This window comes from Sinorhizobium fredii USDA 257 (genome assembly GCF_000265205.3).
Lineage (GTDB): Bacteria > Pseudomonadota > Alphaproteobacteria > Rhizobiales > Rhizobiaceae > Sinorhizobium > Sinorhizobium fredii_B.
Genome location: NC_018000.1, coordinates 5,052,225 through 5,107,484 on the forward strand (window position 1 = coordinate 5,052,225; position 55,260 = coordinate 5,107,484).

Below are 55,260 nucleotides of genomic sequence, written 5' to 3' on the forward strand. Positions count from 1 at the left end.
TCGTCGAGCGCCTTCAGGATGCGGCGTTCGCCGTCACTGATGCCGTGGATCGCCAGCGGCTCCATCAACTGCCGGTCGATGGTCTGGCGCGGATGCAGCGAACCATAGGGATCCTGAAACACCATCTGCACCGCGCGGTAGAACGCCTTGTCGCGACGCGCGCCGCGAAGCTCGCGCCCCTGGACGCGGATCGCACCCTTGCTGACCGGGGCAAGCCCGGCGAGCGCCCGGAGCAGCGTCGATTTGCCCGAGCCGGACTCGCCGACGAGGCCGAAGGATTCGCCGGCGTCGACGTCTATGCTGGCGGCGTCGAGCGCCCTGAAGTCGTCATAGACGACGCTGAGATTTTGAACGGAAATAGTCACCGTCATAGCGCCCACTCCGGCTTGCGGTCGAGAACGGGCAAGGGATGGCGATCGGCACCGATCACCGGCATGCAGTTCAACAGCCCCTGGGTATAAGGATGCCTGGCGTTGGCGAGTTCCGTGGCAGCGATTTCCTCGACGATCCTGCCGGCATACATGACGAGTACACGATCGCAGAAGGACGAGACGAGCCTCAAGTCATGCGAGACGAAGATCAGCCCCATGCCGCGCTCGGCGACCAGCTTGTCGAGAATCGACAGCACCTCGAGTTGCACCGTTACGTCGAGGGCCGAGGTCGGTTCGTCGGCGATCAGGAGCTCCGGCCCGGCGACCAGCATCATGGCGATCATCGCCCGCTGGCCCATGCCGCCCGAGACCTCGTGCGGATAGAGATCGAAGACGCGCGCGGGATCGCGGATCTGCACCGCCGCCAGCATGTCGAGCGCCCGCTTGCGCGCCTGCGCACGGCCGATCTTCTCATGGCGTTGCAGCGTCTCGACGATCTGCCGGCCGATGCTCATCACCGGGTTCAACGAGTATTTCGGATCCTGCAGGATCATGGCGATGCGCTTGCCGCGAAGATCGCGCCGCAGCTTCGGTGGCGCCGAGACGAGGTCGATGCCGTCAAAGGCGAGCCGCTTCGCCGTCACTTCCGCATGTGGCGGCGTCAAGCCCATGATCGCCCTGCCCGTCTGCGACTTGCCGGAGCCGCTCTCGCCGACGATGCCCAGACGCTCGCGTCCGAGCGTGAAGGAAACGCCGCGCACCGCCTCGACGACACCAGTGCGGGTCGGGAAGCGGACGCGCAGATCTTCGACAGTCAATAGCGTGCTCATTGGCCGCTCTCCCGCGGATCGAGCGCGTCGCGCAAGCCGTCGCCGAGCAGGTTGAAGCCGAGGCTGACGATCAGGATGGCAACGCCGGGCATGGTCGCGACCCACCATTGATCGAGGATGAAGCGGCGGCCGGAAGCGATCATCGCACCCCATTCGGGGAGCGGCGGCTGCGCACCGAGGCCGAGAAAGCCAAGGCCTGCCGCCGTCAGGATGATGCCGGCCATGTCGAGGGTGACGCGCACGATCAGCGACGACATGCACATCGGCATCACGTGGCGGAATACGATGCGCGCCGGCGAGGCGCCCATCAGGCGGACGGCGGCGATATAGTCGGAGTTGCGCACCGTCAGCGTCTCGGCGCGGGCGATGCGCGCATAGGGCGGCCATGAGGTGATGGCGATGGCGATAACGGCGTTTTCGATGCCGGGGCCGAGCGCCGCGACGAAGGCGAGCGCCAGCACAAGTTTCGGAAAGGCGAGGAAGATGTCGGTGATGCGCATCAGGATCGCATCGATCCAGCCGCCGGCGTAGCCGGCGACGGCGCCGACGATCAGGCCGACGGGCGCCGCGATGACGGCGACGAGAACGACGACGGCAAGCGTCAGCCGCGAACCGTGGATCAGCCGCGACAGGATGTCCCTGCCCTGGTCGTCGGTCCCGAGCAGGTAGCCCTCGCTGCCGGGCGGCAGCAGCCGCGCGCCGGCGAGATTGCCGATATAGGGCGAATGCGGCGCGAGGAAATCGGCGAATGCGGCGACGAAGCACAGGCCCAAGAGAATTAGAAGCCCAACCACAGCGAGGCGGTTCGCCGAGAAGCGGCGCCAGGTCATGTAGGCGCGGCCGAGGCGCGCCTGCAGCCGCGACTGCGGCCGGTCGGAGAGCAGCCATTCGCGGCGCGTCATGGGGCAGGTTTCCGTGGCAAGGCTCATCGGGCACGCGTCCTCGGGTCAAGCGTCCGGTAAAGCAGGTCGGACAGGAGATTGATGCCGATGAAGACCGAACCGATGATGAGCGTTCCGCCGAGAACGGCGTTCATGTCGGCATTCTGCAGCGAATTGGTAATGTAGAGGCCGAGCCCCGGCCAGGAAAAGACGGTCTCGGTCAGCACCGAGCCTTCAAGCAGCCCTGCATAGGAAAGCGCGATCACCGTGACTAGCGGCACCGCCGCGTTGCGCAGCGCATGGCCCCAGATGATCCGCGCCTCCGATAGCCCCTTGGCGCGAGCCGCGACGATGTATTCCTGCTGCAACTCGTTGAGCATGAAGCTGCGGGTCATCCGGCTGATATAGGCGAGTGAGAAATAGCCGAGCAGCGAGGCCGGCAGGATGATGTGACGGAAGACGTCGCGGAAGACGTCCCACTGCCTCTGCCAGAGCGCGTCGATGAGGTAGAAGCCGGTGGTCGGCGAGAAGGTATATTCGTAGACGATGTCGATGCGGCCGGGATAGGCGACCCATCGCAGCCGCGCATAGAAGACCAGCAGTGCCAGCAGCGCCAGCCAGAAGATCGGCACGGAATAGCCGACGAGGCCGATGACGCGGACGATCTGGTCGGCAATGCTGCCGCGCTTGACCGCCGCGAGGACGCCAAGGGGAACGCCGATCAGGGCGCCGATCAGCGTGCCGAGCGTTGCAAGCTCGATTGTCGCGGGGAAAACGCGGCGGATATCGGTCATCACCGGATTGGTCGTCAGCACGGAGACCCCGAAGTCGCCGGAGAGCGCCTGCCGGCAGTAGATGAAGAATTGCTGGTAAAGGGGCAGGTTGAGCCCCATTGCCTCGCGGGTCCGTTCGACCACATGGGAGGGTGCCCGATCCCCCAGCACAGCGAGCACCGGATCGATCGGTATCACCCGGCCGATGAAGAAGGTGACGGCAAGAAGGCCGAGATAGGTGGTCGCCACGACGACGAGAAACTGCAGCGCCGTGGCAATCGCCCTGCGAGAACGGGCGCGCCGGCGCCCGCTCATTCGCACTATATCGCTCATGCTCAAGGGAATGGTCCTCTCAACTATTCCTTGGCGACGTTCCAAACGTAGTTGGTGTCGAAACTCGGCCCGAGCTTGAAGCCCTTCAAGGTGCCCCGGAGTCCGGCGACCTCCGTCTGCTGGAAGATGATCACGAAGGGACTGTCGTCGAGAACGCTCTTCTGCAGGTCCTTGTAGATCTCCGCACGCTTGGCGCTGTCGCGCTCGAGCAGCGCTTCCTTGGTCTTCTTGCTCAGTTCCGGGACATCCCAGGCGTTGCGCCAGGCAAGGGTCTTGTTCGTACCCGCGTCGGAATTGTCAGGATTGTTGGTGAAGGTATCGGCGTTCGAATGCGGGTCGAAATAATCCATGCCCCACTGGCCGATATACAAATCGTGGTTGCGGGCGCGGTACTTGGTCAGCGTCTGCTTGCCGTCACCGGGAATGATTTCGAGCTTCACGCCCGCCTGCCCCAGCGTCTGCTGGAAGGATTCGGCAATGCCGGTTGACGGCTGGGTGTTGCGTACATCCATGGTGACGGTGAACCCGTCCGGATAACCGGCTTTCGCCAGCAGTTCCTTCGCCTTGGCGACGTCGAATGTATATGGGTTCTCGTTCAGCGCGCCGAGAACGCCCTTCGGCAGGAAACTCTGGTGGATCTCGCCGATCCCCTTGATCAGCGTGGTGCCGATCGCGTCATAGTCGACCAGATATTTGAACGCCTTCTGGACCTCCGGCTTCGCCAGCTTCTCGTTCTTCTCATTGAGGCTGATGTACCAGACCGTGCCCTTCGGCGCGCTCGTCGTCGCCAGATCGCCATTCTTGGAAACAGCCTCGTAGTCGCCCGGCTCGAGATTGCGCGCCACATCGATATCGCCGGCTTCGAGTGCGAGCCGCTGGCCGGAGCTTTCCTTCATGTGCCGGTAGATGACCCGGGCGAGCTTCGCCGGCTCGCCATAGTAGTTATCGTTCCGCTCCAGCGCGACGACTTCGTTCGCCCGCCACTCCCGCAACTTGAACGGCCCCGAGCCGGCATAGCCGGTCTTCAGCCATTCATTGCCGAAATCGTTGTCGTATTTGTAATCCTTCGTCGGTTCTACGGACTTGACATGCTCGAGCACCAGCTTCTTGTCGACCACCGAAGCCACGGTCGCGGTCAGGCAGTTCAAGACGAAGCTCGGCGCATAGGGCTGGTCGACGGTGAAGACGAAGGTTTGCTCGTCCGCAGCCTTGGCCTTTTCGGCGACGTTGTCGCCGGTGAGCCCGAACTGGGTGAGGATGAAGGCCGGGCTCTTGTCGAGCTTGACGGCACGCTCGAAGGAATAGGCGACGTCCTCGGCGGTGATCGGATTGCCGGAGGCGAATTTCATATCCGGCTTCAGCTTGAACGTATAGGTCAGGCCGTCGTCCGATACCGTCCAACTGTCGGCGAGATCGCCGACCACCTTGGACGTGTCGTTGAGGTCGAGACGGACGAGCAGGCTGTAGGTGTTGCTGGTCATCTCCGCGGTCGAAAGCTCGAAGGCTTCACCCGGATCCATGGTGATGATGTCGTCGAACGCGAAGCCCTCGACCAACGTGTCTTTCGGCGTCTCAGCCAGAACCGGCTGAGCGACGCCCATCGCGAGCGCAAGCGCCGCGGAAGCAGTCAGAAGCCGAAAACGTCCATTGAGCTTATGCATCATTTTTGCGCTTCCCTCTTTTTAGCCCTTGGCGGGCTCTTCTTCATGGGGTTCAGGCGGCCTCGTGCCAAGCCTTCCCCAGAACTCTCAGCCAGTTCTCGCGGCATATTTTTCTAAGCTCGCGGTCACCATATCCGGCGCTCCGCAGCGCGGCAACGAGCTTCTGATTGCCTGCAGCATCAGCGATTTCTTCCGGTATCGTCGCGCCGTCGAAGTCCGACCCGAGCGCGACGCAGTCGATGCCGACACGCTCGACCATGTAGTCGACGTGGCGCACCATATCGGAAAGCGGCGTGGCTGCATTTTCCTGCCCGTCGGCGCGCAGCATGGTCGTCGCATAGTTGAGCCCGACCAGGCCGCGGCTCTCGCGGATGGCATTGAGCTGCCTGTCGGTGAGGTTACGGGCGACCGGCGTCAGCGCATGGGCATTGGAATGGCTGGCGACGAGCGGCTGATCGGTGGTCTCCGCCACATCCCAGAATCCTTTCTCGGTGATGTGGGCGAGATCGATCAGGATGCCGAGCCGATTGCACGCCCGCACGAGTTCGAATCCGGCCTCGGTGAGGCCGGGCCCCGTGTCCGGCCACGACGGATAGGCGAAGGGCACGCCATGGCCGAAAACATTGTGGCGGCTCCAGACCGGCCCGAGCGACCGCAACCCGGCCGCATGGAAGGTCTCGAGCCCGGCAAGGTCTGGGCCGATGGCTTCGCAGCCTTCCATATGCAGGACGGCCGCAAAGATGCCGTCTGCCATCGCGTCACGGATTTCGCCGGTCGAGCGGCAGAGCCGCCAGGCCCCGGCCCGGTCAAGCCTCATGGCAATGTCGGCGAGCTCGATCGCCGTCGCGAGCGACGGCAGGCGGTCGAGCGGCTCCGACAGCGGCGTCACGTAGTGGCCGTCCTTGTCCGGCGTTCGCAAAACCAGATCACCCGAGGGAATGTAGATGGCACACAGTCCGCCGGCGAGACCGCCCGCCCTGGCACGCGGCACATCGATATGACCTTTCTCGGTCCCCTCGATGAATTCGGCTATCGGGTCGCTTCCACCGCGCGCATGCTGCCAAAGGCGCAAAAGCACGTCGTTATGGCCGTCGAAAACCGCCTGCATTCCCAATTTCCTTCGCCATTTCAGGGAGATCGGATGGATCATCCGCTATTGCCGCATCCAATCGAGGACGTGGCGATGCTATTGAAAGACATCCGCCATTTCAATGAATATCCGGGGGATTTCCTGGTCAAGCCCTGTAGCGAAATGTTGCATGCACGCCGCAGTCGAACGGGCGCCGCAGTGCAGGGCAATCCGAAAAAGCGTCAGGCAGGCTGTCCCGACAAACAAAAATCTGCCATTGGTTCCGGGGACGAGCGAACACTGTCCGATAGTCGCCGGTCATGACGATCGGTGCGAGTAGTGCTCAAGAGGGGGCTCGGGGTGCCGTCGATCGCTGGTGCAAGCCTGACCGCGCGGATGGTTCGCGCCTTATTTTGCGTGGGACTGTTGCTTTGCCTCTCCAGTTGCGGCGGGCGACCGGTCGGCGTCCTTGTTCCATCCGGCACCGCCGCGGGCGCCTCGGAAGTGGACCTCCTGGTGGCGACCACCCGGGCCCAGGCCGATGAGCCGGGCGTCCTCTTCACCGGCGAACGCGCCCCGGAGCTTTCGCTGACCGAAATCGTCGTCTCGATTCCCCCCGAGAAGAGCCGCAAGGTCGGCCAGGTCCAATGGCCAAAGAAATTGCCGGCCGATCCAAGCCGCGATTTCTCGACCGTCAGCGTCAAACCGCTGGAGGCCGGACCGGAGACGCAGGCCTGGCTCAACGGGCATCTGCCGAAGAGCCGGCGCGTGCTGATTTTCGTCCACGGCTTCAACAACCGCTTCGAGGACGCCGTCTACCGCTACGCCCAGATCGTCCACGATTCCGGCGCCGATGTCGCACCGGTGATCTTCACCTGGCCGTCACGCGCCAGCATCTTCGATTACAATTACGACAAGGAAAGCACCAACTATTCGCGCGACGCCCTCGAAGAGCTGCTGCAGCGGGCCTCGAAAAACCCTTCGGTCGGCGAAATCACGCTGATGGCGCATTCCATGGGATCGTGGGTTACCGTCGAAGCGCTCCGCCAGATGGCGATCCGCGACGGCCGCGTCGCTCCCAAGATCACCGACGTCATTCTCGCCTCGCCCGATCTCGACGTCGATGTCTTCGGCAAGCAAATGGAGGCCATGGGCAAGTCGCGGCCGAAATTCACGCTCTTCGTCTCTCGCGACGACCGGGCGCTGACCGTCTCGCGGCGGATTTCCGGCAACATCGACCGGCTCGGACAGATCGATCCCTCGGTGGAACCCTACCGGAGCCGTCTTGAGGAGGCCGGTATCACCGTGCTCGACCTGACGGCACTCAAGGGTGGCGACAGGCTCAATCATGGCAAGTTCGCCGAAAGCCCGGAAGTGGTGCGACTGCTCGGCAACCGGCTGATTGCCGGACAGACCGTGACGGATTCGGATGTGGGCCTTGGCGAACGCGTGGGAGCCGTTGCGCTTGGCACGGCGCAGACCGTCGGCAGCGCCGCCAGCGTCGCCGTGTCGACGCCGATCATGGTCTTCGATCCACGCACGCGGCGAAATTACGACGCTCAGCTCCGCCGTTTCGGCCAATCGATGCAGAACACCGTCGGTTCGGCCGTCACGCCGTAGGTCCCATGTGCCGCACCAGAGCGGTCGCGATTGCCTAATGAAACGTCGACTTCGAGAAGAGATTGAGAACCAGCACGCCGGCAATAATCAGCGCCAGGCCGAGGATCGCCGCCAGATCGAGTTTCTGGCCGAAAGTGAAGTAGCCGACCACCGAGATCAGCACGATGCCAAGGCCGCTCCACAGCGCATAGGCGATTCCGACGGGAATATAGCGTAGCGTATAGGACAGGAAGAAGAAGGCGACGGCATAGCAGACCACCGTCAGCACTGTCGGCGCGAGCCGCGTGAAGTGCTGCGCCGCCTGCATGGCCGAGGTGCCAAGCACTTCGAAGACGATTGCGATCACCAGGACGGTGTAGAGCATGGCGGGGTTCACGGCACGTCTCCGAAAAGTTCGAGTGAGATGGATGCCGATTGCCGGCGGCTTCACCGCAGTGAAAGGGCTTTGAGCTTCTGAAGCAGCGCCGCCCGCGTGGGCGCATCGATATCATGGCTCTGCATCAGGTCGGCAAGCCAGATGCCGTCAGCGGCAAACCGGGCAAGCAGGCAATTCGGCGAGCCGTCGGTCGCTGCGAACTCGGCCGATCGTCGCTCCACCCATTCCCGCCAGCGCGCCTTGAGATGCGGCTCCGCAAGCAGCGCAATCGTCAGCACCTGCCAGCCCTGCCCTTCCGCTTCCGCGTCCAGTGCAAAGCAGACGGTGAGATAGGCGCGGGTAAACCGCCCCTGCTCCACCCCATCGTCCGCCATCGCCGCCTCGATCGCGCGGTCGAAGCGGCCGATCAATTCGTCGAACAGGCCGTCGAGCAAAGCGAGCTTGTTGGGAAAGTGGTGCAGCAATCCGCCCTTGCTGACGCCGGCCGCCTGCGACACTTTTTCGAGCGTCACTGCGGTGATCCCTTGCTCGAGCGACAGCCGCGCAGCGACATCCAGCAATTGCTGGCGAACCCGCTCCGGCTGCTTCTTTCTTTGATAGGCGCTCGTCATATCGACAAAAGATACCGTCTGGACGGTTTTGTCAAGTTCCGTAACTGAGGCGGCCTGAAACGCGATGAAACGCCGCAAGGCATGGGCGGACATTGTGCCCGGTGCGGAGCCGCTATACGAAGTCGGTCAAAGGACACGGATATGACGGAAACGAATACCACGACGCTCTACGAAGCGATCGGCGGCGATGCCGCGGTCCGCGCACTGACGCGGCGCTTCTATGAACTCATGGGCAGCCTGCCCGAGGCAGCCCGCTGCCGCGCCGTGCATCCGCCGGATCTCTCCGGCAGCGAAGAGAAGTTCTACGAATATCTGACCGGCTGGCTCGGCGGGCCGCCGATCTATGTGGAAAAGCGCGGCCATCCAATGCTGCGCCGGCGGCACTTCGTGGCCGAAATCGGCTCGGCCGAACGCGACGAATGGCTGCTCTGCTTCACCCGCGCTCTCGAGGAGACGGTTTCCCACCCGCAGCTCCGACAAGTCATCCTCGAACCGATCACTCGGCTCGCCCATCACATGCAGAACAAGGAATGATTATCCAATGCCGAACCGCGGAATGCGTGGCAGCGTGCTTTTCATCGCCGGACTGATGGGCGTTTTCGGTGTCGCCGCCGCGGCGGCGGCCTCGCACGGCGCTGACCCGAGGCTGCTAGGCGGAGCGTCCGCCATGTGCCTCGCCCATGCGCCGACACTCGTCGCGCTACATGCCGGATGGAGAGATTTCCGGACGGCGGCCGTCGCCGCACTGCTGCTCGCCGCGGGCACTGCCGTCTTCGCTGCCGACCTCGCCATGCGTCATTTCGCCGGCGACGGTCTCTTTCCGATGTCGGCGCCGCTCGGCGGCCTTATGATGATGGCTGGATGGCTCGCCGTCGCGGTGGGAGCGTTCCTGCCCCGCAAGGCTGGCTAAAGAGGACTCAAGCCCCCTCGACGACGGTATAGCCTTCGAATTTCGGCGGGCCCAGATACATGGCGCGATTGTCGGCGGCGTTACGGTGCGCCGCCCGGAAGTTTTCCGATTTCGTCCAGGCGACGAAGGCGTCCCTGCTTTCCCAATTCGATTTCGAGATGAACGGCGTATATCCCTCTTCCGGCAGGCTCTCGCCGCGCAGCAGATGGAAGTCGATGAAGCCCGGCATTTCCGCAAGGCTCGAATCGCGCCCCTTCCAAACGGCCTCGAACGCCTCTTCCTGACCGACGGCAACGTGGAAACGGTTCATGGCGACAAACATGGGGGCTACCTTTCACGTGCCTTCTTTTCCAGGGTCCCGACTTCACTCCGCGGGAACGGCAGGATAACGGCGCTCGACGACGGTGCAAGCGCGAACGGCTCGCGGACCGGATGGCGGGCCTGCCACTCCGGAAACTCGCTCACATTAGGGTTGTCCTCCAACATGCGTGCGCGGCGCGTCAGCACCTCGTAAAGTTCCGGCACCAGCCCATCGCCGAGTTGCGATGCCAGTTTGTGAAGACCGATCATCATCATCTGATCGGGACGTTCTTCGTTCATCATCGATACTCCGTGCGACGGAGCCCGGGGAGAAGGCTCGTCGTCCCTCGCCAAAAGTTCAGTTCTCACCGCCGCTGGTGGACAGGTCCTGAAGGGCCCGCTCCAAGCTCGACTTCGAGCCATTGCGCAGCGGCACGAAGGCCTTGCCCCACTTCTTGCAGCCCGTCTTCACGCGCAGACATGCATCATGGCTGATACAGTCGATAGGGCAGAAGACGCAGTCGACCGAGGGAAGCACGCGGTCGATGCGCGACACGGCCTCTCGTAAACCGCCGTCATGGTGGATGAGTTCCGCACCATAGGAGCTGGCGATCTCGCGCAAATGGGCAACCTGGCAATCGCGGCCGCCGACATAGAGGAAGCTGCGTCCCTCTAGCGTGATCCTGCCACTATTGGGTTGCATCGCGCTCGTTTCGTCCCTTGCCTTGCCCTTGCCCTTGCCGCCCTTGCCCGCATTCTGGTGCCGCTTGCCGCGCATGCGTGTTCTCTCCGTCTTGCTTCGGCAATGGGCTTTTCGGCCACCAATCGCCATAGAAATTTCCGTGGGCACACACCGAACGGTTGTGCGACGCCGGCAACCTATAAAACTTGATAGTCAGAGTAAAGTATAAACATGAGTGTTAAAGTCATATTTCATGGGATGATCCGGCTGGCATTTTTTGCCCTGGACCTCAGGCCGATTCCGGGAGAAATCCTTTAATGGCGCGGGCGGAGCCGCTGAATTCAGCGACTGAAAGTGAGCGGAATGGTGAACACCCAGCTGTCTCGCCCCGCATCCGCAGGGATCGCCGGGAATGGGGCGGCACGACGCACCGCATCCAGCGCCGCTTCGTCGAGAATGGGCGAACCGGCGCTCTTCGCTAGGCTGACGCTCGCGACACCGCCCCCGGAAGCTACGGTGAAGCGGACATGGGCGACACCGCGCAACCGCTGCCGCTTGGCCTCGGAGGGGTAGCGAAAGGCGCGGTTGAGCTTGCTCCTCACCTTGCCGGGATAGTTCGAAACGGCGGCATTGCCCGCCTGCCGAGCGGTGGCCCCCTTTTCTCCCTTGGCATTGCTCGCCGCCGCATTTTCGGCACCGTCCGCCTGTCCCTTGACCTGCGAGCTCGCCTGTTCGCCCCCTTCTCCGGCTTTCTTCCGCGTTACTTTCTTTTTCTTGACCGGCTCCTTCTTGGGTTCCGGTTTCTCGACCTTGGGTTTCTCTGGTTCCGGCTTCTCTTCCGGAATGACGGTTTCGACCGGTGCCACGCTGGCCGCGACTGGAGCCTCAGCGACCTCCGTCACCGGCATCTCCTCTGCCGGCAGAAGCACGTCCGCTTCGGTCGGCGTCACGTCGGTTGGCTGCTCCGAGGCGACATCGGGCATTGTCGGATCGACCGCTTCGGCGACCTCTTCAGCCGGCTGGATCTCGGTCGGCTTCACTTCTTCTGGGGTCTCTTCCGTCGGCTCGACGAGGTCGGACGGATCGCCCGCCTGCAACGTCTCCTCAAAGGCGTTGCCGAGCAGCGTCACCTCCATTGCGGTGCCGCCAGCGACCTGAACCTCTTCCTCACCCGGTGCGAACAGCATTGCGCCGCTCGCATGCGCCAGCAGAGAGAGGCCGATCGCCCCGGTCCATTTTACGATGTGCTTCATACGCGCCTGCCTTCCATCGGCACTTCAGCGATCGGGCTGTCTCAGCCCTTGAGTTCGACCGCCGATTTGGAGCCGGTCTTGAGCCCCGTCATGCAGGCGCTTTTGTCGATGCCCACGCCGACGCAGGCGGGCGCATCGTTGATCAGCAGGCTTTTCACCGCCTCGCATTTCGTTCCCGACAGATCGAACTGGCGGACCTTCGTCTTGCCGGCCGGCAGATCGCGAAAATCGAGTACCGCCATGCGTTCGACCAGCCCCTTCTGATCGAAGAGGACGAATTCGAACGAAACCTTGGAGAGCGATTGCTGCAGGCCGTTGCCGGCGACGAAAGTGAGCTTGCAGCCCTTCTGCGACGGCGCGATCTCGTTGAGTTCGATCGTCAGCCCGCTTGCAGCGTCCTGCGCCAATGCCGGCGCGGTTACCCACAGAGCCGCGACTGCGGCCGAGAAAGCGAAACGGGAAAGACAGACCATCATAACACCACCCATGCTCCGCATCCGAGCCGCCTGGCAACGGAGGCGATCAATTAACTTGATTGTAATCATCCGGTATTGCGTCCTTAAAGAAATATGAGTAATGCAGTCAAGATACTAATTGGAATGCACGAGAGGAATGAGGCGATATCGCATTGCTTCCGCCCCTCGTGAGCTGGCCGAACCGTGACACCGAAAGACACCGACACCCCCCGATCCTCGCCGGCGCCGAGCGCGACCAACCGCTCGCAGCCGATTGTGGAAAGCCACGAGCTTTTCCGCGGCGCCAGCGAGATCCTGATTTCTCATGACGGCGCGATCTACCGGATGAGGATCACCCGACAGGGCAAGTTGATTCTGAATAAATAGCGAGACCAACGATGATCGACAGCACGCGCCCTACTCCGACCGAGATCCGCGCCTACCGCGCGGCGCACCCGACGCTGCGCGAGCGCGACATAGCCGCCCAGCTCGGCATTTCCGAAGCGGCCCTTGTTGCCGCCGAATGCGGGCTGACGGCAATCCGCGTCGATGCCGACGCCAATCGCTTCCTGGCGCGCGCCGAGGAACTGGGCGAGGTCATGGCGCTCACCCGCAATGAATCTGCCGTCCATGAAAAGATCGGCGTCTACGAGAACGTCAAGACAGCCCCGGCCGCAAGCCTCGTGCTCGGATCCGAAATCGATCTGCGCGTCTTCCCCTCCGCCTGGGTTCACGGCTTTGCCGTGTCGAAGACCGACGCCAATGGCGAGGTCCGCCGCAGCCTGCAATTCTTCGACAAATGGGGGAATGCGGTTCACAAGGTCCATTTGCGTGCGAAGTCGGACCTTGAAGCTTACGACGGGATCGTCGCGGACTTCCGTCTCGAGGACAAATCGCAGGAATTCGTTGCCGAGGTCGGCGCACCGGCGGGCGACGGCGCGCCGGCCATCGCCGTCGATACGGAAGCGCTGCGCGAGCGCTGGACGAAGCTGACCGACACCCATCAGTTCCACGGCATGTTGCGCAACCTGAAGATCGGCCGGCGCCAAGCCTTGCATGCCGTAGGTGACGATCTGGCCTGGCAGCTCGATGCGAGTGGTATCGAGGGCATGATGCGAGCCAGCGCCGCGATCGAGTTGCCCATCATGTGCTTCGTCGGCAGTGCCGGCGTCATTCAGATCCACTCCGGCCCCATCGCGAATATCGCAACCATGGGGCCGTGGCTCAATGTCATGGATCCGACATTCCACCTGCATTTGCGAACGGATCATATCGCCGAACTGTGGGCGGTGCGCAAACCGACGGCAGACGGCCATGTGACCTCGCTGGAAGCTCTCGATGTCAAGGGTGAATTGGTCATTCAGTTCTTCGGCAAGCGGAAGGAAGGTCTTGCCGAAAGACCGGAGTGGCGCAGCCTGGTCGAGGCGCTGCCGCGCCTCCATAGCATCGCCGCAGCTTGAGGAGACGCAGAATGAACGGCTTCGATTTTCGCCGTCTGCGCCGCTGGGAATTGGCGATCGCGGCCTTCGCACTCTCGACTCCCCTGTTGCTGCCAGCGCTCGCGCCTGGCTCCTCGTCCCTTGTCAGTCCGGCAATGGCCGAGACCGTCGAGCAGCCGGACACCTCCCGGGTCGTTTCGATCGGCGGCGCAGTGACCGAGATCATCTATGCGCTCGGCGAGGAAAACCGGCTCGTCGGCCGCGACTCGACGAGCACCTATCCCGAGGCAGCGGCGAAGCTCCCCAATGTCGGCTATATGCGGCAATTGGCACCGGAGGGGATCATCGCCGTCAATCCGGCGGCGATCGTGGCCATCGACGGCAGCGGCCCGCCCGAGGCGCTTGCGGTGCTGAAGCAGGCGAACATTCCCTTCACGACGATTGCCGAGACCTACGACAAGGCGGGCATCGTCGCCAAGATTCGCGCCGTCGGCGCTTTCCTCGGCGTTCCCGACAAGGCCGAAGCCCTGGCCCGGTCAGTCGAGCAGGACCTGGACGCCGCACTCGCCGCCAGCGCTGCGCGCCCCGAGAACGAACGCAAGCACGTCCTATTCATCCTCAGCACCCAGGGCGGCAAGATCATGGCCTCGGGCACCGGTACGGCCGCCAACGGCATTATCGAGCTTGCCGGCGCGATCAACGCCACCGGGAATTTTCCCGGCTATAAGCCTCTGACCGACGAGGCGATCATCGAGGCAAAGGCGGATGTCATCCTCATGATGGATCGGAGCGGAGGCCATGCGACAAGCCCCGACGAACTCTTCGCCGTTCCGGCCTTGAGCCTGGCGCCGGCGGCGAAAAACAAGGCGCTCATCCGGATGGACGGGCTGCACCTGCTCGGTTTCGGCCCGCGCACTGCTAGTGCGATCCGGGAACTGACCACGGCAATCTACGGAAAGCAGACCAATGCCTCGCAATGAGGCGATTGGTAGCGCGCGCGGACCTGCCTTGGCTGCCAGAGTCACCCACGCGCGGCAGAAAGGCGACCGATCCGGTCTGGCGCGGGTGCTTATCGCCGTCCTCGCGGTGCTCGCCGTCGGCACTTTCGCGACCTCGATCATGACGGGCGCCGCCGACGCTTCACTTGGTAATGTCTTGCGCTGGCTTGTCGGCGAAACGGCTGCCGACCAGGCCTTGAGCACGCGCGATCGTATCATCATCCTTGATATCCGCCTGCCGCGCGCCGTGCTCGGCATGCTGGTCGGCGCCGCCCTCGCCGTCTCCGGCGTCGTCATGCAGGGGCTGTTCCGCAACCCGCTGGCCGATCCCGGTCTTGTCGGCGTGTCTTCCGGCGCGAGCCTCGGCGCCGTCCTGCTGATCGTCCTTGGCGGCACCCTGTTTGGACCGTTATTTGCGCTCCTCGGCTTCCTCGCGCTACCGCTTGGCGCCTTCTGCGGCGGCCTCGCCACGACCATGCTCCTCTATCGCATCGCCACACGCGGCAGCCAGACCTCGGTGACGACGATGCTGCTCGCCGGCATCGCGCTTGGCGCTCTCACCGGCGCGGTCACGGGCGTGCTCGTCTTTGTCGCCGACGACAAGCAGCTGCGCGATCTTACCTTCTGGGGACTCGGCTCCCTGGCCGGCGCCAATTGGACGAAGATCTTGGCCGCTGGGCCGATCATCCTCCTGGCGCTTTCCGTCGTACCCTTCCTGGCGCGGGGCCTCAACGCGATCACGCTCGGCGAGGCGGCCGCCTTCCACATGGGCGTGCCGGTGCAGCGCCTCAAGAACATCGCCATTTTCAGCGTCGCCGCTGCAACCGGCGCCTCCGTCGCGGTCAGTGGCGGCATCGGCTTCGTCGGCATCGTCGTGCCGCATCTCCTGCGGCTCGTCATCGGCCCGGATCACCGTTACCTTCTGCCGGCGTCGGCGCTGCTTGGAGGCACGATGCTGATCTTCGCCGACATGCTGGCCCGCACAATCGTTTCTCCCGCCGAGCTGCCCATCGGCATTATCACCGCCTTCGTCGGGGCGCCGTTCTTCCTGTGGGGTCTGCTCCGCGGCCGCTCGAACATGGGACTCTGACGTGATCCGCGCCTCCGACATCTCCGTTAGCCTTGCCGGCCGACCTGTGCTCCAGGGTGTCTCGTTCGATGCCGCGCCCGGAAGGATGACGGCGATCGTCGGCCCGAACGGTTCCGGCAAGACGACGACCTTGAAGGCGATCTCCGGCGAGCTTAGCCCTTCCAAAGGCAAGGTGACCATCAACGGTCATGACATAACCCGGCTGAAGCCCTGGGAACTGGCTTTGAAGAGAGGCGTGCTGCCGCAATCGACGGTCATCTCTTTCCCATTCACGGTCAGGGAGATCGTCGGTCTTGGCCTTTCGACCGCCGGTGCCGATCTGGCCGGCGGTGGCCGTATCATCGACAATGCACTCGAAGCCGTCGACCTCGCCGGCTTTTCCGGCCGCTTTTACCAGGAGCTGTCGGGCGGCGAGCAACAGCGTGTCCAGCTTGCCCGCGTGCTTTGCCAGATCGCCGCACCCGTGGGCGACGGCGAGCCCCGCTACCTCCTGCTTGACGAACCGGTGTCGAGCCTCGACATCCGCCACCAGCTGACCATCATGCAACTGGCGCGGCAGTTCTGCGAACAAGGCGGTGGCGTCATAGCGGTGATGCACGACATCAACCTGACGGCGATGTTTGCCGACCAGATGGTGATGATGAAAGCCGGCCGCATCCGCGCCCTCGGCGCGCCGAAGGACGTCCTCACCGACGAGACCATGGAAGCGGTCTTCGGATGCCGGATGCAGGTCGGCATCGCGCCGGCACGAGATGTTCCCTTCGTGCTGCCGCAAACGGCATCGCTCTGATATCTGGACGTCGTTGTCGCGCGGCAACGTCAAGATTTACCGAAACAAATTTCTCCCTCATGCGTTGATCCGGGGCGTGCCACGTCCGGTGCGGCGCCGAGAATGCGTTCGGCCTTCGGGCCGGCATGACAGCGAAGGGAGCGACAAAATGGCGACGGGTCTGTTTTCAAGTTCGAGCAGCAGGAAGCGCAACGGCGAAGCGGCCGACGCATCGATCGAGGACCAGCTTCACGACATCCGGGAAGACATCGCGCAACTCGTATCATTGATCGCCGATCGGGGCATGGCGGCTTCGCGAGATACCAAGGCCAAGGCCCGCAGCACCCGGGAGCAAGCCGAGTCGGACCTGCAGGACCTGCTGGCGAGCGGTGAGCAGATGATTTCGGATCTGCGCAGCCGCTATGCGGGCACGGAAAGGGAAGTCCGTCGGGCGGTGCGCGAGCATCCGGTCGCCACGCTCGGCGTCGCAGCGGCCATCGGCCTCATCGCGGCAGCGCTTTTGCGGCGATAGCAAGCTCCGCCCATGGGACGAGTTGTCAACAAATGCCGGCGCCGAAGCGAGCGCGACAGATTGCAAGCAGGGGGAATTCACCCGCTCTTCGTCCGGTGTGAAGGGGAGACATTGGCATGCAGTCCCTAGGGGCCGTTCTAACCGCTTTGCTTGCAGTCGATTTCGGCGCCGCAGCCTCGCGCTTCAAGCGCAATGCGCTGTTGTGGGGAATCGTCGCCGTGCTCCTCGTCACCGCCTATATTTTCGCGCTCGTGGCGGTTGCACTTGTCCTCGCCGATTATTATTCGCCCATCGTTGCCTCGGTGGCGATTGCCGTGGCGCTGTTCGCAGCCGCCCTGGTTGTCATTGTCGTTGTGGCAGCACGAAACGCACGCGACCGGCGTCTCGTCGACGAACGGCGCCGCCGCTCATTGCTTCAGACAAACCTGGCAATTGCCGCGGCCACAAGCATCCTGCGGAAGCAACCGCTCATCGGAGTCGGTACGGCGATCGCCGTGGGGCTCCTGCTCGGTCTCGGTAAGGGAAGGCGCCGCAGCCGCCGGGATTGATGAGCCGAGAGGCTCAAAGCGGCAGGCGGATCAGCGCGGTGACGCCGGCCGGCATATATTCGACCTTAACGGAACTGCCGATGATCTTGTCCAGGCTCCGCTCGATCAGCAGCGAGCCGAAGCCGCGCCGGCGCGGTTCGCGAACCGGCGGTCCGCCGACTTCCGTCCAGGTCAGATGCAGCACCGCCCCGCCTTCCTCCACGACGCCGCGCGCCGTCAGGACGATCTTGCCCTTCGGGACCGACAGCGAGCCATACTTAACCGCATTGGTCGCCAACTCGTGCAGCACCAGGCCGAGCCCCACCGCCTGGTCCGGTCCGAGCAGGACCTCGTCCTTGTGGATCTCCACCTGCTCGGCATAGTCGCTGACATAGGGCCTAAGCTGCTTGGAGATCAGTTCCGCGAGGCGGATCGTTCCCCATTCGTAGTCCGAAAGCAGCCCATGCGCCTCGGATATCGCCTGCAGCCTGCCGGCAAAGGCTGTCATGAATTCGGCCGGATCGCTGGTTTGCCGAAGGGTCTGGCGCGCGAGCGATTGCAGCATTGCAAGGGTGTTCTTGACCCGGTGGTTCAATTCTTTCAGCAGCAGCCTGGTCCGCTGCACGGAAGCCTGCTGTTCGGAGACATCGATCGTCATGCCGAGAAAGGTCAGCGCCGCACCCTTGCTGTCGCGATCGTGCACCCGGCCGCGGCCAAGCAGCCAGCGCCCGTTGGCGCGAATCCGGAACATGCCGTCATATTCCTCATTGGCCGCCATCGCCTGTCTGAGCTTCGAAAAGGTCGGGCCGCGATCGTCCGGATGGATCGCCCCAAAGACGGCTTTGGCGGTCAATGTCCGTTCCGCCGGCAGCCCGAACATGCGCGTCATCGCGCCGTTGCCCGCCACGGTCCCGTCGCGAATGTCCCAGAGCCAGCTGCCGACATTGGCGGCGTCGAGCGCCATGGCGAGGCGTTGTTCCTCGCGCGAAAGCGCCGCCTCCTTGAGGGCACGCCGACGCGCCTCGTCCTTCAGCTTGAGCAGCGAGGCAGCGGCGTCGGCGATCCCCTGCAATGCGTCGAGCTGTTTCGCCGCGACCTCGGCGCGCGGTACCCGATCGAGGACACAGACGGTGCCCACCGCCTGCCCTCCCAAAACGATCGGCGCCCCAGCATAAAAACGAAGGAAAGGCGCTTGCGCGACCTTTCGGTTGTGGCGCAGGACCGGGTGTAAGGACGCGTCGAGCACAAGAAACGTGCCGCCATCGCCGATCGCATGGGCGCAGAAGGACTCGTCGGATCGCGTCCGCGTTTCCGTCGTGCCGACAGCCGCTTTGAACCATTCCCATTCGTGATCGACGAGCGTAACGAGAGCGATCGGCGCCTCGAAAAGGCAGGCGGCCAATTTCGCCAGCGGTTCGAAATCGGCATCGGCGACCGCCATGTCCGGTGCGGCCGCATGCAAGACACTGAGTCGCTCTCGCGAACCAAGTGTTTCAGCCACTGCGGGAAGCATCGCTTCTGCCCTCTCGTCCATTCGGCCCGAACTCCAATCCCGCTTCCGCCGGCAAGCCCGATTGGGAATTATGCAGCAATTCAAAACGCTGCCGCAATCCTTGCTTCGAGTAAACGCGCATAGCAAAGTAGAAATATGGAAGGAAGTGTCGTGGCAATGGGGATTTGTCAGGACACGAAAGCACGCGAAGTAATGGGCGCCGAAGTTTCATCCGGCCCATAGTCGTTCTCGCCGTGGATTTGGAGAATCTCCTGGAGGCGCTGGCGTGCACGGTTGACGCGGCTCTTGATCGTACCCAGCGCGCAGCCGCAGATCGTCGCAGCCTCTTCATAGGAGAAGCCCGAAGCGCCGACGAGAATGATCGCCTCGCGTTGATCCGGGGGCAACTGGTCGAGGGCCCGACGGAAATCCTGTAGATCAAGCGAACCGTATTGCTCCGGATGGTGCGCCAGCGTCTCCGTGAAATGACCGTCGCTATCCTGAATTTCGCGGCCGCGTTTGCGCATCTGACTATAGAGTTCATTGCGCAGGATCGTGAAGAGCCAGGCTTTCATGTTGGTGCCCATCTCGAAATGGTCCTGCTTGGCCCATGCTTTCATGATGGTGTCTTGCACGAGATCGTCGGCCCGGTCGTGGCGCCCAATGAGCGACATGGCGAAAGCGCGGAGGCTCGGCAAGGCCGCAAGCATCTCACGCTTGAACTCTTCGTTTTCCGACATCCCGTCGCTCACTCCTTGCCATCCAGCATGGATCGCTTTTCCACGGCCTCTAGCTTTTCCAGAAGATCGAGGAAGCGAGTGGGAATTCCCTCTTCCTGTACCGACAGGTAAAGTGCTTTCAGTTTTGCCGCGATCTGCGTGTTCGGATCGTCAGACTTCGGTCGCATGCTGACCGTCCGCCCTGCCCCTGAAGTATATCTCATCGTATGACTTGCCGCCCTTGAAACTTCGCCTGCACCATAACGCCGCGGAAAAATGAAATGTTCCGCCCCGGAACCTTTTTTTCGCCGGGACGTTTCCGCAGCGGAACAAAGCTAAAAGACACGGATCGAGGGAGTCCTGCATGACACTGTCCACCCGCATCGCTCCATTTCTTCCCTATCTGCGCCGCTACTCGCGCGCCCTGACCGGGTCTCAGACATCGGGGGACGCCTATGTCGCGGCGGTGCTCGAAGCACTGATCGCCGATACCTCCGTCTTCCCAGATGCCAGCAGCGACCGGGTCGCCTTGTTTCGTCTCTTCACCTCGCTGTTCGGTTCTTCGTCGGTCCTCGTCCCCGAACCCGTTTCGCCCTTTGCCTGGGAGCAGCGCGCCTCCGTCAATCTTGCTGCCGTCTCTCCGGTCGCGCGCCAGGCTTTCCTGCTCGTATCCGTCGAAGGCTTCACTCCTCAAGAGGCCGCGGAAGTCCTCGACGTCGATGCGGCCAAGCTGACCTCCCTGCTCGACCGTGCTTCGCAGGAAATATCCCGCCAGGTTGCAACCGACATCATGATCATCGAAGACGAGCCGCTGATCGCCATCGACATCGAACAGATGGTCGAAAGTCTCGGCCATCGGGTGACGGGCATCGCGCGGACCAAGGACGAGGCCATTGCGCTTTTCAAGACGACCGAACCGGGAATGGTGCTCGCCGATATCCAGCTCGCCGACGGCAGTTCCGGTATCGATGCGGTCAACGAAATCCTCAAGACCAGCGCGGTACCGGTGATATTCATCACCGCTTTCCCCGAGCGGCTTCTGACCGGCGAAAGGCCGGAGCCGACATTTTTGGTGACGAAGCCTTTCAATCCCGAAATGGTCAAGGCGCTGATCAGCCAGGCGCTGTTCTTCAACGAATCGACGAAGGCTGCTGCCTAACGGCCCTCACTGTGAAAGAAGGACTCTGCCGAAGCGTGTTTCGGCGGAGTTAAAGGCCATGCCTGCGTCGCATGTCGCCGAGCCGACCGACAATCTATCAAAAAATGCGTTGCAAATGAAAACAGCCAGTGCCGAGGGAAGGGCACTGGCTGAGGTTATGCAACTCACTGAGGGGGATGTGAGTTGGCAACCGGCGGTATGCCTCCGACGTCACATTGGGGGCGATGTGCGTCACCGCTCGGTTATCGCCAATAATGCGCGAGAGAACAAAAGGTTCCGTGAAAAATTCAACTTTCAGCTATTCGATCGACTCCAGCTCGGCCCGGTGGCGATAGAGCGCCAGAAAGCGTCGATAATCGCGGTTATAGAGATCGCGCCGCGCCGGATTCGGAAGCCGCTCCTGCCCGGCCGAGGCCATCGCACCACCCGCATGCGCGAGGTCGGGATAGAGGTTGCCAGCCACCGCGGCGGCCATGGCCGTCCCGAGCAGAACGGCATCCGGCGCCTGGGGCACCACCACCCGGCAGCCGGTGGCGTCGGAGTAAAGTTCCATCAAGAGAGGATTGCGCACGTGGCCGCCGGTCACGTGCAGCGTATCGAGGTCGTAGCCCGCCTCCTTCATCATCTCGAGGATGTGGCGGATGCCGAGCGCGATGGCCACGCACGTGCGCCAATAGAGGCGGCAAAGTGCGTCGAACGACGAATCGAGCGCCAGGCCGCTGATGACGCCCAGCGCATGCGGATCGGCAAGAGGCGAGCGATTGCCGTGAAAATCGGGAAGGACCTGCAAGCGATCGGCGAAGACGTCGCCGTGCTCGTCGCGCAATTCCTGCACGCGCTCAATGATCTTTTTGTGGGTTTCGGCCGTCGGCTGCAACCCGCCCCCGTGCAGCCGCACGACGTGATCGAGCAACGCGCCCGTCGCCGATTGCCCGCCCTCGATCAGCCAGAAGCCGGGCAGCACCGCCTCAAAATACGGCCCCCACATGCCGAAGCCCGGCTTCATGTCCTTCGAGAAGGCGACGATGCAGCTCGACGTGCCGGCGATCAGTGCCAACTGACGTTCGAGCTTCGCCGGATCGCCGGCGAACTCTCCGAGCACTCCAAGCGCGCCCGCATAGGCGTCGATCAATCCCGGCGCGACGCAGCATTCGGTATTGAGGCCGAGTTCTGCGGCTGCGGTCGCCGTGAGATTCCCGACGGCGTGCTCCATCGGCAGCGTCTCCTCAGGCAAACCGCCGCGCTCGAGAAGGTCCTGAAGCCCGATCCGTTCCAGATAGTCCTGCTGCCAGCCGCGCTCCTTGTGGGCGAGATAGTTCCATTTCGCCGTCAGCGTGCAGCGCGACCGCGCCGCGCTCCCCGTCGCCCGCCAGGACATATAGTCCGCAAGATCGAAGAAATAGCCTGCCTTCTCCCATTGACGCGGCAGGTTTCGCTTCAGCCACATCAGCTTCGGCATCTCCATCTCCGGCGACATCACCCGGCCGGAATGATCGAGGACCGGATGCTTGGTAGCCGTACAGAAGTCCGCCTCCGCCAGCGCCCGGTGGTCGAGCCAGACGATCGTATCCCAGCGCGGCTCGCCCCGGCGGTTGATCGAGAGCGGCGCGCCGTTACGGTCGCGCACCACCAGCGAACAGGTGGCATCGAAGCCGATTGCCGCGATGCTCTGAGCGCCTATTTCCGCCTTCTCGCGCGCCGCCCGCACCGCTTCGCAGACGGCCGCCCAGATATCCTCCGAATCGTGCTCGGCGTGGTTCTCCTCGGGGCGGTTCATGGCAATGGACTGGTCCGCCCGAGCCAGAAGCGCACCCTTCCGGTCGAAGATGCCGGCACGGGCGCTGCCGGTTCCGATATCGACCGCGACGACATATTCGCGCATCAGTGGATGACCTTGTCCCGAGATGATAATTGGATTTCAGCGTGCCAGAGCAGCAGCGGCCGGGCCGCTCCACCCTGCTCTCCCTATTGACGGACAAACTGTATCAATTCGTCCATGTCGTCAAACAGCACGTCGGGCCCGAGACTGGCGAGCACCTGCCGGTGCCGCTCGTTCCGGGCATGGCTGGCGCCCGCGAAGGCAAAGACCCGCATGCCCGCCGCCTTGGCCGCCTCGATACCGGCCGGACTGTCCTCGACCACGATGCAGTCGGCCGGGACATAGCCCATTTCAGCACTCGCATGCAGGAAGAGATCGGGCGCCGGCTTGCCGCGCGCCACCATGGTGGCGCTGAAGATATGCGGCTCGAAGAGATCGATGAGACCTGTCACCGTCAGCGACAGACGAATACGCTCCGGCTGGCTTGAAGAAGCGACGCAGCTGGCCCCATCAAGCTGCTCGACCGCCTGGCGTATGCCGGGAACCGCCCTCAGCTCCTGTCGGAACCGCGCATAGAGCCGCATCCTCATCGCTTCGAGAAATGCGTTGTCGGTCGCAAGCCCGTATTCGTCATGCAGGATTGCCGACATGCTCTGGAGGCTGCGGCCGAGGAAGCGCTCGCTCGCCTCCTCCGTCGTCATCGAAACGCCGGCCGCATTCAGAGACTCGACCAGCACGCCGAGCGAGATCGGTTCGCTATCCACAAGCACGCCGTCGCAGTCGAAAATGACCAGTCTGGAGGCGTGCTCCGCCATCGCTCTATTCCTCGAGTTTGCCGTCCAGATAAAGTTGCAGCGTGGCGCGCGTACCCTTTTCCCACAGTGTTTTCAAGGCATGGGCGAAGCGACGGCGGAATAGATCGGACTGCGCAACCTCCCCGAAAATGTCGGAAAGCGCGAGGAAGGCCATCGGATCGTCCTTGGCCGCAAGTGCCGCCGCATGCAGTCGGTCGGCGCTCGCATCGTTGAACACGATATCCTTGCCGCTGTCGGAATTGCCGGCGAAGTAGCGGCACCAGAGCGCCGAGACCAGCGATAGTCCGGTGACGTCCTCGCCGCGACGCAGGCGATCGGCCGCCGACGGCAGGATGAATTTCGGCTGCCGGTTCGAACCGTCCTGCGCCAGCCGCGCGATCGTATCGCCGATCTTCGGATTGGCGAAGCGCGTCTCGATGAGCTTGTAGTAGTCCTTGAGGTCCGTATTCGGCACCGGCGGAATGACCGGGATGATTTCCTCGTGCTCGAGCTTTGCCAGGAAGGCGCGGAGCAGCGGCTCCTCCATCGCCTCGTGCACGACATGGATGTCGAGCAGTGCCGCCGGATAGGCGATCGCCGCATGGCCGCCGTTGAGGATGCGGATCTTCATGTGTTCGTAGGGTGCGACATCGGGTACGAACTGCACGCCGACTTCCTCAAGCGCGGGGCGACCTTGAGGGAAATTGTCCTCCAGCACCCATTGCTTGAACTCCTCGCAAAAGACCGGCCATGCGTCCTCGATGCCGTAGTCCGAAGCGACGATACCGATCTCGCGGGGCCCCGTCGCCGGCGTGATGCGATCGACCATGCCGTTCGGAAAGGCGACATTGGCATCGATCCAGTCGGCGAAAGCCGGGTCCGACAGCCGTGCCAGGCCAGAAACGGCCGCATGGGTCACTTCGCCATTGCCGGGAATATTGTCGCAGGACATGACGGTGAAGGGCGGTATGCCCCGCGCCCTGCGCTCGGCGAGGCCCGCCAGGATGAGACCGAAGACCGTCTTCGGCGATGTGGGGTTCCGGGCATCCTCGACAATCGCCGGGTGGGCCGGATTGAACTCGCCCGAGGCCGGGTCGATGAAATAGCCGCCCTCGGTAATGGTCAGCGAAACGATCCGAATATGCGGGCTCGCCAGTTGCGCCACGATGGTCGGAACATCGCCCGGCTTGAGATAGGCGATCATCGCACCGGTGACATGCGCGCCGGTGCGGTTGTTGTCTTGCTCGACCACGGTGGTCAGGAAGTCCTGCGCCTCGAGCTTGGCGCGCATCGCCTCGTCCGATGGAAGGACGCCTGCGCCGATGATCGCCCAGTCATGATCGCGGCCCAGGGTGAAGAGATCGTCGAGATAGACGGCCTGATGCGCGCGATGAAAGTTGCCGACGCCGAAATGGACGATGCCGGCTCGAAGATCATGCCGATCGTAATTCGGAACGCCGGCCCTGGCCTTGATCGCATCGAGCGTGGCAAGCGAGAGTTTGGTCGTCATCCTATCGTTCCTTTCGAGAACGTCCTTCGACGTATCTCAGCTCATCCATTGGCCGCCGTCGACGTTATAGGTCTGCGCCACGACGTAGTCGCTTTCCGACGAGGCGAGGAAGATCGCCATGCCGGTCAAATCCTCGGCAGTGCCCATACGGCCATAGGGAACGGCCTCGCCGACGAGCCGCTTCTTTTCGCCGAGCGGTCGGTTTTCGTACTTTGCGAAGAGCGCATCTACGCCGTCCCAGTGCTCGCCCTCGACGACGCCGGGAGCGATCGCGTTCACGTTGATGCGGTGCTTGATAAGGTCGAGCCCGGCGGACTGGGTGAGGCTGATGACCGCCGCCTTGGTGGCGCAGTAAACGGCAACCAGGGCCTCACCACGCCGACCCGCCTGGCTTGCCATATTGATGATCTTGCCGCCCCTGCCCTGTGCGATCATCTGCTTGGCTGCCGCCTGCAGCGTGAAGAGCGCGCCGGATACATTGATCGAGAAGAGCCGCTCATAACTCGCACGCGTGATCTCGACGATCGGCGCGAGGTCGAAGAGCGCGGCATTGTTGACGAGGATGTCGAGGCCCCCGGCTTGCTGGACGGCGGCGGCGATCGCCGCATCGATCGACTCCTGCCGGGTGACATCCATCTCGACCGCATAGGCTGCCGACCCGATTTCCGAGGCGGTCTGCCTTGCCCTTTCCATATTGATGTCGGCTATCGCCACGGTGGCGCCTTCGCGCACGTAGGCTTCCGCAAAGGCGCGGCCGATTCCCCGCGCCGACCCGGTGATCAGCGCGCTCTTTCCTTCAAGACGTTTCATCGAATTGCCAGCCCCTTTTCGTCAAACTTGTGCAGCCGCTGCGGGTCCGGCGTCAGGAAGACCCGGTCGCCATGCGTGACGGCGAAGTCGCCGCTGACGCGCGCCGTCAGCGTGCCGATGCCATCGGCGTTCACATGCAGGAAGGTGTCGGAGCCGAGATGCTCTGCCACACCCACGGTGCCCTGCCAGGTGCCGTGGTCCTTCGAAAGCACCAGGTGTTCCGGCCGGATGCCGATCGTGTGGGCCTGATGGCCGGCCGCCTGGCCGCCGGAAATGAAGTTCATCTTCGGCGAGCCTATGAAGCCGGCGACGAAGAGATTGTCCGGCCGGTGATAAAGATCGAGCGGTGATCCCACCTGCTCGATGCGACCGCGGTTCAGGACGACGATCTTGTCAGCCATGGTCATCGCCTCCACCTGGTCGTGGGTGACGTAGACCATCGTCGTCTTTAGTTGCTGGTGAAGCTGGCTGATCTCGAGGCGCATGTTGACGCGCAGCGCCGCGTCAAGGTTCGAAAGCGGCTCGTCGAACAGGAAGGCCTCCGGCTGGCGGACGATCGCCCGGCCGATCGCGACGCGCTGGCGCTGGCCGCCGGAAAGCTGGCGCGGCTTGCGGTCGAGATAGTCGGTGAGGTTCAGCACACGGGCCGCATCCGTCACCTTCTTGTCGATCACCGCCTTGTCCTCGCCCGCCATCTTCAGCGGAAAGGCGATGTTGGCGCGCACGCTCATATGCGGATAGAGCGCGTAGGACTGGAACACCATGGAAAGGCCGCGCTTTGCCGGCGGCAGCTCCGTGGCGTTCTTGCCGTCGATGACGATCGCGCCGTCGCTGACGTCCTCGAGTCCGGCAATCAGTCTCAGCAGCGTTGACTTGCCGCAGCCGGAGGGGCCGACGAAGACGACGAACTCGCCGTCGTTGATATCGAGGTCGATCGATGGGATCACCGCGTGGGCGCCAAAGACCTTCGAGACGTTCTTGAGTGTAATGCTTCCCATGATCTTGCCCTTATTTGACCGCGCCGAAGGTGAGGCCGCGCACGAGCTGCTTCTGCGAGAACCAGCCGAGAATGAGGATGGGGGCGATCGCCATCGTCGAGGCAGCCGACAGCTTCGCGTAGAAGAGGCCTTCCGGGCTCGAATAGGAGGCGATGAAGGCAGTGAGCGGTGCCGCCTTTGCCGCGCTGAGATTCAAGGTCCAGAACGCCTCGTTCCAGGCCAGGATGATGTTGAGGAGCAGCGTCGAGGCGATGCCGGGAATCGCCATCGGCGTCAGCACATAGATGATCTCCTTGGAGAGCGAGGCGCCATCCATGCGCGCCGCTTCGAGGATCTCCCCCGGGATTTCCTTGAAATAGGTGTAGAGCATCCAGATGATGATCGGCAGATTGATGAGCGTCAGCACGATCACCAGTCCGGTGCGCGTGTCGAGGAGCCCAGTATTGCGGAATATCAGATACATCGGCACCAGCACGCCGACCGGCGGCATCATCTTGGTGGAGAGCATCCACATCAGCACGTCCTTGGTGCGTTTTGTCGGCGCAAAAGCCATCGCCCAGGCGGACGGAATGGCGATCAGGAGGCCGAGCAGAGTCGAACCGAAGGAGACGACGACCGAATTCATGAAGTGCTTGAAGTAGTCCGAGCGGCTTTGAACTTCGAAGTAATTCTCCGTGGTCCAATCGAAGAACAGGAAGGCCGGCGGCGATGCGATCGCCTGCGCCTCCGTCTTGAAGCTCGTCAGGAATGTCCAGAGGATCGGAAAGAAGATCAGAATGCCGATCGTCCAGGCCACGACCGTGGTGACCAATTTGCGCTGGGTCGAGACATTGCGTGCCATGATTATCAAGCCTCCAGCGTCTTGCCGATCATGCGCATCAGGAAGAATGCGACGATGTTTGCGAGGATGACCGCGATGATGCCGCCGGCCGAGGCACCGCCCACGTCGAACTGCAGGAGCGCCTGGGCATAGACCAGGAAGGTGAGGTTCGTGCTCTGCGTGCCGGGGCCGCCATTGGTGGTAACGAGGATTTCCGCGAAGACCGAAAGCAGGAAGATCGTCTGGATGAGGATGACGACGGTGATCGCCCGCGAAAGATGCGGCAGGACGAGATAGATGAACCGGCTCATGGCGCCGGCGCCATCCATCTGGGCCGCCTCTTTCTGCTCCTCGTCGAGCGACTGCAGCGCCGTCAGCAGAATGAGCGTTGCAAAGGGCAGCCACTGCCAGGCGACGATGAGGATGATCGAGAAGAGCGGCGCATTGGCGAGGAAGTCGAAGGGCTGCAGGCCGACGAGCTTGGCAAGCCAGGCGAAAAGCCCGTTGACCGGGTTCATGAACATGTTCTTCCAGACGAGCGCCGCGACCGTCGGCATGATCAGGAACGGCGCAATCACCAGAATCCGAACGATCCCCTGCCCGAACATCGGCTGGTCGAGCAGCAACGCAAGCCCGATGCCGCCGACGACCGTGATTAAGAGCACGCCAAGCACGATCGCCAGCGTGTTGAAGACGGCCTGGAAGAAGGCCGGATCGGTCAGAAAATAGGTGTAGTTGGTGAGGCCCGCGAACTCCTCCATTCCCGGCATCAGTAGATTGTAGCGCAGGAGCGAGAAATAGATCGTCAGCGCCAGCGGCACGATCATCCAGGCCAGAAGCAGAAGCACCGACGGTGCGATCATCAGCCGCGCGGCGGAGCGGGTATGCAAGGTCGCCATGGCGTCCCCCATGTGGTGTTGACGCTGTTCCAAGAAGAGGCACGCGCATCGTGCGTGCCGAGCGGGCCCAAGGCTAAAAAGTCAGAGCGGGACGCGGGCTGGGGCGGGGTTCGTCCCTACCCCGTCCCGCTCTGGAGGTGGCCGAGATGCCGGCCGTTTCCGGACGACATCCCGGCCCTTGGGAGCCTCACTTGATATAGCCGGCCTTGGTCATCTCGCGTGTCGCCAGCTGCTGCGCGCTGGCGAGCGCCTGATCGACACTCATCTGACCGGCGAGCGCGGCCGAGAACACCTGGCCGACCGCCGTGCCCAGTCCCTGGAATTCCGGAATAGCCACGAACTGCACGCCGACATAGGGCACCGGCTTGACCGCCGGGTTCTTCGGGTCGGCCGCGTTGATCGAGTCGAGCGTCATCTTCGCAAACGGCGCCGCCTTCTGGTATTCCGGGTTCTCATAGAGCGAGGTGCGGGTGCCGGGAGGCACGTTCGCCCAGCCTTCCTTCTCGGCAACGAGCTTCAGATAGTCCTTGCCGGTCGCCCAGCCGATGAACTTCTGGGCCGCATCCGCCTTCTGCGAGCCGGCCGGGACCGCGAGGTTCCAGGCCCAGAGCCAGTTGCCGCGCTTGCCGAGGCCCGTGTCGGGGGCGAGCGCAAAGCCGACCTTGTCGGCAACCGTCGATTCATGCGGATTGGTGACGAAGGATGCCGCCACCGTCGCGTCGATCCACATGCCGCACTTGCCGGTCTGGAAGAGCGACAGGTTTTCGTTGAAACCGTTCGACGAGGCGCCGGGCGGACCGGCATCGTTCATCAGCTTGACGTAGAAATCGAGCGCATTCTTCCATTCCGGCTGGTCGAACTGCGGCTTCCAGTTCTCATCGAACCAGCGCGCCCCGAAGGCGTTGGCGGTTGCCGTGAGGAAGGCCATGTTCTCGCCCCAGCCGGCCTTACCGCGCAGGCAGATGCCATAGATCTCATTGCTCTTGTCGGTGATCTTGCGGGCCGCATCCGCAATGAAATCCCAGGTCGGGGCGTCGGGCATAGTGAGCCCGGCCTTTTCGAACAGGTCCTTGCGATACATGACCATCGAGCTTTCGCCGTAGAACGGCGCAGCATAGAGCTTATCGTCGATCGTCAGGCCGCTGCGGATCGCCGGCAAGAGGTCGTCGACATCGTAGTCGGGACCGAGCTTGTCGAGCGGCAGCAGCCAGCCCTGCTTGGCCCAGATCGGCACTTCATAGGTGCCGATCGTCATGATGTCGTACTGGCCACCCTTTGTCGCAATGTCGGTCGTGACGCGCTGGCGCAGCACGTTTTCCTCGAGCGTCACCCATTCGAGCTCAATGTCCGGATTCTTGGACGTAAAATCCTCCGCCAGCTTCTGCATCCGGATCATGTCGCCGTTGTTCACGGTCGCAATGGTCAGGGTCTCTGCTTGGGCCAGGCCTGCCAGAGCGACTGCCGAGCATGTGCCCAGCAGGAAAGTTCTCAAATTCATCGACTTCCTCCCAGAAGAAATTGAGCATTTGCCTTGCTCGTGAGCAATTACTCACCGTTCCGCGAAAAATGTCAATGCGCATTCGTCGCTGCGACGCAGCGGATGCGCTAACGCGCGGTTTTCACTTGCAATTTTTTTGCTTAGGAAAAGGTCGCCAAAAGGCGGCGATCATGCGGGACGCGGCGCTCGTCCGGGCCGGCACGCCGCAATTCAGACGCTCAGGAGGTACTCGGCTGTGGTTTCGTCGGTGATGAGACCGTTGATGATCCGGCCCTTCAAGGCGGCGCGCAGGGCCTCGTATTTGCGGCTGCCCTTGGCGATGCCGATCACCGACGCCCGATCGCGAGGCGGCAGCGGTACGGAGGCCACGCGCTCATTGATACTGCCGGAGAGCAGCGCACCGTCATGATCGAACATCCAGCCGCAGATCTCGCCGGCCGCGCCCGCCGCCATCAGACGGGCCATTTCCTCCCGGGCCAGGAAGCCATCCTCGCAGAGGGGCGCGTCCGGCCCGAGCTCGCCCACGCCTACGAAGGCGGCATTGGCCTGCGCACCGAGCTCGAGGGCGATTTTTACCAGACTTTGATTGTGCAGTACTTCCCGCTCCTCGGCCGAGGAGACGAGAACCGGCAGGGGCATCGGAAAATGGCGCGCGTTGATCGTGTCGGCCATGCTGAAGATCACGTTGTAATAAGCAGCCGAACCGTCGAGCCGGATATTGCCGGTGAGCGAGACGATACGATGCTGCGGGCAGTCCATGACCGGTAGCTGATCGATGGTCGCTTTCAGCGTCCGCCCCGTGCCGATCGCCAGCACGACCGGATCGGGCGATTTCAGCCAGCGCTCGATCTCGCCCGCACCGGCCTCGGCGATGCCGACCGTTGCAGAGCTCGCCCCCGGATCGCTCGGCACGACGTCAATGTAGGTCAGCTCGTATTTATCCTTCAGCCGCGCCGCCGTCTCTAGGCATGCGGCGATCGGGTGGTCGAGGCGCACCTTGATCAGCCGCTCGGCCATGGCGAGAGACACGAGGCGCTGCGCCGACTGCCGCGAAATCCCCATGATCGACGCAATCTCGTCCTGCGTCCGGCCGGCAACATAATAGAGCCAGCCCGCGCGGGCTGCATCGTCCAGCCTATTGTTGCTTTCCGCCTTGCGTGCCATCGATCGCCTCCTACGCTTTGATTTGCTGCCACTATTTGCCGTGCGCTGTCAAACGAGAGCGCGATCGAGTCGAGGTGCCTGCGGCAAGGTCCGGTCTTCCGGGCATTTGCGCCGGACGCGAAGGAAATTTTACCGTTTGATAAAAAATAAAGCGTGTTACCGTTTTCTGATCCTGAGAAAACATTGGGAGCCAAAAATGGGAACGACGCAATCTGGGATACTCGGCGGGCGGTTGCCGCTTGCCGAGTATGAAACCAATTTCTCCGACCTTCATCCGCCGCTCGACAAGCACGAGGCGCTCGTCGCCGCGGATCGCTGTTATTTCTGTCACGACGCGCCCTGCATGACGGCCTGTCCCACCTCCATCGACATCCCGTTGTTCATCCGCCAGATTGCCACCGGCAATCCGATCGGCTCGGCGAAGACCATCCTCGACCAGAACATCCTCGGCGGCATGTGCGCCCGCGTCTGTCCCACCGAAACGCTCTGCGAACAGGCCTGCGTGCGCAACACCGCGGAGGAGCGGCCGGTCGAGATCGGCCGGCTGCAGCGTTACGCGACCGACATCGCGATGAGGGAGAACAAGCAGTTCTACGCGCGCTCCGCCCGATCCGGCCAAAAAGTGGCCGTCGTGGGCGCCGGTCCCGCGGGTCTTGCCTGCGCCCATCGCCTCGCCGTCAAAGGCCACGACGTGGTGATCTACGACGCACGCGAAAAATCCGGCGGCCTCAACGAATACGGCATCGCGGCCTATAAGACCGTAGATGATTTCGCGCAGAAGGAAGTCGACTATGTCCTCTCGATTGGCGGTATCGAGGTGCGGCATGGCCAGGTACTCGGCCGCGACTTCTCGCTCGCCGATCTGACCGAGCAATATGATGCCGTCTTCCTCGGCCTCGGCCTCGCCGGCGTCAATGCGCTCAGGATCGAAGGCGAGAATGCCGAAGGGGTCGAGGACGCGGTCGATTTCATCGCGGCCCTTCGCCAGTCGAAAACCAAGGCCGACATTCCGGTCGGCCGCCGCGTGGTGGTGCTCGGCGGCGGAATGACCGCGATCGACGCCGCCGTTCAGGCGAAGCTGCTCGGCGCAGAAGAAGTGACGATCTGCTATCGCCGCGGCAAGGAGCACATGAACGCCTCCGAGTTCGAGCAGGACCTCGCGGCATCGAAGGGCGTCACCATCCGCCACTGGCTGCAGCCGAAGCGCATTGCGGTGAAGGACGGCAAGGTCGCCGGCATCGAGCTCGAATACACCACCCTCGATGACGGCAAGCTGACGACGACCGGGGAAACCGGTATCATTTCCGCCGAGCAGATCTTCAAGGCGATCGGCCAGACTTTCCAGGCGTCCGGCCTCGGTGCCTTGCAGATGGAAAGCGGACGCATCGTCGTCGATCAAGAAGGCCGCACCTCGCTTGCCAATGTTTGGGCCGGCGGCGACTGCGTGCTCGGCGGAGAGGACCTGACGGTTTCCGCTGTCGCGATGGGACGCGATTCCGCCGAATCGATCAACCGGGCCTTCGCCGCGGACGCGCCGCTGGCGAGCGCCGTTGCTTGAAAGCAGATCGAGAGGACGAGAACAATGGCTGATCTTCGCAACAATTTTGTCGGCATCAAATCCCCGAACCCGTTCTGGCTCGCCTCGGCACCGCCGACGGACAAGGCCTACAACGTGGAGCGCGCCTTCAAGGCGGGCTGGGGCGGCGTCGTCTGGAAGACGCTCGGCGAGGAAGGACCGCCGGTCGTCAACGTCAATGGCCCGCGCTATGGCGCGATCTGGGGTGCGGACCGGCGCTTGCTCGGCTTGAACAATATCGAGCTCATCACCGACCGCGATCTCTATGTGAACCTGCGCGAGATGAAGCAGGTGAAGATGAACTGGCCGGACCGGGCACTGATCGCCTCGATCATGGTGCCCTGCGAGGAAAACGCCTGGAAGGCGATCCTGCCGCTCGTAGAGGAAACCGGGGCCGACGGCATCGAGCTCAACTTCGGCTGTCCGCACGGCATGTCCGAGCGCGGCATGGGTTCCGCGGTCGGTCAGGTGCCGGAATATATCGAGATGGTGGTGCGCTGGTGCAAACAGTACACGCGCATGCCGGTGATCACCAAGCTGACGCCGAACATTACCGACATCCGCAAGCCGGCGCGTGCCGCCAAGGCCGGTGGCACCGACGCGGTGTCGCTGATCAACACGATCAACTCGATCACCGCGGTCAATCTCGACACCTTCTCGCCGGAGCCGTCGATCGATGGCCGCGGCAGCCACGGAGGCTATTGCGGACCGGCGGTCAAGCCGATCGCGCTCAACATGGTCGCCGAGATCGCCCGCGATCCGGAAACCTACGGCCTGCCGATCTCCGGTATCGGCGGCATCACCACCTGGCGCGATGCGGCCGAATTCCTGGCGCTCGGCGCCGGCAACGTGCAGGTCTGCACCGCAGCGATGACCTATGGCTTCAAGATCGTTCAGGAAATGATCTCCGGCCTCTCGGACTGGATGGACGCCAAGGGCCACAGGACGCTCGACGACATCTGCGGCCGCGCCGTGCCGAACGTTACCGACTGGCAGTATTTGAACCTCAACTACGTCGCCAAGGCCAAGATCGACCAGGATGCCTGCATCAAATGCGGCCGCTGTCACATCGCCTGCGAGGACACCTCGCACCAGGCGATCACCCAGTTCGTCAACGGCGTGCGCCATTTCGAGGTGATCGAGGAGGAATGCGTCGGCTGCAACCTCTGCGTCAACGTCTGTCCGGTCGAAAACTGCATCACTCTGGAGCCGCTCGCCGCCGGCACGCTCGACAAGCGCACCGGCAAGCCGGTCGATCCGGACTACGCCAACTGGACGACCCATCCCAACAACCCGATGGCGCGCCAAGCCGCCGAGTAAAGCAAGGTCGACAGAACAGGAAGGCCGCCGGAATCCACCGGCGGCCTTCTGCTTCTTTCATGGCATCAGAACTCGATCACCACCTTGCCGAACGGACCGCGATCGAGATGCGCGAGAGCCTCGCGGAACTCGGTGAACGTGTAGCGCTTGTCGATGACCGGCTTCAGGCGCAAGCGATCGACGGCACCGACCAGGTCTTCGAGCGCCCGGCGGTGCCCGACGCTGATGCCCTGCAGCACCGGCGACTTGAGCAGCAACGGAGCAACCGCCCCGGAGACCTCGAAGCCTTCGAGTACGCCGATCACCGAAATTCGTCCGTCCGGGGCCACCGCCTTCAAGGACTGGCCGAGGCCGGCGCCACCGGCGATCTCGAGGATGTGGTCCGCGCCGTGGTCCTCGGTGAGCTCATAGACGCGTTCCACCCAATCTTCGCTCAGCCGGTTGATGCCGTGGTCGGCGCCAAGCGCGCGCGCCTTCTCGAGCTTTTCCGGGCTGCTCGAGGTTACGAGCACCTCGGCACCGACTGCCTTGGCAATCTGCAGGCCGAAGAGTGCGACGCCGCCAGTTCCCTGGACCACGACGCGGTCGCCGGGCTTCAGATGGCCCTTCTCGATCAGCGCGAACCAGGCAGTGAGGCCGGCGCAAGGCAGTGTGCTTGCCTCTGCAGCGTCAAGGCTCTTTGGCGCGACAACGAACCAGTCTTCCGGAAAGGCGACATATTCCGACAGGACACCGGGATGCACGCTGCCGAGCGTGGCATAGGCAGGTGTCCTGCCGCTTCCCGGCCGCAAGCCATCGAGCCAACCGGGCGCGAACGTCGAGATCACCCGGTCGCCGGGCCGAAAACGAGTCACACCCTTGCCAACCGCTTCGACGACGCCGCTCATGTCCGACGTCGGAACGAAGGGGAAAGTGAGTTCCAGACCCATGCCGGATTCAAGCACCAGCTTGTCGCGATAGTTGAGCGACACCGCCATCGTGCGGACGAGTACGTCAAACTCACCGACGTCCGGCACCCTGCGCTCCGCGATCTTCAGATTGTGCGGGCCGATCGCCTCGGTGCTCCATTCCTGCATCCATTTCGACATGCTCGTTCCTTTCGGTTTGTTGAGGTTTGGACAAGCATAGTGTTGAACCAGGATCGCCAGTTGCGATAAGATTTCCCATCATTGGTTCCAGGGCGGATACAATTTGATGGAGCACCTGAATGGCATCTCAGTGTTCGTCGAGGCTGCGGAAGCTGGCGGCTTCTCCACAGCGGCGGAGCGACTGAACCTGTCGCGCTCCGCCGTCGGCAAGGCGATCGCCCGCCTCGAACAGCGGCTCGGCGTCCGTCTCTTCCATCGCACCACACGGGCGCAGAGCCTGACCGAAGAGGGCCAGCTCTTCTATGAGAGCTGCCAGAAGGCGCTCGGCGAGATCCGTACAGCCGAGGCCCTTCTCGAATCCGGCAGACAGGAAATTCGTGGCCGGTTGCGGATCTCGATGCCGGTTCTCTTTGGCCGGCAGTGCGTGGCGCCGCTCTTTCGCGACCTGTTGCGCAGGCATCCGCATCTCGAGCTCGATCTGTCCTTTAACGACCGCGTTATCGAGCTCCTCGACGAAGGCTTCGATCTCGCCATCCGCAACGGCTCATTGGGTAACGATGCCGGGCTGATGACGCGCGCCGTCGCCGAACAGCGCATGACAGTCTGTGCCTCTCCCGCCTACCTCGCGGCACGCGGCGGGCCGCAAACCGTAGCGGAGCTCGCGGCCCACGATGCGGTCGTCTACTGCCGCGGCGGCCAACAGCGATCATGGTCCTTTCCTGTCGAAGGCAGGACCGCCGAGACGATTTTGCCAAAAACCCGGCTACGGCTCGACGATCTTTCGGCGATTGCGGACGCGGCGGCCGAGGGCCTCGGACTTGCCTGGCTGCCATGCTGGCTGGTGCGCGAACGCGTGCAACGCGGCGAACTCATACGGGTGCTGACCGATCGGCCGGGTCTCGTTTTCAAGGTCTATGCCGTATGGCCGCGAACGCGGCTGCCGCTGCCGAAACTGCGCCTGGCGATCGACACGCTCTCCACCGGACTGCCGCGCATCATGGAATAGAGGAAGGTGCCGGCGTAGCGTCTTCTCCGCGTAAGTGCACACTGGTAACAAAAAGCAAAACAGATTGTGTAGAAAACGTAAGTTGTCCGAACTGGCGATCTGATCAATAAGGGACGGAATCAGAAGCGGCCAGCTGGCCGGCAGACCCGGGCAGACTGTTTGACGATCCTTTCCGCCAATACACGCAAGAAGACACACCTGATTTCCGGGGCCGTGCTCGGCACCTTCGTTCTCTTGCATTTCTTCAATCATTCGCTCGGCCTGATCTCCATCGAAGCGATGGAAGCCGGGCGGCGGTCATTCATTCTTGTCTGGCACAGCGTACCCGGCACAATCCTGCTTTATGGCGCCCTGCTGCTGCACTTCCTGATGGCGCTCGACAGTCTCTATCGCCGCCAGACGCTCAGGATGCCGGTCGGTGAAGCGCTGAAGATCCTCTTCGGCCTGAGCCTGCCCTTCCTGCTGATACCCCATGTGGTCGCCACCCGGGTTGAGCCGTTCCTGACCGGGATCGATGCCGACTATCCTAGCATCCTGCGCGCGCTGTGGTCGAGTTCGATCGGCACGACCCGCCAGACCGTCGCTCTGCTCTTTGTATGGAGCCACGCCTGCCTTGGCGCCTGGTTCTGGATGCGCGGCCGAGACTGGTTTCCGCGCTACGAATTCCTGCTCTACACCGTTGCCCTGCTCGTGCCGATCTTCGCGCTGCTTGGCTTCGTCAACGGCGCCCGTTCTCTTGCTCGCGATTATGCGGAACACGGTGCTTACGGCGACAGGGCCTATGTCAGCCAGATGCGGCCGCGGGTCGATCCTGACCTGCCCGAGAACATCCGGCTCGCCTTCTATGCGGGCTTTGCCGGCCTGATCGGCGGAACCTTGGCGCTGCGCGCCGTGCCGGCGCGCGGACGCGTCCGCGTGCGCTATCCGGATGGGCGCGTGGCGGCGGTGAGCCTCGGTTTCAGCGTGCTCGAGGCAAGCCGCGCCGCCGGGATTTCGCATGTGTCGGTCTGTGGCGGCCGCGGCCGGTGCTCGACCTGCCGGGTGCGCGTCATTGAGGGTCTCGACGGCCAGCCGGCGCCGGAGGCCGCGGAACTTGCGACCCTCAGCCGGATCGGCGCCCCAGACAACGTTCGTCTGGCTTGCCAGTTCCGGCCTACCAACAATGTCACCGTCGTACCGATACCGTTGAAAAAGTCCGTTTTCTGGGACCTCTGATTTTTTGGAGGGCCGTAGAGGCCAACAAAGAAAATTGAGGTGGGGGACCTACCAATTCTGCGATCAAGGAGCGTGTGAGCCGCGTAGCGGAATTGAGATGGCATTGAGCAGTAACATTCGCTGAGATCGCTAATTGGCCGACTTTTCGGCGAGCCCCGAGTTTGGACTTTTTCAACACTATCCACCCATTCTCGATACTGACAGCCTCGGGATCAAGACGCAGCTTGCGCGGCAGAACGGCGGCGGCCGCGAGCGGCGGGTGGCCGTGCTCTTCTGCGACCTGCGCGACTTCACCCGCATTGCCGAACACAAGCTGCCCTACGACACGGTGTTCCTGCTCAACCGCTACTTCGAAATGATCGGCGAGGCGGTGGAGGACTCCGGCGGTGTCATCGACAAGTTCATCGGCGACGGGGCGCTGGCGATCTTCGGGCTGAAGACGCCTCTCCCGGAAGCCTGTCGTCAGGCGCTTGCCGCGGCCGCCCGGCTATCGGCCGGCATTCGCGCGCTCAACCAGACATTCGAGGGCGAACTCGAGCAGCCGCTCAGGCTCGCGATCGGCCTGCATGCCGGACCAGCAATCGTCGGCGAGATGGGCTACGGTCAGGCGACCTCGCTGACCGCCGTCGGCGACACGATCAACACCGCCAGCCGGCTGGAGGGCCTTGCCAAGGAGCATGACGCCGAGCTTGCCGTTTCCGTCGATTTCCTCCAACGCGCCGGTTTCAGCATCGAAGGCTACAGGCGATTGGATATAACCCTGCGCGGCCGTCAGGCGACGCTCGAGACCTGGATCGTCGAAGATGCCGCGCGGCTTCCGGAGATCATGCCGGCGCCGGTCTAACTACTCGCGCACCTGCAGGCCATCGACAAACAAGCGCTCGAGAAAGCGCGCCGCATCCTCGAAGCGCCCGTCACCCGCCTGCTCCTGGCCGAGCACGGCGCGCACCTGAACGTCGAAGTCGGCATAGTGCTGCGTCGTCGACCAGATCGCGAAAATCAAATGATAGGGATCGCAATTCGCGATCTTGCCGGCCTTCGCCCAGGCGCGGATGACCTCGGCCTTTTCGTCGACCAGCTGCTTCAGCGGCCCTTTCAGCTCGTCCTCGATATGAGGAGCGCCCTGCAACACCTCATTGGCGAACAATCGGCTTTCGCGCGGGAAATCCCGCGCCATTTCCAACTTGCGCCGGATGTAGCTGCGGATCTCGGCGACGGGATTGCCGTCGGCATTGAATTCGCGCAGCGGATCGAGCCAGGTGTCAAGAACGCGGTCGATCAAGGCGCGATGCATCGCCTCCTTCGTACGGAAGTAATAGAGCAGGTTCGGCTTCGACATGCCCGCCACTTCGGCGATCTGATCGATGGTCGATCCGCGGAAGCCGCTCGCCGAAAAGACCTCGAGCGCGGCTTCGAGGATGCGCTCCTCCTTTTCCTCCTGGATGCGCGTGCGCCTCTGTGTTTTCGCCGCTCTTGGAAGTACCATCCCGCCCCCTGCCGATGCCCACACGCTAGCTGGTGGAGCACGCTTTGCCCAAAAATCGGACGCGCCATTTATTTGGGCAACAAACTGGTTTTTTCGTTTTCCCGCTTGAGTGCCGCTACGGAAGTTGTAATGTTTACCAACCGGTCAAATTATCAGTCAGATTGTCGGCAAACGCAACGGCTGATCGAAGGGCACCAAAGCAAGGCCCCGATCTGGCCGACGGGAACATGAGGCTATCCCCGGGGAGGGTCTAGCCGGAAAAAGAGGAGAGCGCCATGGCTGCACCTGGCGAGAATAGGCGCGTCAATTCCGACCGCCTGTGGGATTCGTTAATGGAAATGGCGAAGATCGGCCCTGGCGTTGCCGGCGGCAACAACCGCCAGACCTTGACGGACGCCGATGGCGAGGGTCGCCGGCTCTTTCAGTCCTGGTGCGAAAAGGCCGGGCTCTCCATGGGTGTCGACAAGATGGGCACCATGTTCATGACCCGCCCCGGCACCGACCCCGATGCGCTCCCCGTCCATATCGGTTCCCATCTCGACACGCAGCCGACCGGCGGCAAGTACGACGGCGTGCTTGGTGTCTTGAGCGGCCTCGAGGTCGTTCGCACGATGAATGACCTCGGCATCAAGACGAAGCATCCGATCGTGGTCACCAACTGGACCAATGAGGAAGGCGCCCGCTTTGCGCCGGCCATGATTGCCTCCGGAGTCTTTGCCGGCGTCCACACGCTCGAATACGCCTATGCCCGCAAGGATCCGGAGGGCAAGAGCTTCGGCGACGAATTGAAGCGCATTGGCTGGGTTGGCGACGAGGAAGTCGGCGCCCGCAAGATGCACGCCTATTTCGAATATCACATCGAGCAGGGACCGATCCTCGAGGCCGAAAACAAGCGGATCGGCGTCGTCACCCACTGTCAGGGCCTATGGTGGCTGGAGTTCACGCTGACCGGCAAGGAAGCGCATACCGGCTCGACACCGATGAACATGCGCGTCAATGCCGGTCTCGCCATGGCCCGCATCCTCGAGATGGTGCAGACCGTTGCGATGGAAAGCCAGCCGGGCGCCGTCGGCGGCGTCGGGCAGATGTTCTTCTCGCCCAATTCACGCAACGTATTGCCGGGCAAGGTCGTCTTCACCGTCGATATCCGCTCGCCGGATCAAGCCAAGCTCGACGGCATGCGCGCCCGGATCGAAGCCGAAGCGCCGAAGATCGCCGAGGCGCTTGGCGTCGGCTGTTCGATTGAGGCGGTCGGCCATTTCGACCCCGTGACCTTCGATCCGAAGCTGGTCGCAACCGTCCGCGGTGCGGCAGAGAAGCTCGGCTACAGCCACATGAGTCTCATCTCCGGCGCCGGGCACGACGCCTGCTGGGCGGCGAAGGTCGCGCCGACGACGATGATCATGTGCCCCTGCGTCGATGGGCTCAGCCATAACGAGGCGGAGGACATTTCCAAGGAATGGGCCGCCGCAGGTGCCGACGTCCTCTTCCACGCTGTTCTCGAAACGGCCGAGGTCGTCGAATGAGATTTCACGGGCGGAACGAAAGTTCCGCCTTTTTCGTGGGCGGCCGCGTCCGTCGAAGGCACCATTGCGAGGGAACGAAACCATGAGCACTGTCATCAAGGGTGGAACCGTCGTTACCGCCGACCTGACCTACAAGGCCGATGTGAAAGCCGAAGGTGGCAAGATCGTCGAAATCGGCCCCAATCTTTCCGGCACCGAGACGCTCGACGCGACCGGCTGCTACATCATGCCGGGCGGCATCGATCCCCACACCCATCTCGAAATGCCCTTCATGGGCACCTATTCCTCCGACGATTTCGAGAGCGGCACGCGCGCAGCACTTGCCGGCGGAACGACCATGGTCGTGGATTTCGCGCTCCCCTCGCCCGGCCAGTCGCTGCTCGAGGCGCTGACCATGTGGGACAACAAGTCGACCCGCGCCAATTGCGACTATTCCTTCCACATGGCGATCACCTGGTGGAGCGAGCAGGTCTTCAACGAGATGGAGACCATCGTCAAGGACAAGGGCATCAACACCTTCAAGCACTTCATGGCCTACAAGGGCGCGCTGATGGTGGACGACGATGAGATGTTCTCCTCGTTCCAGCGCTGCGCCGCGCTCGGCGCCCTGCCGCTTGTCCACGCCGAGAACGGCGACGTGGTGGCGCAACTGCAGGCGAAGCTGCTCGCCGAAGGCAACAATGGTCCCGAGGCGCATGCCTTTTCGCGCCCGGCCGAGGTCGAGGGTGAAGCCACCAACCGGGCGATCATGATCGCCGACATGGCCGGCTGTCCCGTCTACATCGTCCACACCTCCTGTGAGCAGGCCCACGAGGCGATCCGGCGCGCCCGCGCCAAGGGCATGCGCGTCTTCGGCGAGCCGCTGATCCAGCATCTGACGCTGGATGAGAGCGAGTATTTCAACAAGGATTGGGACCACGCCGCCCGGCGGGTGATGTCGCCGCCCTTCCGCAACAAGCTGCACCAGGACAGCCTCTGGGCGGGGCTCGCCTCCGGCTCGCTGCAGGTGGTCGCGACCGACCATTGCGCCTTCACGACGGCGCAGAAGCGTTTCGGCGTCGGCGATTTCACCAAGATCCCGAACGGTACCGGCGGGCTTGAAGACCGCATGCCTATGCTCTGGACCTACGGCGTCGCCACCGGCCGCATCACCATGAACGAATTCGTGGCGGTGACGTCCACCAACATCGCCAAGATCCTAAACATCTACCCGAAAAAGGGCGCGATCCTCGTGGGTAGTGATGCCGACCTCGTCGTCTGGGATCCGAAACGCTCGAAGACGATCTCGGCGAATACCCAGCAATCGGCGATCGACTACAACGTCTTCGAGGGCAAGACCGTCACCGGCCTGCCGCGCTTCACGCTGACGCGCGGCGTCGTTGCGATCGAGGAAGCGACGGTCAAGACACAGGAGGGCCATGGCGAATTCGTCCGGCGCGACCCGTTCCCGGCGGTCAGCACCGCACTTACGACCTGGAAGGAAGTGACGGCGCCGCGGGCGGTGCAACGTACCGGCATCCCGGCGACCGGGGTGTGATCTGGGTGACCGGGATAGGCTGCTAGCGATGTATGCTCATGAGCGGGAGAACTGGTTTCCACGGCTACACGCGGCGGCCGTCCTCGGGGGCACCTACACGGCCTTCGCGATGTTAATATTCGCCGAGCCTCAGTCGATTTCCGGTGTCTCTTTCCTGGTTCTCATTCCGGCCGGCATTCTGTTGCCGTTCTTCGCATCTCTGGTCGCATTCGCTGTCTTCGCTCCGGTAAGTTTCGGACTTTACCGGCTTATGGAGCGGTTTGGCCGACGAAATCTGAGCGACCATTGCCTTGCTGGTGTCGTGTGCGTCACGCTGACATTCGCGTTCATTTGTCTGGCGGCATATGTGGCCTCTCTTGTCGAAAATGCCCCTGAGCCACCGGAGGATATCGGCCTCTATGGCCAGCCATTCGGATGGCAGGATCAATTATTTTTCGCGGCCTGCGCGGTCAGTGGCGCGGCAGATGGAGCCGCCTTTTATCTCGCACGGAAGACTGGAAGCTCAGGAGACCCGGCGAAGGCAAACGGAGAGCGTTCATAGATGGTTCAAGTGCTGCCAACTCAGTCATTGCCGCCCGCCTCTGCCAACTCGATTGATTTTACCTCCGCAAAAGCGGAGATGGAGGACTTGCGGCAAATAGCGGCAATCTCCGCCTCAGGGCACCAGCCCATCCAGTTCGGGAAGCAGCACGACGCTCTCCTGCTCGTTCGGATCTGTCCGGGCGATGACCGCCGTGCACGGGGTGTCCGAAAGATTCGCGGGGAGATGCGGCACGCCGGCCGGGATGTAGAACATCTCGCCGGTCTTGACGATGACATGCTCTTCGAGCCGCTCGCCGAACCAGGTGTGCGCCTCGCCGGAAAGAACGTAAATGGCCGTTTCGTGGCTCTCGTGGAGGTGCGCCTTGGCGCGCGCGCCAGGCGGCATGGTCAACAGATGCATGCAGATGCCGGTGGAGCCGACCGTCTCCGCGGCAATGCCTTCGAAATAGCTGAGCCCCTGCTTGCCGGCATAGGCGTCGCCGGGGCGAACCACGCGACAGCCAGGATTGGGTGATCGAGCCATGAGTGTTCTCCAGAATTCGCTGAAAAACCCGCAACAGAAGTCGTCAGCGGCGAATCCCCGATTGCATGTTGCAGGTGCGGATAGCAGTCTGACACAGACGAGCCATGATGAGAATCTACTGATGACATCCAATCCCGCCTCCGTGGTCACGGCCCGGAATCTCGGCCTGACGTTTGAGACCAGCGACGGGCCGGTCAATGCACTTACCGGCGTGAACCTCGATGTGGCGAAGGGCGATTTCGTCTCCTTTATCGGCCCGTCCGGCTGCGGCAAGACCACGTTCCTTCGCGTCATCGCCGATCTTGAAAAACCCACCGCCGGCACGATCGCCGTCAACGGCATGACCCCGGAGGAAGCCCGCCGGCGGCGCGCCTATGGCTATGTCTTCCAGGCGCCCGCCCTTTATCCTTGGCGCACGATCGAGAAGAACATCGCGCTGCCGCTCGAAATCATGGGCCATTCCAGGCAAGAGCAGAAAGCGCGCATCGAGCGCACGCTGGAGCTCGTCAACCTCTCGGGCTTCGGCAAGAAATATCCGTGGCAGCTCTCCGGCGGCATGCAGCAGCGCGCATCGATCGCCCGCGCTCTCGCTTTCGATGCCGATCTTCTTCTGATGGACGAGCCCTTCGGTGCTCTCGACGAGATCGTCCGCGACCACTTGAACGAGCAGCTCCTGAAGCTCTGGGCCCGCACCGACAAGACGATCTGCTTCGTCACCCACTCCATCCCGGAGGCGGTCTATCTCTCTACAAAGATCGTCGTCATGAGCCCGCGCCCCGGACGCGTGACGGATATCATCGAATCGACTCTGCCGAAGGAACGGCCGCTCGGCATCCGCGAGACGCCGGAGTTTCTGGAGATCGCCCACCGCGTGCGCGAGGGTTTGAGGGCGGGACATAGTTATGATGAGTAGCTGTCGAGTGGGACTGACACCTCCTCCGCGACCCCTCTCCACAAGGCGGCCATGCGCCCCGAACAACGCACCGCTTGCGACCGGAGGAGGCGGCCATGATGCATAAGCCGAGTTTCATCCGAGACAAACTCCTCCCCATCTCCACCGTCGTCCTTCTGATGATCGCCATCTGGTACATCGCCGCCGTCTTCCTGAACGCTCCTTTCGAGCGCGATACGGCAGCGCGTGCCGGAACCGAGATCGCGTTCTCCGATCTTGTCCGCAACACGATGGCGCAGGAAAGGCCCGTGCTGCCCGCCCCTCATCAGGTGGTTGCCGAGATCTGGGACACCACCTTCAACAAGGCGATCACCTCGAAGCGCAGCCTCGTCTACCACGCCTGGATCACGCTCTCCGCCACGCTGCTCGGCTTCGGCATAGGCGCCGCACTTGGCGTGCTTCTCGCCGTCGGCATTGTCCATAACCGCGCCATGGACCGCTCGCTAATGCCATGGGTGATCGCCAGCCAAACGATACCGATCCTGGCAATCGCGCCGATGATCATCGTCGTCTTGAACGCCATCGGCGTTGCCGGCCTGCTGCCGAAGGCGCTGATCTCCACCTATTTATCGTTCTTCCCGGTGGTGGTCGGCATGGTCAAGGGATTGCGGAGCCCCGAAACGATCCAACTCGACCTGATGCACACCTATAACGCCTCGTCGGCGCAGACCTTCTGGAAACTGCGCTGGCCCTCCTCCATGCCGTATCTGTTCACCTCGCTGAAGGTCGCCGTCGCCATCTCGCTCGTCGGCGCCATTGTCGGCGAACTGCCGACCGGTGCGGTGGCCGGGCTCGGCGCGCGGCTCCTCGCCGGCTCGTATTACGGCCAGACGGTACAGATCTGGGCCGCCCTGTTCATGGCCGCGGCGCTCGCCGCCGTGCTGGTCATGATCGTCGGCGTCGCGCACTCCGCGGTCCTGAAGCGCATGGGAGCCAAGCCATGAACCTTCCTGCTCTCGCCGGCGCCATCCTTTTCTGGCTGATCGCCTGGGCCTTCAACGAATGGCTGGTCCGTCAGCATTTTTCGAACCGCACGATGAGCAACGCCGCACGCTTCGCCGTGCCGCTCATCTTCGGCATCACGATCCTGGTTCTGTGGGAGGGCATCGTCCGCGGTTTCGCCGTTCCTTCCGTGCTCTTGCCGGCACCGTCGATGATTTGGGGGCGGCTCGTCAATTCGCTGCCGACGCTTGGCGCCGACTTCCGCCAGACCTTCCTGAAATCCGTGCTGACCGGCTATGCGCTCGGCTGCGGCCTCGGTTTCCTGATGGCGATCCTCATCGACCGCTCTCCCTTTCTCCAGAAGGGACTGCTGCCGCTCGGCAACTTCGTCTCCGCCCTCCCCGTCATCGGCGTCGCTCCGATCATGGTCATGTGGTTCGGCTTCGACTGGCAATCGAAGGTTGCCGTCGTCGTCATCATGACCTTCTTCCCGATGCTGGTGAACACGGTGTCGGGCCTTGCAGCCGCGAGCCACATGGAGCGCGACCTGATGCGCACCTATGCCGCCACCTGGTGGCAGACGCTCGTCAAGCTGCGGCTGCCCGCGGCTTGGCCTTTCATTTTCAACGCTCTCAAGATTAACTCGACGCTGGCGCTGATCGGCGCGATCGTGGCCGAGTTTTTCGGAACGCCCATTGTCGGCATGGGTTTTCGGATCTCCACGGAAGTGGGGCGCATGAACGTCGACATGGTCTGGGCCGAAATCGCCGTTGCGGCGGTGGCTGGCTCCGCCTTTTACGGGGTGGTCGCGCTCGTCGAGCGAGCCGTCACGTTCTGGCATCCGTCCATCCGCAGTGGCCGGGGCTGATAATGGAACAATGATAAGAGGGAACTGACATGAACAAGAAACTTGCATCTCTGCTGGCAGCTGGCGTCTTTTCGCTTGCCGCCTTTCATGCCAATGCCGCCGACAAGGTCACGCTGCAGCTGAAATGGGTCACGCAAGCCCAGTTCGCCGGCTATTTTGTCGCCAAGGACAAGGGCTTCTACGAGGAAGAGGGCCTCGACGTCGATATCAAGCCGGGCGGGCCGGATATCGCTCCGCCGCAGGTCATCGCCGGCGGTGGCGCCGACGTCATCGTCGACTGGATGCCGTCCGCCCTCGCCACGCGCGAAAAGGGCGTGCCGCTCGTCAACATCGCCCAGCCCTTCAAGAAGTCCGGCATGATGCTCACCTGTCTCAAGGAGTCTGGGGTCAAGACTCCCGAGGACTTCAAGGGCAAGACGCTTGGCGTTTGGTTCTTCGGCAACGAGTACCCGTTCCTCTCCTGGATGTCGCAGTTGAAAATTCCGACGGATGGCGGAACGAACGGCGTGACCGTCCTGAAGCAGGGCTTCAACGTCGACCCGCTGATCCAGAAGCAGGCCGCCTGCATCTCGACGATGACCTACAACGAGTATTGGCAGGTCATCGACGCCGGCATCAAGCCCGAGGATCTCGTCACCTTCAAATATGAAGACCAGGGCGTTGCGACGCTCGAGGACGGCCTCTACGTACTCGAGGACAAGCTCAAGGACGCGGCCTTCAAGGAAAAGATGGTGAAGTTCGTTCGCGCCTCGATGAAGGGCTGGAAATATGCCGAGGAGAACCCCGACGAGGCGGCTGATATCGTACTCGAAAACGACTCGACCGGCGCGCAGACGGAAAAGCACCAGAAGCGCATGATGGGCGAGATCGCCAAACTGACGGCGGGTTCGAACGGCGCGCTCGACGAGGCCGACTACAAGCGTACGGTCCAGTCGCTGCTCTCCGGCGGCTCGGATCCGGTCATCTCCAAGGAGCCGGAAGGCGCCTGGACCCACGAAATCACGGACGAAGCGCTGAAATAAGTCGCGGCATCACGACCGATTGCGGAGCGCGCGGCAGTATGCCGCGCGCTTTTTGCCGCGCGCTCCGGTTGTTAAGCTTGCATTTAGGTTGCGCCAATATAGCCTCGATGAAGCGACAGAAAGAAACAATGAGGCACCATCGCTTCTACGCTCTTGTAAGCATTTGCTACCACGCTTACATAGGCCGGAACATTTGACTGGGGAGCAGACGCAGGGAGGAACTGGTTTCTCTTGAACTCGGCCTCGCGAGCAAAATTCTCCTACAGCGCCACGTGTCTTATCAGACGCGCAAAAGGTTCGCTGTAGCACTTTGAATCTCTGCATGTGCTTATCCGTAAATCGACTAGGATTTAAGCAAACATGCAGCAGGCCGGCACCTTGGTTTGAGACCGTGGGCCGGACAATTCGAATGCGTGGACTGCGAGCGGGGCATAACCGAGCGGAATGCGCGGGAACAGCATGATTGCAGCCGGATATCCGCCCTTGAAGAATGGCGATGCGGCATGATTTATTTGTGTCAGGACCTTAGGCCGATGGCTCAGAAACTTCTCCTTCTTCTCGGCGCATGCGCAGCGATGACGCTCGGCGCAATTTCCGGCGTTTCGGCCGAGGAAGCCGCAAAGCCGCAACCCTCGCAGGCATTGCCCTCGATCGTCGTGACCGAAGCGACACAACGCAAGATCAGCGACCGCATTCTTGCCACCGGTTCGATCGAGGCCGTCGAGGAGATCTATGTCGCACCACTCGTCGACGGGCTTTCCATACGCTCGTTGAATGTCGATGTCGGTGACCGGGTCGAACAAGGCAGCACGCTCGCTGTTCTCAACGACGACGCGCTGCTCCTGCAGAAAAGCCAGCTCGAGGCCAACCTCGCCAAGGCGGAGGCGTCGCTCGCGCAACTGAACGCCCAACTCGCAGAGTCCACCGCAAACTCCGAAGAGGCGACGCGCGTCGCCGATCGCGCCGTGCGGCTTTCGGAAAACGGCACAATCTCGACGGCCGAGGCGGACCGCCTTAAGGCGCTCGCCGCCGCCACCCGCGCCCGCCGCCGTTCGGCCGAGCAATCGGTCGGTGTTGCCAGAGCGGACATCAAGGTTGTCCAGGCGCAGATCGACGATATCGACCTCAGGCTTGCCCGTACCGCGGTCAAGGCGCCGGTCAGCGGCGTGATCTCCGCCAAGAACGCCAAGATCGGCGCGATCGCCAGCGGCACGGGCGAGCCGCTCTTTGCGATGATCCGCGACGGCGCGATCGAAATGACGGCCGATGTCGCCGAGGCGGACATCATCAAGCTTGCCATCGGGCAACCCGCCACGGTCAAGCTCGCTGGCAGCAACGCGACGGTCGAGGGCAAGATCCGCCTGATCGCACCGACGGTCGATGTCCAGACGCGTCTCGGCAAGGTTCACATCAGCCTTACCGACACGACCGAGGCACGCGCCGGCATGTATGCGAGCGCAATCGTCACGGTCGAAGAAAAGCAGACAGTCGTTCTGCCGCAAACCGCTGTTACATCGGAAGACGGGAAAACCATCGTCCGTAAAGTCGAAGGCGGCGTCGTGCGCCTGGTACCGGTCGAGACAGGCATCCAGGACGGGCAATTCGTTGAGATCCTTTCCGGCCTCAAGGCAGGCGAACAGGCGGTGGCAAAGGCTGGCGCCTATGTGCGCGACGGAGACCGGATCAATCCGGTCAAATCCGACCAGCCGATAACCAATTGACGGGAACAGAGACCATGAACTTCTCCGCCTGGTCCATCCGCAATCCGGTCGCGCCGATCCTGGCGTTTTTCGTGCTGCTCGTGCTCGGCTGGCAGTCCTTCAATTCGCTGCCGATCACCCGCTTCCCGAACATCGACGTGCCGATCGTCTCGATCAACGTAACGCAGAGCGGAGCCGCTCCTGCCGAGCTGGAAACCCAGGTCACCAAGGAAATCGAGGACGCGGTCGCCGGCATCTCCGGGGTCGACCACATCGAGTCGACGATCACCGACGGCACATCCACGACGGCCGTCATCTTCCGCATGGAAGTGCCGACCACACAGGCCGTGCAGGACGTGAAGGATGCGATCGACCGCATCCGCGGCGACCTGCCGACTTCGATCGACGAGCCAATCGTTTCGAAGGTCGATGTCGAGGGCCAGGCGATCCAGACCTTCTCCGTCTCCTCGCCCGGCATGACGCTCGAAGAACTCTCCTGGTTCGTCGACGACACGATCAAGCGGGCTATCCAGGGCCAGAGCGGCATCGGCCGCGTCGACCGCTATGGCGGGTCCGATCGCGAGGTCCGTATCGAGCTTGATGAAGATCGCCTGAATTCCTTCGGAATCACCGCTGCCGACGTCAACGGCCAGCTCCGCCGCATGAACATGGATCTGGGTTCCGGTCGCGGACAGGTCGGCGGCAGCGAACAGGCGATCCGCACGCTCGGTGATGCCCGCGATGTTTCCCAGCTCGCGAACACGATGATCTCGCTGCCGAACGGACGCTTCCTTCGTCTGTCGGAGCTCGGCAAGGTGACAGATACCTACGAGGAGCCGAAGTCGTTCTCGCGCTTCAACGGCCATCCGGGCGTCACCTTTGCAGTATTCCGCGCCAAGGGCGCCAGCGAAGTCAGTGTCGCCGAAACGGTTGCCAAGACGCTCGACGAAATCCGCGCCAAGCATCCGGAAGTCACCATCGAGATGGTCGACGATTCGGTTTACTTCACCTATGGCAACTACGAGGCGGCAATTCACACGCTGATCGAGGGCGCGCTTCTCGCCGTCGTCGTCGTGCTGCTGTTCCTGCGCAACTGGCGCGCCACGCTGATCTCGGCCGTCGCCCTGCCGCTCTCGGCCATTCCGACCTTCTGGGTGATGGAACTCCTCGGTTTCTCGCTGAACCTCGTCAGCTTCCTGGCGATGACGCTTGCGACCGGCATCCTCGTCGACGACGCAATCGTCGAGATCGAGAATATCGAGCGGCATATCCGCATGGGCAAGTCGCCCTACCGGGCCGCGATCGAAGCCGCGGACGAGATCGGCCTCGCGGTGATCGCCACCACCTTCACCATCATCGCCGTCTTCGTGCCCGTCTCCTTCATGCCGGGCATCCCTGGCCAATACTTCATCCAGTTCGGCCTGACGGTCGCCGTGTCGGTGTTCTTTTCGCTTCTGGTCGCCCGCCTGATCACGCCCGTGATGGCGGCCTATCTGATGCAGCCGACGGATGTCGGCGGTGGCCACCATGGTGACGACGACAGCGGCATCATGAAGCTCTATACGGGTATCATCCGCGTGACGACCCGTTGGCGCTATACGACGCTGCTCGCCGCCATCGGTTGCCTCGCCATTTCCGTCTATTTCCTGTTGCAGGTGCCCGGCAGCTTCCTGCCGCCGGAAGACAATTCGCGCGTCAGCCTGTCGATCGAATTGCCGCCGGACGCGATGCTCGAGGATACGGACCGGACGACGACTGAGATCTACAACCGCATCAAGGATATCGAGGGCGTCGAGAACGTCTTCGTGCTCGGCGGCGCCTCGCCGAAGGGCGATCTCGAGCTGCGTCGCGCCGCCGTCACCGTGCTGCTCCAGAAGCTCGATCACTCTCTCGTCAACAAGGTCGTCAACGACGTGATCGGCCGCACACCGCTGATCGGTGAGTATCTGCCGAAGCTGCCGCCGGCCGGCCGTATTAAGCCGCAGTCGCAGATCGAAAAGGAGATCCTCGCAAAGCTTCGGTCGATCCCGGATGTTCGCGTCACCAAACTCAACGACCGCGGCGAGCGCGACCTGTCCTTCAACCTGCTTTCCAACAACGAGGCGGATCTGGACCAGGCCGTGGCCACTCTCGAAGCAAAGCTGCGCAAGGACCCGCTGCTTGCCAATGTCAGTCCCGATGGGGCGCTGCCGCGGCCGGAACTGCAGATCCGCCCGCGTGACGAGCAGATGTCGCGTCTCGGCATCACGACGGCGCAGATTTCCGAGGTGATCCGCGTCGCCACCATCGGCGATATCGATGCGCTGCTCACCAAGATTGCCCTTGACGGGCGGCTGATCCCGATCCGTGTCCAGCTCAATCGCGATTTCCGCACCGATTTGGCGGCCATCCGCAACCTCAAGGTCCAGACCGCATCCGGCGCCACCGTTCCGCTCTCAAGTGTCGCGGACATCAACTATGCGGAGGGGCCGAGCTCCATCAAGCGCTACGACCGCTATCGCGTCGTCAAGCTCGGCGCCGACCTCCCCGTGGGCGTAGCACTCGACACGGCCTCCGCCCGCTTCAAGCAGATCGCCGGCGAGGCGAAGCTACCGGGAACCGTCGAGTTTCTCGAGAGCGGCGATGCCGAAGTGCAGGCCGAAATGCAGCAGAGCTTCGGCAACGCGATGCTGCTCGGCCTGATGATGGTGCTGGTCGTGCTCATCCTTCTCTTCAAGGACGTGATCCAGCCTTTCACCATCCTGTTCTCGCTGCCGCTTGCGATCGGCGGCGTGGCGGCAGCGCTGATCCTGACGCAGAACGCACTCTCCATGCCCGTTCTTATCGGCATCCTGATGCTGATGGGCATCGTCACCAAGAACGCCATCCTGCTCGTCGACTTCGGCATCGAAATGATGCACCACGGCATGGATCGTACGCTGGCGATGGTCGAAGCGGGCCGCAAACGTGCCCGCCCGATCGTCATGACGTCGATCGCCATGTCGGCTGGCATGCTGCCTTCAGCCCTCGGCGTCGGCGAAGGCGGCTCGTTCCGCGCTCCGATGGCGATCGCCGTCATCGGCGGCATCATCGTCTCGACGGTTCTGAGCCTCGTCGTCGTTCCCTCGTTCTTCCTCATCATGGATGATCTGTCGCGTCTTCTCGCCTGGATCTTCAGCCGTTTCATCGGCAAGAAGGAAGAGGAAGATCTGCCGCTCGACCGCGAGGAACTGAGCAAACTCGCCGCCGAACAGGGCAGCACGATCGAAAGCCTGGAAGACCGCGTCAAGGCACTCGAGGCGGAGCGGCGCGGCAAGTCCGACCGCAAGGTCATCAGCCATCCGGCGCTCGCCGCCGAATAGGCGTTTTCCACGAAACAGCGCTGCTGCACCGTTCCAAATCACGGACAGGCAGCAGCGTCTCCTTTCGCGAAGTTATTTGATACGGGTCAAATCATGAGCGGCGAGGAAGCGCTAGGTTCGTCACGATCTATTCGGGACGAGCGGTATGAAGACTTTGCGATTGAATTCGAGCGGCCGGGCCATCCTCCTCAATTCGCGCTTCTTTTCGCGGCTACCACGCCTCGCCCCCGAGGCGCTGTCGCGGGCCTTTTCCACGCTCCGTCAGTCAGGCGTTGTTGTGAAGGGCGGATGATCGAAATTCGCGATCGTCAGGCGCTGGAACAGTTTCGAATGGCTCTAGAGACCGCCCTGCACGGTGAGAAACTCGACGATCCGGTCGACGCCCTCGCCGCGCTTCATGTCGGAAAACACGAAGGGCTTTTCGGCGCGCATTCGCGTCGCGTCGTGCTCCATCACCTCAAGATCGGCGCCCACATAGGGGGCCAGATCCTTCTTGTTGATCACCAGCAGATCGGACTTGGTGATCCCGGGGCCGCCCTTGCGCGGGATTTCCTCGCCCTGGCAGACGGAAATCACATAGATGGTCAGGTCCGCCAGATCGGGCGAAAAGGTTGCCGCGAGATTGTCTCCGCCCGATTCGATGAAGACCACGTCGAGATCGGGAATACGGCGGTTGAGCTCGGCGATCGCCTGGAGATTGATCGAAGCGTCCTCACGGATCGCCGTATGCGGGCAGCCGCCGGTCTCGACGCCGACGATCCGCTCCGACGGCAGCGCCTGCATGCGCACCAGCGCCTCGGCATCCTCCTTGGTGTAGATATCGTTGGTGACGACGGCGACCGAATAGTTCTCGCGCATCGCCTTGCACAGCTTGTCGGTCAGCGCCGTCTTGCCTGACCCGACCGGGCCACCGATGCCGACGCGAAGGGGACCGTTTTTCGATGGCATTTCCAATGTCCTTTCTATTGCATGAGGCGCGCGGCGTTCGCGGTTCCTCCCGCTAGGAGCGGAACAGGCGCGAATGCAGGGTCTCATGTCTCAGAGATGCAATGTCGGCGATGATGGTCGCCGAGCCAAGATCGTCCAGCGAGCCGCGCGCGGCACGGCAGGCAACCGCCGCAATCTCGGCCTCCAGGCCGGCAAGCAAGCCGACCCCGTCGCGCTGGCCGGTGACGCCGCAACGGATGGCAACCGATACGGCACTCGATGTCGTTGCGTTGAGATAGGCGGCAAGTGTCGGCTCGAGCCCGGTCCGATGTGCACCGGCGACGGCGCCGACCGCCACCGGATAGGCGGCCCTTGATCCGAGCATCTCCAACACCGGATGCGGCCAGTGGCTGGCGGCGGCAAGAAACGCCTCGCCAAGAAGCATGGTCTCCATGTGCCGTTCACGCGAACCGGCGAGCGCCTCGGCCAGTTCGCCGACCGCCTGCAGCCGTGCCGGATCTGCGTGGCTGCAGTAGCTTTCGGCCAGTAACAGCGCGTCGTTCCAGACCGTGCCGTGATTCAACAGCGTTTCAAGCCACAGCCGCAGATCGCCTGCATTCGCCACGAGGCCGTCGTGAACCGCCTGTTCCAAGCCGCCGGAATAGGAAAAGGCGCCGACGGGAAAGGCGGGCGAAAGCCAGGTGACGAGACGCAGCTGAGCCTGCATGGCCGCCTCTTCAGCCATGGTGGTGGTCGCGATCATGCCCATGGTGATGGCCGCCGGTGCCGTGATAGGCGCCGCGGAGGGGGTGGAATGGTTCGACAACTTCGCTCACCGTTGCTCCGAGGCCTTCGAGCATGGCGCGGATGACGGGATCGCGGGCAATCAATATCCGCCCCTCCTCGATCGCCGCCGGCAAGTGTCGGTTGCCGAGATGCCAGGCGAGTTCGATCAGGTGCAGCCTATCGCGCGGACGGATGTCGTAGAGCACCTCCTCAGCCGCCTTCACTTCGATGTAGCCGCCGCCCTCCAGCACCAAAAGGTCGCCGTCGGCGAGCATCACCGGCTCCTTGAGGTCGAGCATCACGACGTCGTCGTTTTCGAGATGCAAGAGCTTGCGGCGCAGATGCCGCTGGTCATGGGTGAGCGTCACGCGGTGAAGCGGCGTCTTGTCGGCAGAACCGGGGGAAAGAATTTCGGTCGAACGGTAGGGCACGTCAGAGGACCTCGATCTTTTCGGGATATACGACCTCGACGCGAACCTCCGCAAGATGGTCGGCCATTGCCGCCTGGAATGCCTTCAGATGCGGTTCGGCGAAATGGGCATCGAGGGCCGCGCGGCTCTTCCAGGTCTCGACGAAGACCACCGTGTCCGGCCCGGCGACCTTGCGATAGAGATCATCGCTGACGCAGCCCTCCTCCTTGCGGGTGGCATCGATCAGCGGCGCCGCAAGTGCTGCGACCTCGTCGCCCTTGTCCGCATGCGCCTTAAGATATGCGATGACGTAAACCATTGAATTCCCAGTCTCCAACGGGCTCCACTTTAACAAGAAAAAGCCCCGGCGCCAGCAAGAAGGCGAAAATCCGAACGACTTTCAAACCTGCTTGCGGCGGCCGGGGCCTTCATGAACACGATGGCGGATCAGGCAGCGATCTTCTGCGACTTCAGCGCGTCGAGAATGTTCTGCGGCGAGGAAACGCCGTACGGATCACTGTCGCAATTGTCCGAATAGCCTTCCTCCTCGAACCACTGCTCGACCGTGCCGTCGCTGACGACGGCGGCGTAGCGCCAGGAACGCATGCCGAAGCCGAGATTGTCCTTGGCGACCAGCATGCCCATCTTGCGGGTGAACTCGCCCGAACCGTCCGGAATGAGCTTGACGTTTTCGAGCCCCTGTGACTTGCCCCAGGCGTTCATGACGAAGGCGTCGTTGACCGAGATGCAATAGATTTCATCGATCCCGAGCGCGCGGAACTCGGGCGTCAGCTTCTCGAAATCCGGCAGCTGATACGTCGAGCAGGTCGGGGTGAAGGCGCCCGGCAGCGAGAACAGAACGACGCGTTTGCCGGCGAAATAGTCGTTCGACGAAACATCGTGCCAGCGGAACGGATTGGAACCGCCGACCGATTCGTCGCGGACGCGGGTACGGAAGGTTACAACGGGAACTTTTCTGCCGAGCATCATCATCTCCTTCGACTGGGCATCCGGCCGCGAAGTCTTGGGAGGAAACCACAGCCGGCGAAAAGGGAGGCCTCTTCTACCGAAGATTCCGCTGCAGCGCAGCATCAAAGCACCGATTCAGTCGGCACCGCATGGCAGCCATGCGATCGCTGCATGGCTGCCGCTTACGTCGTTTGGAGCGGAACCGTCTAGAACAGGAAATACCGCTGCGCCATCGGCAGCACGGTCGCAGGCTCACAGGTCAGCAGTACGCCATCGGCGCGGACTTCATAGGTTTCCGGATCGACCTCGATCACCGGCGTCAGGCTGTTGTGGATCATCGACGCCTTGCCGATGCCGCCGC

At 62.7% G+C, this 55,260-nt stretch carries 58 protein-coding genes and 3 pseudogenes (2 of these 61 running past the window's edge); 27 read left to right on the top strand and 34 right to left on the bottom strand.

Annotated features, from left to right (window positions below):
• The 6 genes in view from USDA257_RS23675 to USDA257_RS23700 are tightly spaced (at most 49 nt apart) and all read right to left on the bottom strand, a layout consistent with a single transcriptional unit that may run on beyond the window.
• Positions 1-371, bottom strand: the 5' end (the start) of a protein-coding gene (locus USDA257_RS23675) for an ABC transporter ATP-binding protein (protein WP_014765525.1). 385 nt of this gene lie to the left of the window's left edge; 371 of the gene's 756 nt are visible here — the first part of the coding sequence; it begins with the start codon at positions 369-371; its stop codon lies off the left edge, out of view.
• Positions 368-1,201 carry an ABC transporter ATP-binding protein gene (locus tag USDA257_RS23680; protein ID WP_014765526.1) on the bottom strand — a complete coding sequence of 278 codons (834 nt, stop codon included), beginning with the start codon at positions 1,199-1,201 and terminating at the stop codon, positions 368-370. The genes USDA257_RS23675 and USDA257_RS23680 overlap by 4 nt, the downstream gene beginning before the upstream one ends.
• Positions 1,198-2,130, bottom strand: coding sequence for a nickel transporter permease (gene nikC / locus USDA257_RS23685; protein ID WP_014765527.1), 933 nt, complete (start codon positions 2,128-2,130; stop codon positions 1,198-1,200). Before nikC ends, USDA257_RS23680 begins: the two co-directional genes overlap by 4 nt.
• Positions 2,127-3,170 carry an ABC transporter permease gene (locus tag USDA257_RS23690; RefSeq protein WP_041414587.1) on the bottom strand — a complete coding sequence of 348 codons (1,044 nt, stop codon included), beginning with the start codon at positions 3,168-3,170 and terminating at the stop codon, positions 2,127-2,129. The genes nikC and USDA257_RS23690 overlap by 4 nt, the downstream gene beginning before the upstream one ends.
• 41 nt (positions 3,171-3,211) lie before the next feature.
• Positions 3,212-4,852, bottom strand: a complete 1,641-nt coding sequence (locus USDA257_RS23695) for an ABC transporter substrate-binding protein (protein ID WP_014765529.1) — start codon at positions 4,850-4,852, stop codon at positions 3,212-3,214.
• Between the two features lie 49 nt (positions 4,853-4,901).
• Positions 4,902-5,957, bottom strand: coding sequence for a dipeptidase (locus USDA257_RS23700; RefSeq protein WP_014765530.1), 1,056 nt, complete (start codon positions 5,955-5,957; stop codon positions 4,902-4,904).
• Between the two features lie 33 nt (positions 5,958-5,990).
• On the opposite strand from USDA257_RS23700, the gene USDA257_RS36270 reads away from it, so the two are divergent.
• Positions 5,991-6,242 carry a hypothetical protein gene (locus USDA257_RS36270; protein ID WP_097520003.1) on the top strand — a complete coding sequence of 84 codons (252 nt, stop codon included), beginning with the start codon at positions 5,991-5,993 and terminating at the stop codon, positions 6,240-6,242.
• Between the two features lie 72 nt (positions 6,243-6,314).
• Positions 6,315-7,538, top strand: coding sequence for an alpha/beta hydrolase (locus USDA257_RS23705; protein WP_041414589.1), 1,224 nt, complete (start codon positions 6,315-6,317; stop codon positions 7,536-7,538).
• A gap of 34 nt (positions 7,539-7,572) precedes the next feature.
• On the opposite strand, the gene USDA257_RS23710 is transcribed toward USDA257_RS23705, so the two are convergent.
• Both USDA257_RS23710 and USDA257_RS23715 read right to left on the bottom strand, forming a co-directional pair.
• Entirely contained in the window at positions 7,573-7,902 is a 330-nt protein-coding gene (locus USDA257_RS23710) for an SMR family transporter (RefSeq protein WP_080605679.1), read from the bottom strand.
• Positions 7,903-7,964: 62 nt separating this feature from the next.
• Complete coding sequence (locus USDA257_RS23715; RefSeq protein ID WP_041415574.1) at positions 7,965-8,525, bottom strand: TetR/AcrR family transcriptional regulator; 561 nt, start codon at positions 8,523-8,525, stop codon at positions 7,965-7,967.
• Between the two features lie 141 nt (positions 8,526-8,666).
• On the opposite strand from USDA257_RS23715, the gene USDA257_RS23720 reads away from it, so the two are divergent.
• Both USDA257_RS23720 and USDA257_RS23725 read left to right on the top strand, forming a co-directional pair.
• Entirely contained in the window at positions 8,667-9,059 is a 393-nt protein-coding gene (locus USDA257_RS23720; RefSeq protein ID WP_041414591.1) for a globin domain-containing protein, read from the top strand.
• A 7-nt stretch (positions 9,060-9,066) separates the two neighbouring features.
• Complete coding sequence (locus USDA257_RS23725) at positions 9,067-9,435, top strand: DUF423 domain-containing protein (protein ID WP_014765536.1); 369 nt, start codon at positions 9,067-9,069, stop codon at positions 9,433-9,435.
• Positions 9,436-9,442: 7 nt separating this feature from the next.
• Here USDA257_RS23725 and USDA257_RS23730 read toward each other — a convergent pair whose 3' ends face one another.
• The 5 genes from USDA257_RS23730 to USDA257_RS23750 all read right to left on the bottom strand — a co-directional run bounded on the left by USDA257_RS23730 (position 9,443) and on the right by USDA257_RS23750 (position 12,143).
• A complete protein-coding gene (locus tag USDA257_RS23730) occupies positions 9,443-9,757 on the bottom strand; it encodes an antibiotic biosynthesis monooxygenase family protein (protein ID WP_014765537.1) in 315 nt (104 codons plus the stop codon).
• A 5-nt stretch (positions 9,758-9,762) separates the two neighbouring features.
• Positions 9,763-10,035 carry a hypothetical protein gene (locus USDA257_RS23735; protein ID WP_041415575.1) on the bottom strand — a complete coding sequence of 91 codons (273 nt, stop codon included), beginning with the start codon at positions 10,033-10,035 and terminating at the stop codon, positions 9,763-9,765.
• 58 nt (positions 10,036-10,093) lie between these two features.
• Positions 10,094-10,513 (bottom strand): DUF2325 domain-containing protein, encoded by a 420-nt coding sequence (locus tag USDA257_RS23740; RefSeq protein ID WP_014765539.1) that lies wholly within the window; start codon positions 10,511-10,513, stop codon positions 10,094-10,096.
• 245 nt (positions 10,514-10,758) lie between these two features.
• Complete coding sequence (locus tag USDA257_RS23745; protein WP_014765540.1) at positions 10,759-11,670, bottom strand: energy transducer TonB family protein; 912 nt, start codon at positions 11,668-11,670, stop codon at positions 10,759-10,761.
• A gap of 41 nt (positions 11,671-11,711) precedes the next feature.
• Positions 11,712-12,143, bottom strand: a complete 432-nt coding sequence (locus USDA257_RS23750; RefSeq protein WP_041415577.1) for a hypothetical protein — start codon at positions 12,141-12,143, stop codon at positions 11,712-11,714.
• Between the two features lie 255 nt (positions 12,144-12,398).
• Between USDA257_RS23750 and hemP the strand changes: the two genes are divergently transcribed.
• From hemP to USDA257_RS23785, 7 genes are all read left to right on the top strand, one after another.
• Positions 12,399-12,512 carry a hemin uptake protein HemP gene (hemP, locus tag USDA257_RS38600; RefSeq protein WP_026186841.1) on the top strand — a complete coding sequence of 38 codons (114 nt, stop codon included), beginning with the start codon at positions 12,399-12,401 and terminating at the stop codon, positions 12,510-12,512.
• 11 nt (positions 12,513-12,523) lie between these two features.
• Positions 12,524-13,585: a hemin-degrading factor gene (locus USDA257_RS23760; protein ID WP_014765543.1), complete on the top strand. Its 1,062-nt coding sequence runs from the start codon at positions 12,524-12,526 to the stop codon at positions 13,583-13,585.
• A gap of 11 nt (positions 13,586-13,596) precedes the next feature.
• On the top strand, positions 13,597-14,544 hold the full coding sequence (locus tag USDA257_RS23765; protein WP_014765544.1) for a heme/hemin ABC transporter substrate-binding protein: 948 nt from the start codon (positions 13,597-13,599) through the stop codon (positions 14,542-14,544).
• Complete coding sequence (locus USDA257_RS23770; protein WP_014765545.1) at positions 14,531-15,652, top strand: FecCD family ABC transporter permease; 1,122 nt, start codon at positions 14,531-14,533, stop codon at positions 15,650-15,652. Before USDA257_RS23765 ends, USDA257_RS23770 begins: the two co-directional genes overlap by 14 nt.
• A gap of 1 nt (position 15,653) precedes the next feature.
• Positions 15,654-16,442, top strand: coding sequence for a heme ABC transporter ATP-binding protein (locus USDA257_RS23775; protein ID WP_014765546.1), 789 nt, complete (start codon positions 15,654-15,656; stop codon positions 16,440-16,442).
• A 148-nt stretch (positions 16,443-16,590) separates the two neighbouring features.
• On the top strand, positions 16,591-16,953 hold the full coding sequence (locus USDA257_RS23780; RefSeq protein ID WP_014765547.1) for a glycine zipper domain-containing protein: 363 nt from the start codon (positions 16,591-16,593) through the stop codon (positions 16,951-16,953).
• Positions 16,954-17,069: 116 nt separating this feature from the next.
• On the top strand, positions 17,070-17,501 hold the full coding sequence (locus tag USDA257_RS23785) for a hypothetical protein (protein WP_014765548.1): 432 nt from the start codon (positions 17,070-17,072) through the stop codon (positions 17,499-17,501).
• Positions 17,502-17,514: 13 nt separating this feature from the next.
• On the opposite strand, the gene USDA257_RS23790 is transcribed toward USDA257_RS23785, so the two are convergent.
• The 3 genes from USDA257_RS23790 to USDA257_RS23800 all read right to left on the bottom strand — a co-directional run bounded on the left by USDA257_RS23790 (position 17,515) and on the right by USDA257_RS23800 (position 19,879).
• A complete protein-coding gene (locus USDA257_RS23790) occupies positions 17,515-19,014 on the bottom strand; it encodes a sensor histidine kinase (RefSeq protein WP_014765549.1) in 1,500 nt (499 codons plus the stop codon).
• A 146-nt stretch (positions 19,015-19,160) separates the two neighbouring features.
• Positions 19,161-19,712 carry an RNA polymerase sigma factor gene (locus USDA257_RS23795; RefSeq protein WP_014765550.1) on the bottom strand — a complete coding sequence of 184 codons (552 nt, stop codon included), beginning with the start codon at positions 19,710-19,712 and terminating at the stop codon, positions 19,161-19,163.
• 8 nt (positions 19,713-19,720) lie between these two features.
• Entirely contained in the window at positions 19,721-19,879 is a 159-nt protein-coding gene (locus USDA257_RS23800) for a NepR family anti-sigma factor (RefSeq protein WP_014765551.1), read from the bottom strand.
• A 176-nt stretch (positions 19,880-20,055) separates the two neighbouring features.
• Between USDA257_RS23800 and rsiB1 the strand changes: the two genes are divergently transcribed.
• Positions 20,056-20,850 (top strand): PhyR-type response regulator RsiB1, encoded by a 795-nt coding sequence (gene rsiB1 / locus USDA257_RS23805; RefSeq protein WP_014765552.1) that lies wholly within the window; start codon positions 20,056-20,058, stop codon positions 20,848-20,850.
• A 298-nt stretch (positions 20,851-21,148) separates the two neighbouring features.
• On the opposite strand, the gene USDA257_RS23810 is transcribed toward rsiB1, so the two are convergent.
• The 9 genes from USDA257_RS23810 to USDA257_RS23850 all read right to left on the bottom strand — a co-directional run bounded on the left by USDA257_RS23810 (position 21,149) and on the right by USDA257_RS23850 (position 31,162).
• A complete protein-coding gene (locus USDA257_RS23810) occupies positions 21,149-22,732 on the bottom strand; it encodes an FGGY-family carbohydrate kinase (protein WP_014765553.1) in 1,584 nt (527 codons plus the stop codon).
• An 83-nt stretch (positions 22,733-22,815) separates the two neighbouring features.
• Entirely contained in the window at positions 22,816-23,484 is a 669-nt protein-coding gene (locus USDA257_RS23815) for an HAD family hydrolase (protein WP_014765554.1), read from the bottom strand.
• A 4-nt stretch (positions 23,485-23,488) separates the two neighbouring features.
• Complete coding sequence (locus tag USDA257_RS23820; RefSeq protein ID WP_014765555.1) at positions 23,489-24,973, bottom strand: mannitol dehydrogenase family protein; 1,485 nt, start codon at positions 24,971-24,973, stop codon at positions 23,489-23,491.
• Between the two features lie 36 nt (positions 24,974-25,009).
• Positions 25,010-25,783, bottom strand: coding sequence for an L-iditol 2-dehydrogenase (locus tag USDA257_RS23825; RefSeq protein ID WP_014765556.1), 774 nt, complete (start codon positions 25,781-25,783; stop codon positions 25,010-25,012).
• On the bottom strand, positions 25,780-26,781 hold the full coding sequence (locus tag USDA257_RS23830; RefSeq protein ID WP_014765557.1) for an ABC transporter ATP-binding protein: 1,002 nt from the start codon (positions 26,779-26,781) through the stop codon (positions 25,780-25,782). Before USDA257_RS23830 ends, USDA257_RS23825 begins: the two co-directional genes overlap by 4 nt.
• A 10-nt stretch (positions 26,782-26,791) precedes the next feature.
• Positions 26,792-27,622 carry a carbohydrate ABC transporter permease gene (locus tag USDA257_RS23835; RefSeq protein ID WP_014765558.1) on the bottom strand — a complete coding sequence of 277 codons (831 nt, stop codon included), beginning with the start codon at positions 27,620-27,622 and terminating at the stop codon, positions 26,792-26,794.
• A gap of 5 nt (positions 27,623-27,627) precedes the next feature.
• On the bottom strand, positions 27,628-28,500 hold the full coding sequence (locus tag USDA257_RS23840) for a carbohydrate ABC transporter permease (RefSeq protein ID WP_014765559.1): 873 nt from the start codon (positions 28,498-28,500) through the stop codon (positions 27,628-27,630).
• Positions 28,501-28,687: 187 nt separating this feature from the next.
• The gene (locus tag USDA257_RS23845; RefSeq protein ID WP_014765560.1) at positions 28,688-29,998 is read right to left on the bottom strand and encodes an ABC transporter substrate-binding protein; all 1,311 of its coding nucleotides are present in this window, start codon (positions 29,996-29,998) and stop codon (positions 28,688-28,690) included.
• A 210-nt stretch (positions 29,999-30,208) separates the two neighbouring features.
• The gene (locus tag USDA257_RS23850) at positions 30,209-31,162 is read right to left on the bottom strand and encodes a sugar-binding transcriptional regulator (protein WP_014765561.1); all 954 of its coding nucleotides are present in this window, start codon (positions 31,160-31,162) and stop codon (positions 30,209-30,211) included.
• Positions 31,163-31,358: 196 nt separating this feature from the next.
• Between USDA257_RS23850 and USDA257_RS23855 the strand changes: the two genes are divergently transcribed.
• Together USDA257_RS23855 and preA are read left to right on the top strand one after the other, a co-directional pair.
• Complete coding sequence (locus USDA257_RS23855) at positions 31,359-32,720, top strand: NAD(P)-dependent oxidoreductase (RefSeq protein ID WP_014765563.1); 1,362 nt, start codon at positions 31,359-31,361, stop codon at positions 32,718-32,720.
• A 24-nt stretch (positions 32,721-32,744) separates the two neighbouring features.
• Complete coding sequence (gene preA / locus USDA257_RS23860) at positions 32,745-34,058, top strand: NAD-dependent dihydropyrimidine dehydrogenase subunit PreA (RefSeq protein WP_014765564.1); 1,314 nt, start codon at positions 32,745-32,747, stop codon at positions 34,056-34,058.
• Between the two features lie 65 nt (positions 34,059-34,123).
• Here the strand turns inward: preA and USDA257_RS23865 are convergent, their stop codons facing one another.
• Positions 34,124-35,146: a zinc-dependent alcohol dehydrogenase family protein gene (locus USDA257_RS23865; protein ID WP_014765565.1), complete on the bottom strand. Its 1,023-nt coding sequence runs from the start codon at positions 35,144-35,146 to the stop codon at positions 34,124-34,126.
• Between the two features lie 106 nt (positions 35,147-35,252).
• On the opposite strand from USDA257_RS23865, the gene USDA257_RS23870 reads away from it, so the two are divergent.
• The 3 genes and pseudogenes from USDA257_RS23870 to USDA257_RS23880 form a co-directional block, all read left to right on the top strand.
• Positions 35,253-36,152, top strand: coding sequence for a LysR family transcriptional regulator (locus tag USDA257_RS23870; RefSeq protein WP_041414594.1), 900 nt, complete (start codon positions 35,253-35,255; stop codon positions 36,150-36,152).
• Positions 36,153-36,311: 159 nt separating this feature from the next.
• A pseudogene (locus tag USDA257_RS23875) lies at positions 36,312-37,328 on the top strand (2Fe-2S iron-sulfur cluster-binding protein); the annotation flags it as partial.
• Between the two features lie 223 nt (positions 37,329-37,551).
• Positions 37,552-38,211 (top strand): annotated as a pseudogene (locus tag USDA257_RS23880) (adenylate/guanylate cyclase domain-containing protein); the annotation flags it as partial.
• On the opposite strand, the gene rutR reads toward USDA257_RS23880, so the two are convergent.
• Positions 38,212-38,853 carry an HTH-type transcriptional regulator RutR gene (gene rutR, locus USDA257_RS23885; RefSeq protein WP_014765567.1) on the bottom strand — a complete coding sequence of 214 codons (642 nt, stop codon included), beginning with the start codon at positions 38,851-38,853 and terminating at the stop codon, positions 38,212-38,214.
• Positions 38,854-39,128: 275 nt separating this feature from the next.
• Between rutR and USDA257_RS23890 the strand changes: the two genes are divergently transcribed.
• From USDA257_RS23890 to USDA257_RS23900, 3 genes are all read left to right on the top strand, one after another.
• Positions 39,129-40,379, top strand: coding sequence for a Zn-dependent hydrolase (locus tag USDA257_RS23890; protein ID WP_014765568.1), 1,251 nt, complete (start codon positions 39,129-39,131; stop codon positions 40,377-40,379).
• A gap of 82 nt (positions 40,380-40,461) precedes the next feature.
• Positions 40,462-41,916: a dihydropyrimidinase gene (gene hydA, locus USDA257_RS23895; RefSeq protein ID WP_014765569.1), complete on the top strand. Its 1,455-nt coding sequence runs from the start codon at positions 40,462-40,464 to the stop codon at positions 41,914-41,916.
• 28 nt (positions 41,917-41,944) lie between these two features.
• Positions 41,945-42,457: a hypothetical protein gene (locus USDA257_RS23900; protein WP_014765570.1), complete on the top strand. Its 513-nt coding sequence runs from the start codon at positions 41,945-41,947 to the stop codon at positions 42,455-42,457.
• Between the two features lie 114 nt (positions 42,458-42,571).
• Here USDA257_RS23900 and USDA257_RS23905 read toward each other — a convergent pair whose 3' ends face one another.
• Positions 42,572-42,982, bottom strand: coding sequence for a cupin domain-containing protein (locus tag USDA257_RS23905; RefSeq protein ID WP_014765571.1), 411 nt, complete (start codon positions 42,980-42,982; stop codon positions 42,572-42,574).
• 121 nt (positions 42,983-43,103) lie between these two features.
• Between USDA257_RS23905 and USDA257_RS23910 the strand changes: the two genes are divergently transcribed.
• From USDA257_RS23910 to USDA257_RS38055, 7 genes and pseudogenes are all read left to right on the top strand, one after another.
• Positions 43,104-43,895 carry an ABC transporter ATP-binding protein gene (locus tag USDA257_RS23910; protein ID WP_041414596.1) on the top strand — a complete coding sequence of 264 codons (792 nt, stop codon included), beginning with the start codon at positions 43,104-43,106 and terminating at the stop codon, positions 43,893-43,895.
• Between the two features lie 98 nt (positions 43,896-43,993).
• Positions 43,994-44,878, top strand: a complete 885-nt coding sequence (locus tag USDA257_RS23915) for an ABC transporter permease (protein WP_041415581.1) — start codon at positions 43,994-43,996, stop codon at positions 44,876-44,878.
• Positions 44,875-45,744, top strand: a complete 870-nt coding sequence (locus tag USDA257_RS23920) for an ABC transporter permease (protein WP_014765574.1) — start codon at positions 44,875-44,877, stop codon at positions 45,742-45,744. Before USDA257_RS23915 ends, USDA257_RS23920 begins: the two co-directional genes overlap by 4 nt.
• 29 nt (positions 45,745-45,773) lie before the next feature.
• Positions 45,774-46,766, top strand: a complete 993-nt coding sequence (locus USDA257_RS23925) for an ABC transporter substrate-binding protein (RefSeq protein ID WP_014765575.1) — start codon at positions 45,774-45,776, stop codon at positions 46,764-46,766.
• Between the two features lie 533 nt (positions 46,767-47,299).
• The gene (locus USDA257_RS23930; protein WP_014765576.1) at positions 47,300-48,487 is read left to right on the top strand and encodes an efflux RND transporter periplasmic adaptor subunit; all 1,188 of its coding nucleotides are present in this window, start codon (positions 47,300-47,302) and stop codon (positions 48,485-48,487) included.
• A 14-nt stretch (positions 48,488-48,501) separates the two neighbouring features.
• Positions 48,502-51,807, top strand: a complete 3,306-nt coding sequence (locus USDA257_RS23935) for an efflux RND transporter permease subunit (RefSeq protein ID WP_014765577.1) — start codon at positions 48,502-48,504, stop codon at positions 51,805-51,807.
• Positions 51,808-52,027: 220 nt separating this feature from the next.
• Positions 52,028-52,134, top strand: a pseudogene (locus USDA257_RS38055) (helix-turn-helix domain-containing protein); the annotation flags it as partial.
• A 9-nt stretch (positions 52,135-52,143) separates the two neighbouring features.
• On the opposite strand, the gene ureG reads toward USDA257_RS38055, so the two are convergent.
• The 6 genes from ureG to ureC all read right to left on the bottom strand — a co-directional run.
• Positions 52,144-52,755 carry an urease accessory protein UreG gene (gene ureG / locus USDA257_RS23940; RefSeq protein ID WP_014765579.1) on the bottom strand — a complete coding sequence of 204 codons (612 nt, stop codon included), beginning with the start codon at positions 52,753-52,755 and terminating at the stop codon, positions 52,144-52,146.
• Positions 52,756-52,807: 52 nt separating this feature from the next.
• Positions 52,808-53,479 (bottom strand): urease accessory protein UreF, encoded by a 672-nt coding sequence (locus USDA257_RS23945; protein WP_041415583.1) that lies wholly within the window; start codon positions 53,477-53,479, stop codon positions 52,808-52,810.
• Positions 53,472-53,951, bottom strand: coding sequence for an urease accessory protein UreE (ureE, locus tag USDA257_RS23950; protein WP_014765581.1), 480 nt, complete (start codon positions 53,949-53,951; stop codon positions 53,472-53,474). The genes USDA257_RS23945 and ureE overlap by 8 nt, the downstream gene beginning before the upstream one ends.
• Position 53,952: 1 nt before the next feature.
• Positions 53,953-54,249, bottom strand: coding sequence for a putative quinol monooxygenase (locus USDA257_RS23955; protein ID WP_014765582.1), 297 nt, complete (start codon positions 54,247-54,249; stop codon positions 53,953-53,955).
• Positions 54,250-54,377: 128 nt separating this feature from the next.
• Entirely contained in the window at positions 54,378-54,917 is a 540-nt protein-coding gene (locus tag USDA257_RS23960; RefSeq protein ID WP_014765583.1) for a peroxiredoxin, read from the bottom strand.
• A 188-nt stretch (positions 54,918-55,105) separates the two neighbouring features.
• Positions 55,106-55,260, bottom strand: partial view of an urease subunit alpha gene (ureC, locus tag USDA257_RS23965; protein WP_014765584.1) — the 3' portion only. Its footprint extends 1,558 nt past the window's final position; 155 of the gene's 1,713 nt are visible here — the last part of the coding sequence; the start codon falls outside the window, past its right edge; it ends in the stop codon at positions 55,106-55,108.

Coding starts and splice junctions, on each gene's coding strand:
- USDA257_RS23765 (WP_014765544.1), top strand. CDS start 13,597: ATGAACGGCTTCGATTTTCGCCGTCTGCGCCGCTGGGAATTGGCGATC.
- USDA257_RS23730 (WP_014765537.1), bottom strand. CDS start 9,757: ATGTTTGTCGCCATGAACCGTTTCCACGTTGCCGTCGGTCAGGAAGAG.
- nikC (WP_014765527.1), bottom strand. CDS start 2,130: ATGAGCCTTGCCACGGAAACCTGCCCCATGACGCGCCGCGAATGGCTG.
- USDA257_RS23780 (WP_014765547.1), top strand. CDS start 16,591: ATGGCGACGGGTCTGTTTTCAAGTTCGAGCAGCAGGAAGCGCAACGGC.
- USDA257_RS23915 (WP_041415581.1), top strand. CDS start 43,994: ATGCATAAGCCGAGTTTCATCCGAGACAAACTCCTCCCCATCTCCACC.
- USDA257_RS23700 (WP_014765530.1), bottom strand. CDS start 5,957: ATGCAGGCGGTTTTCGACGGCCATAACGACGTGCTTTTGCGCCTTTGG.
- USDA257_RS23905 (WP_014765571.1), bottom strand. CDS start 42,982: ATGGCTCGATCACCCAATCCTGGCTGTCGCGTGGTTCGCCCCGGCGAC.
- USDA257_RS23890 (WP_014765568.1), top strand. CDS start 39,129: ATGGCTGCACCTGGCGAGAATAGGCGCGTCAATTCCGACCGCCTGTGG.
- USDA257_RS23865 (WP_014765565.1), bottom strand. CDS start 35,146: ATGTCGAAATGGATGCAGGAATGGAGCACCGAGGCGATCGGCCCGCAC.
- USDA257_RS23920 (WP_014765574.1), top strand. CDS start 44,875: ATGAACCTTCCTGCTCTCGCCGGCGCCATCCTTTTCTGGCTGATCGCC.
- USDA257_RS23945 (WP_041415583.1), bottom strand. CDS start 53,479: ATGGCTGAAGAGGCGGCCATGCAGGCTCAGCTGCGTCTCGTCACCTGG.
- USDA257_RS23760 (WP_014765543.1), top strand. CDS start 12,524: ATGATCGACAGCACGCGCCCTACTCCGACCGAGATCCGCGCCTACCGC.
- USDA257_RS23930 (WP_014765576.1), top strand. CDS start 47,300: ATGGCTCAGAAACTTCTCCTTCTTCTCGGCGCATGCGCAGCGATGACG.
- USDA257_RS23840 (WP_014765559.1), bottom strand. CDS start 28,500: ATGGCGACCTTGCATACCCGCTCCGCCGCGCGGCTGATGATCGCACCG.
- ureG (WP_014765579.1), bottom strand. CDS start 52,755: ATGCCATCGAAAAACGGTCCCCTTCGCGTCGGCATCGGTGGCCCGGTC.
- USDA257_RS23790 (WP_014765549.1), bottom strand. CDS start 19,014: ATGGACGAGAGGGCAGAAGCGATGCTTCCCGCAGTGGCTGAAACACTT.
- USDA257_RS23690 (WP_041414587.1), bottom strand. CDS start 3,170: ATGAGCGGGCGCCGGCGCGCCCGTTCTCGCAGGGCGATTGCCACGGCG.
- USDA257_RS23725 (WP_014765536.1), top strand. CDS start 9,067: ATGCCGAACCGCGGAATGCGTGGCAGCGTGCTTTTCATCGCCGGACTG.
- USDA257_RS23785 (WP_014765548.1), top strand. CDS start 17,070: ATGCAGTCCCTAGGGGCCGTTCTAACCGCTTTGCTTGCAGTCGATTTC.
- USDA257_RS23815 (WP_014765554.1), bottom strand. CDS start 23,484: ATGGCGGAGCACGCCTCCAGACTGGTCATTTTCGACTGCGACGGCGTG.
- USDA257_RS23740 (WP_014765539.1), bottom strand. CDS start 10,513: ATGCGCGGCAAGCGGCACCAGAATGCGGGCAAGGGCGGCAAGGGCAAG.
- preA (WP_014765564.1), top strand. CDS start 32,745: ATGGCTGATCTTCGCAACAATTTTGTCGGCATCAAATCCCCGAACCCG.
- USDA257_RS36270 (WP_097520003.1), top strand. CDS start 5,991: ATGGATCATCCGCTATTGCCGCATCCAATCGAGGACGTGGCGATGCTA.
- USDA257_RS23960 (WP_014765583.1), bottom strand. CDS start 54,917: ATGCTCGGCAGAAAAGTTCCCGTTGTAACCTTCCGTACCCGCGTCCGC.
- USDA257_RS23925 (WP_014765575.1), top strand. CDS start 45,774: ATGAACAAGAAACTTGCATCTCTGCTGGCAGCTGGCGTCTTTTCGCTT.
- USDA257_RS23770 (WP_014765545.1), top strand. CDS start 14,531: ATGCCTCGCAATGAGGCGATTGGTAGCGCGCGCGGACCTGCCTTGGCT.
- USDA257_RS23830 (WP_014765557.1), bottom strand. CDS start 26,781: ATGGGAAGCATTACACTCAAGAACGTCTCGAAGGTCTTTGGCGCCCAC.
- USDA257_RS23680 (WP_014765526.1), bottom strand. CDS start 1,201: ATGAGCACGCTATTGACTGTCGAAGATCTGCGCGTCCGCTTCCCGACC.
- USDA257_RS23795 (WP_014765550.1), bottom strand. CDS start 19,712: ATGTCGGAAAACGAAGAGTTCAAGCGTGAGATGCTTGCGGCCTTGCCG.
- USDA257_RS23820 (WP_014765555.1), bottom strand. CDS start 24,973: ATGACGACCAAACTCTCGCTTGCCACGCTCGATGCGATCAAGGCCAGG.
- USDA257_RS23870 (WP_041414594.1), top strand. CDS start 35,253: ATGGAGCACCTGAATGGCATCTCAGTGTTCGTCGAGGCTGCGGAAGCT.
- USDA257_RS23800 (WP_014765551.1), bottom strand. CDS start 19,879: ATGCGACCGAAGTCTGACGATCCGAACACGCAGATCGCGGCAAAACTG.
- hydA (WP_014765569.1), top strand. CDS start 40,462: ATGAGCACTGTCATCAAGGGTGGAACCGTCGTTACCGCCGACCTGACC.
- USDA257_RS23745 (WP_014765540.1), bottom strand. CDS start 11,670: ATGAAGCACATCGTAAAATGGACCGGGGCGATCGGCCTCTCTCTGCTG.
- USDA257_RS23935 (WP_014765577.1), top strand. CDS start 48,502: ATGAACTTCTCCGCCTGGTCCATCCGCAATCCGGTCGCGCCGATCCTG.
- rutR (WP_014765567.1), bottom strand. CDS start 38,853: ATGGTACTTCCAAGAGCGGCGAAAACACAGAGGCGCACGCGCATCCAG.
- USDA257_RS23735 (WP_041415575.1), bottom strand. CDS start 10,035: ATGAACGAAGAACGTCCCGATCAGATGATGATGATCGGTCTTCACAAA.
- USDA257_RS23835 (WP_014765558.1), bottom strand. CDS start 27,622: ATGGCACGCAATGTCTCGACCCAGCGCAAATTGGTCACCACGGTCGTG.
- USDA257_RS23910 (WP_041414596.1), top strand. CDS start 43,104: ATGACATCCAATCCCGCCTCCGTGGTCACGGCCCGGAATCTCGGCCTG.
- USDA257_RS23750 (WP_041415577.1), bottom strand. CDS start 12,143: ATGGTCTGTCTTTCCCGTTTCGCTTTCTCGGCCGCAGTCGCGGCTCTG.
- USDA257_RS23855 (WP_014765563.1), top strand. CDS start 31,359: ATGGGAACGACGCAATCTGGGATACTCGGCGGGCGGTTGCCGCTTGCC.
- USDA257_RS23710 (WP_080605679.1), bottom strand. CDS start 7,902: ATGCTCTACACCGTCCTGGTGATCGCAATCGTCTTCGAAGTGCTTGGC.
- USDA257_RS23705 (WP_041414589.1), top strand. CDS start 6,315: ATGGTTCGCGCCTTATTTTGCGTGGGACTGTTGCTTTGCCTCTCCAGT.
- USDA257_RS23955 (WP_014765582.1), bottom strand. CDS start 54,249: ATGGTTTACGTCATCGCATATCTTAAGGCGCATGCGGACAAGGGCGAC.
- USDA257_RS23825 (WP_014765556.1), bottom strand. CDS start 25,783: ATGAAACGTCTTGAAGGAAAGAGCGCGCTGATCACCGGGTCGGCGCGG.
- USDA257_RS23720 (WP_041414591.1), top strand. CDS start 8,667: ATGACGGAAACGAATACCACGACGCTCTACGAAGCGATCGGCGGCGAT.
- USDA257_RS23900 (WP_014765570.1), top strand. CDS start 41,945: ATGTATGCTCATGAGCGGGAGAACTGGTTTCCACGGCTACACGCGGCG.
- USDA257_RS23695 (WP_014765529.1), bottom strand. CDS start 4,852: ATGATGCATAAGCTCAATGGACGTTTTCGGCTTCTGACTGCTTCCGCG.
- USDA257_RS23810 (WP_014765553.1), bottom strand. CDS start 22,732: ATGCGCGAATATGTCGTCGCGGTCGATATCGGAACCGGCAGCGCCCGT.
- USDA257_RS23845 (WP_014765560.1), bottom strand. CDS start 29,998: ATGAATTTGAGAACTTTCCTGCTGGGCACATGCTCGGCAGTCGCTCTG.
- USDA257_RS23850 (WP_014765561.1), bottom strand. CDS start 31,162: ATGGCACGCAAGGCGGAAAGCAACAATAGGCTGGACGATGCAGCCCGC.
- USDA257_RS23715 (WP_041415574.1), bottom strand. CDS start 8,525: ATGACGAGCGCCTATCAAAGAAAGAAGCAGCCGGAGCGGGTTCGCCAG.
- rsiB1 (WP_014765552.1), top strand. CDS start 20,056: ATGACACTGTCCACCCGCATCGCTCCATTTCTTCCCTATCTGCGCCGC.